General features: G+C 69.3%; 56 protein-coding genes, 1 tRNA gene and 1 riboswitch (2 of these 58 only partly in view). Of the genes, 21 read left to right on the forward strand and 36 right to left on the reverse strand.

The annotated features are described in order from the left end of the window. The 3 genes in view from JJL56_RS06220 to JJL56_RS06230 are tightly spaced (at most 11 nt apart) and all read left to right on the forward strand, a layout consistent with a single transcriptional unit that may run on beyond the window. Window positions 1-497, forward strand: partial view of an SUMF1/EgtB/PvdO family nonheme iron enzyme gene (locus JJL56_RS06220; protein ID WP_200484588.1) — the 3' end only. It extends 1,054 nt beyond the left edge of the window; 497 of the gene's 1,551 nt are visible here — the last part of the coding sequence; its start codon lies beyond the left edge, outside the window; it ends in the stop codon at window positions 495-497. After that, entirely contained in the window at window positions 494-1,315 is an 822-nt protein-coding gene (locus tag JJL56_RS06225; protein WP_200484590.1) for a hypothetical protein, read from the forward strand. The genes JJL56_RS06220 and JJL56_RS06225 overlap by 4 nt, the downstream gene beginning before the upstream one ends. An 11-nt stretch (window positions 1,316-1,326) precedes the next feature. Further along, the gene (locus JJL56_RS06230) at window positions 1,327-1,818 is read left to right on the forward strand and encodes a hypothetical protein (protein WP_200484592.1); all 492 of its coding nucleotides are present in this window, start codon (window positions 1,327-1,329) and stop codon (window positions 1,816-1,818) included. 372 nt (window positions 1,819-2,190) lie between these two features. On the opposite strand, the gene JJL56_RS06235 is transcribed toward JJL56_RS06230, so the two are convergent. Both JJL56_RS06235 and JJL56_RS06240 read right to left on the reverse strand, forming a co-directional pair. Then, window positions 2,191-2,281: transfer RNA gene (locus tag JJL56_RS06235), tRNA-Ser, on the reverse strand. A 118-nt stretch (window positions 2,282-2,399) separates the two neighbouring features. After that, complete coding sequence (locus JJL56_RS06240; RefSeq protein WP_200484594.1) at window positions 2,400-3,203, reverse strand: alpha/beta hydrolase; 804 nt, start codon at window positions 3,201-3,203, stop codon at window positions 2,400-2,402. 43 nt (window positions 3,204-3,246) lie between these two features. Here JJL56_RS06240 and JJL56_RS06245 point away from each other — a divergent pair, with 43 nt between their 5' ends. Together JJL56_RS06245 and JJL56_RS06250 are read left to right on the forward strand one after the other, a co-directional pair. Then, window positions 3,247-4,488: a glycosyltransferase family 4 protein gene (locus JJL56_RS06245; RefSeq protein WP_145622783.1), complete on the forward strand. Its 1,242-nt coding sequence runs from the start codon at window positions 3,247-3,249 to the stop codon at window positions 4,486-4,488. A 51-nt stretch (window positions 4,489-4,539) separates the two neighbouring features. Next, complete coding sequence (locus JJL56_RS06250; protein ID WP_200484596.1) at window positions 4,540-5,415, forward strand: TIGR01459 family HAD-type hydrolase; 876 nt, start codon at window positions 4,540-4,542, stop codon at window positions 5,413-5,415. Window positions 5,416-5,476: 61 nt separating this feature from the next. Here the strand turns inward: JJL56_RS06250 and JJL56_RS33625 are convergent, their stop codons facing one another. Continuing rightward, entirely contained in the window at window positions 5,477-5,797 is a 321-nt protein-coding gene (locus JJL56_RS33625; RefSeq protein WP_145623333.1) for a ribbon-helix-helix domain-containing protein, read from the reverse strand. Window positions 5,798-6,066: 269 nt separating this feature from the next. Between JJL56_RS33625 and JJL56_RS06260 the strand changes: the two genes are divergently transcribed. Further along, window positions 6,067-7,203 carry a hypothetical protein gene (locus tag JJL56_RS06260; protein ID WP_200484598.1) on the forward strand — a complete coding sequence of 379 codons (1,137 nt, stop codon included), beginning with the start codon at window positions 6,067-6,069 and terminating at the stop codon, window positions 7,201-7,203. An 8-nt stretch (window positions 7,204-7,211) separates the two neighbouring features. Next, complete coding sequence (locus tag JJL56_RS06265) at window positions 7,212-7,886, forward strand: SH3 domain-containing protein (RefSeq protein WP_200484599.1); 675 nt, start codon at window positions 7,212-7,214, stop codon at window positions 7,884-7,886. Here the strand turns inward: JJL56_RS06265 and JJL56_RS06270 are convergent. The 6 genes from JJL56_RS06270 to JJL56_RS06295 all read right to left on the reverse strand — a co-directional run bounded on the left by JJL56_RS06270 (window position 7,883) and on the right by JJL56_RS06295 (window position 15,329). Further along, entirely contained in the window at window positions 7,883-9,724 is a 1,842-nt protein-coding gene (locus JJL56_RS06270; protein WP_200484602.1) for a transglycosylase domain-containing protein, read from the reverse strand. The genes JJL56_RS06265 and JJL56_RS06270 overlap by 4 nt on opposite strands. Window positions 9,725-9,913: 189 nt before the next feature. Continuing rightward, complete coding sequence (infC, locus tag JJL56_RS06275) at window positions 9,914-10,441, reverse strand: translation initiation factor IF-3 (RefSeq protein WP_145622787.1); 528 nt, start codon at window positions 10,439-10,441, stop codon at window positions 9,914-9,916. 83 nt (window positions 10,442-10,524) lie between these two features. After that, entirely contained in the window at window positions 10,525-12,489 is a 1,965-nt protein-coding gene (thrS, locus tag JJL56_RS06280) for a threonine--tRNA ligase (protein ID WP_145622788.1), read from the reverse strand. A gap of 151 nt (window positions 12,490-12,640) precedes the next feature. Then, window positions 12,641-13,888 carry an EAL domain-containing protein gene (locus JJL56_RS06285; RefSeq protein ID WP_200484604.1) on the reverse strand — a complete coding sequence of 416 codons (1,248 nt, stop codon included), beginning with the start codon at window positions 13,886-13,888 and terminating at the stop codon, window positions 12,641-12,643. 8 nt (window positions 13,889-13,896) lie between these two features. Continuing rightward, window positions 13,897-14,970 carry a quinone-dependent dihydroorotate dehydrogenase gene (locus JJL56_RS06290; RefSeq protein ID WP_145622790.1) on the reverse strand — a complete coding sequence of 358 codons (1,074 nt, stop codon included), beginning with the start codon at window positions 14,968-14,970 and terminating at the stop codon, window positions 13,897-13,899. After that, window positions 14,967-15,329, reverse strand: coding sequence for a DUF952 domain-containing protein (locus JJL56_RS06295; RefSeq protein WP_200484606.1), 363 nt, complete (start codon window positions 15,327-15,329; stop codon window positions 14,967-14,969). The genes JJL56_RS06290 and JJL56_RS06295 overlap by 4 nt, the downstream gene beginning before the upstream one ends. 306 nt (window positions 15,330-15,635) lie before the next feature. Here JJL56_RS06295 and JJL56_RS06300 point away from each other — a divergent pair, with 306 nt between their 5' ends. Further along, on the forward strand, window positions 15,636-15,884 hold the full coding sequence (locus JJL56_RS06300) for a hypothetical protein (RefSeq protein ID WP_145622792.1): 249 nt from the start codon (window positions 15,636-15,638) through the stop codon (window positions 15,882-15,884). A 192-nt stretch (window positions 15,885-16,076) separates the two neighbouring features. On the opposite strand, the gene JJL56_RS06305 is transcribed toward JJL56_RS06300, so the two are convergent. From JJL56_RS06305 to JJL56_RS06345, 9 genes are all read right to left on the reverse strand, one after another. Then, on the reverse strand, window positions 16,077-16,559 hold the full coding sequence (locus JJL56_RS06305; protein ID WP_200484608.1) for a cell wall hydrolase: 483 nt from the start codon (window positions 16,557-16,559) through the stop codon (window positions 16,077-16,079). After that, the gene (locus JJL56_RS06310; protein ID WP_145622794.1) at window positions 16,556-16,891 is read right to left on the reverse strand and encodes a hypothetical protein; all 336 of its coding nucleotides are present in this window, start codon (window positions 16,889-16,891) and stop codon (window positions 16,556-16,558) included. The genes JJL56_RS06305 and JJL56_RS06310 overlap by 4 nt, the downstream gene beginning before the upstream one ends. Window positions 16,892-16,981: 90 nt before the next feature. Beyond that, window positions 16,982-18,526 carry a phage terminase large subunit gene (terL, locus tag JJL56_RS06315; protein ID WP_200484610.1) on the reverse strand — a complete coding sequence of 515 codons (1,545 nt, stop codon included), beginning with the start codon at window positions 18,524-18,526 and terminating at the stop codon, window positions 16,982-16,984. Further along, window positions 18,526-20,556, reverse strand: a complete 2,031-nt coding sequence (locus JJL56_RS06320) for a glycosyl hydrolase family 28-related protein (RefSeq protein WP_200484612.1) — start codon at window positions 20,554-20,556, stop codon at window positions 18,526-18,528. The genes terL and JJL56_RS06320 overlap by 1 nt, the downstream gene beginning before the upstream one ends. 39 nt (window positions 20,557-20,595) lie before the next feature. Then, window positions 20,596-21,261, reverse strand: coding sequence for a hypothetical protein (locus JJL56_RS06325; protein WP_145622796.1), 666 nt, complete (start codon window positions 21,259-21,261; stop codon window positions 20,596-20,598). Continuing rightward, entirely contained in the window at window positions 21,261-23,156 is a 1,896-nt protein-coding gene (locus tag JJL56_RS06330; protein ID WP_145622797.1) for a phage tail protein, read from the reverse strand. The genes JJL56_RS06325 and JJL56_RS06330 overlap by 1 nt, the downstream gene beginning before the upstream one ends. Further along, a complete protein-coding gene (locus tag JJL56_RS06335) occupies window positions 23,156-23,725 on the reverse strand; it encodes a phage connector family protein (protein WP_145622798.1) in 570 nt (189 codons plus the stop codon). Before JJL56_RS06335 ends, JJL56_RS06330 begins: the two co-directional genes overlap by 1 nt. A 237-nt stretch (window positions 23,726-23,962) precedes the next feature. After that, window positions 23,963-24,232, reverse strand: coding sequence for a hypothetical protein (locus tag JJL56_RS06340; protein WP_145622799.1), 270 nt, complete (start codon window positions 24,230-24,232; stop codon window positions 23,963-23,965). A 38-nt stretch (window positions 24,233-24,270) separates the two neighbouring features. Beyond that, the gene (locus tag JJL56_RS06345; protein WP_145622800.1) at window positions 24,271-25,089 is read right to left on the reverse strand and encodes a phage capsid protein; all 819 of its coding nucleotides are present in this window, start codon (window positions 25,087-25,089) and stop codon (window positions 24,271-24,273) included. Between the two features lie 420 nt (window positions 25,090-25,509). On the opposite strand from JJL56_RS06345, the gene JJL56_RS06350 reads away from it, so the two are divergent. Then, entirely contained in the window at window positions 25,510-25,947 is a 438-nt protein-coding gene (locus tag JJL56_RS06350) for a PRC-barrel domain-containing protein (protein WP_186452764.1), read from the forward strand. A gap of 60 nt (window positions 25,948-26,007) precedes the next feature. Here the strand turns inward: JJL56_RS06350 and JJL56_RS06355 are convergent, their stop codons facing one another. From JJL56_RS06355 to JJL56_RS06385, 7 genes are all read right to left on the reverse strand, one after another. Then, on the reverse strand, window positions 26,008-28,341 hold the full coding sequence (locus JJL56_RS06355; protein WP_247889222.1) for a putative bifunctional diguanylate cyclase/phosphodiesterase: 2,334 nt from the start codon (window positions 28,339-28,341) through the stop codon (window positions 26,008-26,010). A gap of 230 nt (window positions 28,342-28,571) precedes the next feature. Beyond that, entirely contained in the window at window positions 28,572-29,285 is a 714-nt protein-coding gene (locus JJL56_RS06360) for a capsid assembly protein (protein ID WP_200484614.1), read from the reverse strand. A gap of 25 nt (window positions 29,286-29,310) precedes the next feature. Next, the gene (locus JJL56_RS06365; protein WP_145622804.1) at window positions 29,311-29,583 is read right to left on the reverse strand and encodes a Bbp19 family protein; all 273 of its coding nucleotides are present in this window, start codon (window positions 29,581-29,583) and stop codon (window positions 29,311-29,313) included. After that, window positions 29,576-31,093 carry a portal protein gene (locus JJL56_RS06370; protein ID WP_145622805.1) on the reverse strand — a complete coding sequence of 506 codons (1,518 nt, stop codon included), beginning with the start codon at window positions 31,091-31,093 and terminating at the stop codon, window positions 29,576-29,578. The genes JJL56_RS06365 and JJL56_RS06370 overlap by 8 nt, the downstream gene beginning before the upstream one ends. 4 nt (window positions 31,094-31,097) lie before the next feature. Beyond that, window positions 31,098-31,505, reverse strand: coding sequence for a hypothetical protein (locus JJL56_RS06375; protein WP_200484615.1), 408 nt, complete (start codon window positions 31,503-31,505; stop codon window positions 31,098-31,100). Between the two features lie 66 nt (window positions 31,506-31,571). Continuing rightward, complete coding sequence (locus tag JJL56_RS06380; protein ID WP_247889257.1) at window positions 31,572-31,994, reverse strand: hypothetical protein; 423 nt, start codon at window positions 31,992-31,994, stop codon at window positions 31,572-31,574. A 2-nt stretch (window positions 31,995-31,996) separates the two neighbouring features. Next, a complete protein-coding gene (locus JJL56_RS06385; protein WP_145622807.1) occupies window positions 31,997-32,362 on the reverse strand; it encodes a hypothetical protein in 366 nt (121 codons plus the stop codon). 196 nt (window positions 32,363-32,558) lie between these two features. On the opposite strand from JJL56_RS06385, the gene JJL56_RS06390 reads away from it, so the two are divergent. Together JJL56_RS06390 and JJL56_RS06395 are read left to right on the forward strand one after the other, a co-directional pair. After that, complete coding sequence (locus JJL56_RS06390) at window positions 32,559-33,191, forward strand: S24 family peptidase (RefSeq protein ID WP_014241596.1); 633 nt, start codon at window positions 32,559-32,561, stop codon at window positions 33,189-33,191. Between the two features lie 140 nt (window positions 33,192-33,331). Continuing rightward, window positions 33,332-33,607, forward strand: a complete 276-nt coding sequence (locus JJL56_RS06395) for a hypothetical protein (protein ID WP_247890966.1) — start codon at window positions 33,332-33,334, stop codon at window positions 33,605-33,607. Window positions 33,608-33,620: 13 nt separating this feature from the next. Here the strand turns inward: JJL56_RS06395 and JJL56_RS06400 are convergent, their stop codons facing one another. Together JJL56_RS06400 and JJL56_RS06405 are read right to left on the reverse strand one after the other, a co-directional pair. After that, the gene (locus tag JJL56_RS06400; protein ID WP_200484619.1) at window positions 33,621-34,214 is read right to left on the reverse strand and encodes a hypothetical protein; all 594 of its coding nucleotides are present in this window, start codon (window positions 34,212-34,214) and stop codon (window positions 33,621-33,623) included. 140 nt (window positions 34,215-34,354) lie between these two features. Next, window positions 34,355-35,203: a branched-chain amino acid aminotransferase gene (locus tag JJL56_RS06405; protein WP_200484621.1), complete on the reverse strand. Its 849-nt coding sequence runs from the start codon at window positions 35,201-35,203 to the stop codon at window positions 34,355-34,357. 153 nt (window positions 35,204-35,356) lie between these two features. Here JJL56_RS06405 and JJL56_RS06410 point away from each other — a divergent pair, with 153 nt between their 5' ends. Beyond that, on the forward strand, window positions 35,357-35,560 hold the full coding sequence (locus JJL56_RS06410; protein WP_035675800.1) for a hypothetical protein: 204 nt from the start codon (window positions 35,357-35,359) through the stop codon (window positions 35,558-35,560). Window positions 35,561-35,647: 87 nt separating this feature from the next. On the opposite strand, the gene JJL56_RS06415 is transcribed toward JJL56_RS06410, so the two are convergent. The 5 genes from JJL56_RS06415 to JJL56_RS06435 all read right to left on the reverse strand — a co-directional run bounded on the left by JJL56_RS06415 (window position 35,648) and on the right by JJL56_RS06435 (window position 39,551). Then, entirely contained in the window at window positions 35,648-36,424 is a 777-nt protein-coding gene (locus JJL56_RS06415) for a succinate dehydrogenase iron-sulfur subunit (RefSeq protein ID WP_145622811.1), read from the reverse strand. Window positions 36,425-36,454: 30 nt separating this feature from the next. Further along, complete coding sequence (sdhA, locus tag JJL56_RS06420) at window positions 36,455-38,236, reverse strand: succinate dehydrogenase flavoprotein subunit (RefSeq protein ID WP_145622812.1); 1,782 nt, start codon at window positions 38,234-38,236, stop codon at window positions 36,455-36,457. Window positions 38,237-38,242: 6 nt separating this feature from the next. Further along, window positions 38,243-38,638, reverse strand: a complete 396-nt coding sequence (gene sdhD, locus JJL56_RS06425) for a succinate dehydrogenase, hydrophobic membrane anchor protein (protein WP_200484623.1) — start codon at window positions 38,636-38,638, stop codon at window positions 38,243-38,245. 11 nt (window positions 38,639-38,649) lie between these two features. Next, a complete protein-coding gene (gene sdhC, locus JJL56_RS06430; protein WP_109072269.1) occupies window positions 38,650-39,039 on the reverse strand; it encodes a succinate dehydrogenase, cytochrome b556 subunit in 390 nt (129 codons plus the stop codon). A gap of 248 nt (window positions 39,040-39,287) precedes the next feature. After that, window positions 39,288-39,551, reverse strand: coding sequence for a hypothetical protein (locus tag JJL56_RS06435; RefSeq protein ID WP_145622814.1), 264 nt, complete (start codon window positions 39,549-39,551; stop codon window positions 39,288-39,290). A gap of 133 nt (window positions 39,552-39,684) precedes the next feature. Between JJL56_RS06435 and JJL56_RS06440 the strand changes: the two genes are divergently transcribed. Together JJL56_RS06440 and JJL56_RS06445 are read left to right on the forward strand one after the other, a co-directional pair. After that, complete coding sequence (locus tag JJL56_RS06440) at window positions 39,685-40,704, forward strand: aspartate-semialdehyde dehydrogenase (protein WP_200484625.1); 1,020 nt, start codon at window positions 39,685-39,687, stop codon at window positions 40,702-40,704. Continuing rightward, complete coding sequence (locus JJL56_RS06445; RefSeq protein WP_200484627.1) at window positions 40,701-41,168, forward strand: acetyltransferase; 468 nt, start codon at window positions 40,701-40,703, stop codon at window positions 41,166-41,168. The genes JJL56_RS06440 and JJL56_RS06445 overlap by 4 nt, the downstream gene beginning before the upstream one ends. Window positions 41,169-41,173: 5 nt before the next feature. Here JJL56_RS06445 and JJL56_RS06450 read toward each other — a convergent pair whose 3' ends face one another. Beyond that, window positions 41,174-42,052, reverse strand: coding sequence for an NAD(P)-dependent oxidoreductase (locus tag JJL56_RS06450; protein WP_200484629.1), 879 nt, complete (start codon window positions 42,050-42,052; stop codon window positions 41,174-41,176). 11 nt (window positions 42,053-42,063) lie between these two features. Continuing rightward, complete coding sequence (locus tag JJL56_RS06455; RefSeq protein WP_145622818.1) at window positions 42,064-42,468, reverse strand: tellurite resistance TerB family protein; 405 nt, start codon at window positions 42,466-42,468, stop codon at window positions 42,064-42,066. Window positions 42,469-42,615: 147 nt separating this feature from the next. Here JJL56_RS06455 and JJL56_RS06460 point away from each other — a divergent pair, with 147 nt between their 5' ends. The 3 genes from JJL56_RS06460 (at window position 42,616) to JJL56_RS06470 (ending at window position 46,694) form a co-directional block, all read left to right on the forward strand. Beyond that, window positions 42,616-43,563: an AEC family transporter gene (locus JJL56_RS06460; protein ID WP_145622819.1), complete on the forward strand. Its 948-nt coding sequence runs from the start codon at window positions 42,616-42,618 to the stop codon at window positions 43,561-43,563. 255 nt (window positions 43,564-43,818) lie between these two features. Continuing rightward, on the forward strand, window positions 43,819-45,510 hold the full coding sequence (locus JJL56_RS06465; RefSeq protein WP_145622820.1) for a methyl-accepting chemotaxis protein: 1,692 nt from the start codon (window positions 43,819-43,821) through the stop codon (window positions 45,508-45,510). Window positions 45,511-45,616: 106 nt separating this feature from the next. Then, a riboswitch (SAM-I-IV-variant riboswitch) is annotated at window positions 45,617-45,721 on the forward strand. 49 nt (window positions 45,722-45,770) lie between these two features. Further along, a complete protein-coding gene (locus tag JJL56_RS06470) occupies window positions 45,771-46,694 on the forward strand; it encodes a homoserine O-succinyltransferase (protein ID WP_145622821.1) in 924 nt (307 codons plus the stop codon). A 4-nt stretch (window positions 46,695-46,698) separates the two neighbouring features. Here JJL56_RS06470 and JJL56_RS06475 read toward each other — a convergent pair whose 3' ends face one another. After that, window positions 46,699-49,467 (reverse strand): ATP-dependent DNA helicase, encoded by a 2,769-nt coding sequence (locus JJL56_RS06475; RefSeq protein WP_145622822.1) that lies wholly within the window; start codon window positions 49,465-49,467, stop codon window positions 46,699-46,701. Window positions 49,468-49,585: 118 nt separating this feature from the next. Between JJL56_RS06475 and mtgA the strand changes: the two genes are divergently transcribed. Together mtgA and JJL56_RS06485 are read left to right on the forward strand one after the other, a co-directional pair. After that, a complete protein-coding gene (mtgA, locus tag JJL56_RS06480; protein ID WP_200484631.1) occupies window positions 49,586-50,272 on the forward strand; it encodes a monofunctional biosynthetic peptidoglycan transglycosylase in 687 nt (228 codons plus the stop codon). Window positions 50,273-50,428: 156 nt separating this feature from the next. Then, window positions 50,429-51,238, forward strand: a complete 810-nt coding sequence (locus JJL56_RS06485) for a hypothetical protein (protein WP_200484633.1) — start codon at window positions 50,429-50,431, stop codon at window positions 51,236-51,238. A 4-nt stretch (window positions 51,239-51,242) separates the two neighbouring features. Here the strand turns inward: JJL56_RS06485 and JJL56_RS06490 are convergent, their stop codons facing one another. Next, window positions 51,243-51,566, reverse strand: a complete 324-nt coding sequence (locus JJL56_RS06490; protein WP_145622824.1) for a DMT family transporter — start codon at window positions 51,564-51,566, stop codon at window positions 51,243-51,245. A gap of 141 nt (window positions 51,567-51,707) precedes the next feature. On the opposite strand from JJL56_RS06490, the gene JJL56_RS06495 reads away from it, so the two are divergent. Then, on the forward strand, window positions 51,708-53,276 hold the full coding sequence (locus JJL56_RS06495; RefSeq protein ID WP_145622825.1) for a lysine--tRNA ligase: 1,569 nt from the start codon (window positions 51,708-51,710) through the stop codon (window positions 53,274-53,276). Window positions 53,277-53,887: 611 nt separating this feature from the next. Beyond that, window positions 53,888-54,092 carry the beginning of a DUF2336 domain-containing protein gene (locus JJL56_RS06500; protein WP_200484635.1) on the forward strand. The gene runs 1,025 nt beyond the window's last position, so the window shows 205 of its 1,230 coding nt (coding positions 1-205); the start codon lies at window positions 53,888-53,890; the stop codon falls past the right edge of the window.

Consider the following 54,092-nt stretch of genomic DNA (forward strand, 5'->3'; position numbering starts at 1 on the left):
AGGTGCTCCGCGCCGCGGTCGAGGACCCGGCCCTCAAGCAGCGCATCGGGAACCTGTCCACCGTCATCAAGTCCAGCATCCAGACCAGCAACGAGCAGCGCGCCCGCGCCGCCCGCAGCGAGATCCGCGTCGGCGCGTATCTCGCCCGCAAGCTGGCCGACGACAAGCGCATCATCGCCACCAAGGAACGCCAGATGGAGGCGCTGTCGACCGCCAACCAGCAGCTCAAGGACGGCATCCGCCGGGCCCTGGAGGCCGACCGCGCGGCGCTCGACTTCAACCTCGGCTACTACATCGACACGCTCACGCAGCTGAACGCCGAGTATCCGGAGAGCCTGATGCTGGCCCAGGCCGAGGGGCTCAAGCGCGAGTTCGAGGCGCGCGACCTCGCGGCGCTCAACGGCTTCATCGACCTTTGCATCCGGCACGCGGCCCGCCTGCGCGCCGACGGGAAGCTCGACCGACCCAACACGCTGGGGGAAATTCCGGCGCCATGACCAAGACGACCGAAACGACGCCAAAAAAGGGGGACCACATCATGGCATCGCACACCGCTTCGCGGCCTCACTTAACCACCGGCCGGGCCGGCCGGGCGATCGCGGTCGGGCTGGCGGGATCGCTGCTGCTGTCGGCGTGCGCGACGACGGGCAACAGCACCGCCTCCGGCCAATGCTCCAGCAGCACGGCCCAGCTCTCGGCCGCCGAGATGCAGCTCTGCAAGGATTCGCAGGTCTTCAACGAGACGGTGGCCGGCGGCGCCGCCGCGGGCGCGTTGGCCGGCATCCTGGTGGGAGCGCTGGCCGGCGCCCTGACCGGCGACTCCCGCAACATCGCCAAGGGCGCATTGATCGGCGGCGTGGCCGGCGGCATCGCCGGCGGCGTGGATGGCTACATCACCGCCAAGGCCCAGGAATCCGGCAACAACCGCGTGCGCATGGTCGAGGCGATGACCCGCGACGTCGACGCGGACAACACGCGGCTGAAGGCGCTGGTCAACAGCTCCAACCAAGTGCTGGCCGACTCGCGCTCCCGTCTGGAACGGACGACCGCCGAATACAAGTCCGGCAAGACCTCGCTCGCCAATCTGGAGAGCGAGCGCAAGCGCCTGGAGGACAACCGCGGGCTGATGCAGGCGTCGCTGGAGTCGCTGCGCAAGAAGCGCGACAACTACCAGGAGGCCAGCCTGCAGATGGCGAGCAATGGTGCTTCCACCACGCAGTTCAACAGCAAGATCTCGGAGCTGAACACGCAGATCGCTCAGCTCGAAGAGAATGTCAGCGGCATGAACGCCGCCCTGACGATCTCCAAGGTTTAAGGGGCACCGTGATGATCGGACGGACGAGAGCCATCTTCCTTGCCGGGGGCCTGACCCTGCTGCTGAGCGGCTGCGTGAGCACCTACATCGACCAGAAGGCCGACCTGCGCGCCGGCGGGCCGCAGGCGCGCGAGGCCGCGGCACGCCAGCAGTATGTATCCGCCAAGGCGCAGAACACCGATCTCAACGACCAGCTGGTGTCCACCCAGCGCGACATCGACCGCAACGAGCGCCGCATCGCCGCGGCCCAGACGCAGTTGAGCACGGTCCGCCAGGATCTCGACCGCGCCCGGCGCAGCAAGAAGCTGAGCGAATCCGAATACCGGCGGATGCGGGCGGAAGCCGACGACCTCAACCGCGACATCACGGAGCTGGACTTCAAGATGAAGGCCGGCGGGGTCTCCACACCGGCCGACGCCGCCGACAAGGACCGGCAGATTCAAGCGTTGGAAAAGAAGAAGGCGGAGTTGGAAAAAGCCATCCAGCTGACCCTCGGCCAGTGAGGCGCAAGGCGCTCGATGGTTTCCATCGAGCGCCTCCGCCACGATGCCAGATTTGGCTCAACGCCGGTTCCGGGCAGCCTCGATGTCTCGGACATTGGGCATGACGTGAACCGCCCGCTGCTCAGCCCCGAGCATGGCCTCTGGAAGGGTCCACGGCGGCACTGTGTTCGGTACGGGAGCGGCACTGCCATCAACAACAGGAGCGTTGAAAGCCCGTTGGCGAGTCGTGAACAGAGATGTCGTCGGAGGCTCTTTTGACCGTCGCCGACGGCTTGACGGAGGGCCGAACCGTGCCCCATCCGCGCCTTCCGCCCACCTGCTTTTCTAGGGAATACACAAGAAAATCAGGCGCGTGAGCAAACAGAAGAAAACTGGCGGAGGGAGAGGGATTCGAACCCTCGATACCCTTTTGAGGTATACACACTTTCCAGGCGTGCGCCTTCAACCACTCGGCCACCCCTCCGCAGAGGCCGCGTTTATATCCAGCCCGAAGGCGGCGCGCAAGCCCCTGATATCACTTTTTGGAAAAATCTTGCACCGCCTTAGGGATGATCCGCGAGGCGGATCGAAGCCCCCTTTCCTCAGTCGAGACCGCGGACCAGATCACCCACCGTGCGGCACAGCAGATCGATGTCCTGATCGCGCGACAGGCGGTGATCGCCGTCCTTCACCAGCGTCACCCGCACATCCGCGCTGCTCAGCCGATCGGCCAAGGTCAGGCTGACCTGCCAGGGCACGTCGGGGTCGGCCATGCCGTGCAACAGGCGCACCGGCTTGTCGAAAGCAATGGGTTGGCGCAACAGCAGATGGTTGCGCCCATCCTCGATCAGGGCGCGGGTGATCGGCTGCGGTTCCGGGCCATAGTCGGAGGGCCGCAGCCAGCGGCCCGCCTCCAGGATCTCGCGGCGGACGGACTCGTCGAAGAGATCCCACATCAGATCCTCCGTGAAGTCCGGGGCGGCGGCGATGCCGACCAAGCCGACCACACGCTCCGGACGGCGCAGCGCGGTCAGCAGCATCATCCAGCCGCCCATCGAGGAGCCGACGAGAATTTGCGGCCCCACTGTGACGCGGTCCAGCACGGCCAGCGCGTCGTCGGCCCACAGCCCGATGGTGCCCTCGTCGAACCGCCCGCTGGAGGCGCCATGCCCCTGATAGTCGAACCGGGTGAAGGACAGCCCCTCGCCCACCGCCCAGGCCTCCAGGGCCAGCGCCTTGCTGCCGGTCATGTCCGACATGAAGCCGCCGAGGAACATCACGCCGGGGGCCAGACCTTCCGGGTCGCGGCCGGGGGTGTGACGATAGGCTATGGTCGCGGCGCCGCGCTTCAGGCTATGGTGCGCGCCGCCCGGCGACGGGACGGGGCCGGCTGCGGGTTCGGTCATGATCGGACACCTCTGTGGGCCAGGACTTTAGGAATCTGTGACTATGGACGTCGAATCCCAGCTTAGCACCGGCGAGGACCCGCGCAACCCGGCCGGCGCCTTCGCGGCGGGCGGGCGCCGCCCCGTCGTTCTCCAGGTGCTTCCGGCGCTGGTCACCGGCGGGGCCGAGCGCGGCTGCATCGACGTGGCGCTGGCGCTGGCCCAGGCCGGGGCGCTGCCGCTGGTGGCGTCCGAAGGCGGGCCGATGGCGGCGGAGCTGGACCGCGCCGGCATCCGCCACATCACCCTGCCGCTGGCCTCGAAGAACCCGCTGGTCATCCGCCGCAACGCGCGCAAGCTGGAGGCGATCATCCGGGAGAACGGCGTGGACATCGTGCACGCCCGCTCCCGCGCCCCGGCCTGGAGCGCCTGGCTGGCCTGCCAGGCGACCGGCGCGCGCTACATGACCACCTTCCACGCACCGTACAATTACAAGAACGGGCTGAAGCGCTGGTACAATTCGGTGATGGCGCGGGGCGAGCGGATCATCGCCATCTCCGGCTTCATCCGCCGCCACATCCTGGAGAACTACGCGGTCGATCCGGCGGTCATCCGCACCATCCACCGCGGCATCGACCCGCTGTCCTTCGCGCCGGAACGGGTCAACTCCGCCCGGATGATCCAGCTCGCCCAGAAATGGCGCCTGCCCGACGACAAGCCGGTGATCCTGCTGCCCGGCCGCCTGACCCGCTGGAAGGGCCAGACGGTGCTGATCGACGCGCTGGCGAAGCTGGGGCGCAAGGACGTCTGCGCGCTGCTCGTCGGGTCCGACCAGGGCCGCACCGGCTACCGGCAGGAATTGGAGGAACAGGTGCGCCGCGCCGGGCTGGAGGGCGTCGTCACGATGACCGACCACTGCAACGACATGGCCGCCGCCTACCGGCTGTCCACCGTCGTCGTCTCCGCCTCGCAGGAGCCGGAGGCCTTCGGGCGGGTGATCGTCGAGGCGCAGGCGATGGGCCGGCCGGTGATCGTCTCCGCCATCGGCGCCTATCAGGAAACCGTGATTCCCGGCGAAACCGCCTGGGTGGTGCCGCCCGCCGACCCCGACGCGCTGGCCAAGGCGCTGGACGAGGCGCTGTCCCTGACGACGGAGCAGCGCGACGCCATCGGCGCCCGCGCCCGCGCCTTCGTCGCCGAGCGCTACACCAAGCAGCGCATGTGCGCCGACACGCTGGCCGTCTATGCGGAGCTTCTCGCCGAGCCCAAACGCGCTCCGGCCAATCGCCCCACGCAAGGCCGCTGAGCCGCCGCTGAGCCGCCGCTCCTTCTCCCGCCCGTCACACCACCGGACATCATGACCGACATCGTCCAGCTTTCCGGCATCGCCTCCGTCATCGACCGTTACGACGGGGTCATCCTCGACCTGTGGGGCGTCCTGCACGACGGGGAACAGCCCTATCCCGGCGTGCCGGAGTGCCTGGACCGGCTGCGCGCGGCGGGCAAGGTGATCTGCCTGCTGTCCAACGCGCCGCGCCGCACCGGCGGCGTCATCGCCAAGCTGGAGGGCATGGGGATCGGGCGCGAGCGCTACCACCATGTCATGACCTCGGGCGAGGCCGCCTACGACGCGCTGCGCGACCGCGACGACCCGTGGCACGCAGCACTGGGCCGGCGGCTCTACCACATCGGTCCGGACCGCGACATGGATGTGTACGAGGGGCTGGACTACACGCTCGCAGCATCGCCGGAAGAGGCCGATTTCGTCGTGAACACCGGCATCGTCGACTTCGGGGAGCCGCTGTCGGCCTACGAGCCGGCGCTGGAGGCCTGCCGCCGCCGCAACCTGCCGATGGTCTGCGCCAACCCCGACTTGATCGTGATGGTCGGCGAACAGATGGTCATCTGCGCCGGCACGCTGGCCCAGCGCTACGAGGCGATGGGCGGCGAGGTGTTCTGGCACGGCAAGCCGCAAGCCCCGGTCTATGACCGCTGCCTGTCGCTGATGGGCATCAAGGACAAGCGGCGCATCCTGGCCGTGGGCGACAGCCTGCGCACCGACGTCGCCGGGGCCAACGCCGCCGGGATCGACGTCGCGCTGGTCACCTTCGGCATTCATCGCGAAGAGTTGGGCGGCGCCTGGGGCGCGGCCGTCGATCCGGCCAAGCTGGCCGCCGCCGCAGCGGCTTCCGGCCACCAGCCGACCTACGGCCTGCCCAGCCTGCGCTGGTAGAGCGCCTGGCCGAACGCTTGGTAGATCGCTTGGTAGATCGCAAGGCGTCCCGCCCCTCCGTTCAGTCGAAGGGCGGGATGGCGTCGTCCATGGCCTTGCGCAGAATGCTGGACGGCCCGTCTTCGGAGAAGCCGCGGCTTCCGATGGCGTTGCGGAAATAGCTGACGATGAAAACGCGGATGGAAGCGGTCAAATTCGCCTCCCCGCGCCGTTGATCGATCTGGGTGCAGATATCGTTCAGGGCCAGCCCCTCACGCTCACAGATTTCCTTCAAGGATTCCCAAATGTAGGGCTCCATCCGAAGACTGGTGCGTCGGCCCGATACCTTGACATTGCGACAGACCAGGACCGGCCCTTCCTTGTTCTCCTGTCTGCCCGCCATATCGTTGCCCTTGGTCCCCTGCCGTTGCGGAAAGGCGCTCGCGTTTCCGGCGAATATACATTCACTTGTATGATGATATTGCAAGCGGCGTGTGGGCACAAAGCCAATTTCGACCGGTGGTCGCGATCCCGGCCCGGAGTTCACCGTTCCAGCCTCAGCAAGGCCCCGACCCAGGCAAAAGCCGCTTCCCTTCGCGGGCGGCTTCGCTGTACCAGTGCCTGGACGAACCGACACAAGCTGTAGTGGTCACTTCCGGTGGAGAACGAGCGATGGTGCGACCGGCGGCGTGGGGGATCGCGGTGACGCTGATGGCCGGGCTGGCGCCCGTCCTGCCGGCCCGCGCGTCCGACCTGCCCATCGACCGCATCCGCGCCGAGGTGTCGCGCCTCGTCCCGCCCCTCTGGACCGTCGAGGAAGTGACGGCGGACCTGATTCCCGCCCCGGCGTCCGACGGCAAGGCCGCCGCGAAATCCGCCGACTCGCGAACCGCCGTCCGAATCGGGGCCAAGCTGCGGCTCGCCAAGCCGACCTATGTGGTGGAAAGCCGGGACGGCGCCGTCACCTTCATCCGCCCCGTCGCCGAGGCCGGGCTGGAGAAGGCGCTGACCGCCACGGCGCTGGCCACGCGCGGCCCCAACGGCTGGAGCGCGCGCATCGAATTGCGGAATCCCGAGGTGCTGGAAGGCATCGGCCAACCGCTGGAGGAGCTTCCCGGCCGCCCGGTGCTGTCCGGCTCCGCCGAGGCCAACCGCCTGCGCGAGCAGATCGCCCGCGACGCCGAAGCCCGCGGCGCGGAGGAGGACGCCCGACGCCGCCGCGAGGAGGATCTGCTCGCCCGGCAGGCCGCCGCGACCAAGGCGGAGGAGGAGCGCGCCGCCGCCGAACGGCGGCAGGAGGAGGCCCGTGCGGCGCGGATCGCCGACCTGCGCGCACGGATTCTGGGCGCCGACCGCCCGGCGCGGATCGCTGCCTATGAGGCGGCGCTGGGCGGCAACGACCCGTCGCTGCGCCAGATCGCCATGGAGGCGGCGCTGCAAAGCCGTGACCCGGTGCTGGGCAATCTGGCGTTGAAGGACTGGATCGCCCGCCGCAAGGCGGTGCCGGTGCAGCTCTACGCGACGAAGGAGGACCCGCATTCGGAAACGGTGCTGAACAATCTGGGTCCGCTGACGCTGGAGATCGATTCCGTCAACCCGGTCAACGGCGCGCTCGCGGGACGTCTGGGCGCCCCCGGCTACAGCATCGCCAAGCCCTCCGCCGCCATCGGCACGCTGGCGCAGACCACGCTGACGGTGAACGCCTATGGCTGCGCCCTGTCGCTGCGCCTGACCGAGCAGCAGACCCTGGACGGGCTGTTCCGCTGCCAGACCCTGCCCGCGCTGGTCGCCCGCGTCGTCGTGGATTGAGGCGGCGGATGCGCCGGGTCGCCCTTCCCCTCCTCGGCCTGCTGGCGCTGCTCGGCGGCCCTTCGGCGCGGGCGGACGAGGCCGAAGCGACCTTCACCCCGCGCCCACCGCCGACCGCCGTGCTGCCCCGGCTGACGCCACTGGGAGCGGTGGGAAAGGCCACGCCGCAGGCCCTGGCACCGCTGCTTCCGTTGCCGGTTCCGACGCCACCCGCGCCGTCGGCGGCGGAACCGACCAACGCCGCCGCCCCCAGGATGGAGCCCCCGGCGCCGGCCGAAACCGAAACCGCCCCCCCCCTGCCCGCCCGCAAACCCTCAGGCCCGGCGGCTCCCACGACGGTCGCGGAACGTGCGCCGGCGAACCGATTCACGAACCGATTCAAGGGCGGCTACGCCAAGGCGTCGAAGGAGGATCGCGGCTGCGCCCTGCCCGGCCGCATCAGCGCGGAGCTCAGCGCCGAAGCGCGCCGCCCGGCCATCGCCGTGGGGACGCGGGTGCGCGTCCGCGCCGCCGCGAACCTGCGCGTCGCTCCCTTCTGCGACGCCAAGGTGGCGGACGTCCTGGAGCGGGGGGAAATGGTCACCGTGATGGCCGCCTTCGGGTCCTGGTACGAGGTCGGGCGGAACGGACGGGCGCTGGGCTTCGTCGGCGCGTCCCTGCTCGCCGGAGCGAAGGGCCGCTAACCTTTCACACGGGCGGCCTCGACCATGAAGCGGCGCCAGATCTCCGCCGGAACGGAGCCGCCGGTCACCCCCTTCATCGGCGTGTTGCCGTCGTTGCCGACCCACACCCCCACCGTCAGGCCGCGCCCGGCCACACCGTCGGCAAAGCCGACGAACCAGGCGTCCCGGTAATCGTTGGTGGTGCCGGTCTTGCCCCCCGCCCCCCGCTTGGCGAGCGCCGCCGGCAGGCGGGCCGTCTTGCCGGTGCCGTCCCGCATCACCTCGGCCAGCATCGATTTCAGGGTGGCGGCGCTCTGCGGGTCGATCACCCGTTCCGCTGTCTGCGGGGTGTAGCTGTAGATCGTCCGCCCGGCGGGGTCGCCGATGCGCTGGAACAGATGGCCGACAACCTTGCTGCCGCCGTTGGCGACCGCCGCGTAGGCCTGGGTGATCTCCAGAAGCGACACCTCGCTGACGCCCAGCGCGAGGCCGAGATCCGGCTCCAGCGGCGATTCGACGCCGAGACGGCGGGCGGCAGCGGCGACCTCCTCCGCGTGGCCGCGGGTCAGGCGGGCGGACGCCGTGTTGGTGGAATGGGCGAAGGCGTCGGCCAGCGTCAGCGACGACGGGTAGCGGTTGTCGAAATTGCGGATGGCCCGCCCGTCCGTGAATTCCATGCGCGAGCCGTCGACACGGGAGTCCGGGGTCAGCCCGCGCTCCAGCGCCGCCAGGAAGACGAACAGCTTGAAGGCCGAGCCGGGCTGGCGGCGGGCCTGAAGCGCCCGGTTGAAGTGGTCGCGCCGGGCCGCCGCGTCGCGCCCGCCGATCATCGCCAGGATCGCCCCGTCGCCGTCCAGCGCGACCAGAGCAACCTCGGCACCGCCCAGGCTCTTGGCGTGGCGCTTCATTGTGGTTTCCACGCTGCGCAGGGCGGCGGCCTGAAGATCGCGGTCGAGCGTGGTGCGCGCGGTGAAGGTCGGCCCCGGAAGGTCGCCGCCGTAACGGTCGGCGGCGAAACGGTCGAAGCGGGCCTTGGCCGTCCCACGGAAATGGCCGGTGGAGAGGATCGCCGCCTTGTTGGTCGCGGCCAGCATGGGCCGCTGGCGCTTGGTCTGCTCCGCCGTGCGCTCGGTGATGAAGCCCGCGTCGGCCATGGCGTCGAGCACCAGCGCGGCCTTGGCCTCCGCCTTCTCCAGATCGGCGAAGGGGTTCAGACGGGAGGGGGCGGGCAGCGAACCGATGAGCATCGCCGATTCCTTCAGCGATAGCTTGCCCGCCGGCTTGCCGAAGAAGACGCGGGCCGCGGCGTCCACCCCGTACGCGCCGAAACCGAAATAGGCGCGGTTGAGGTACAGGTACAGGACGTTCTTCTTGCCGAGCTGTTCCTCGAAGTCGCTGGCGCTGTACAGCTCGTACGCCTTGCGGGACCAGCGGTTGTAGCGGTTGAGGAAGATCAGCTTCATCGTCTGCTGGGTCAGCGTGCTGCCGCCCTGGCTGAAGCGGCCGGAGGTCACCGCCACGGCCAGCGCTCGGGCCAGACCCTGGAAGTCGATGCCGTCATGCTCCAGATAGCGCCGGTCCTCCTTGGCGATCAGCGCCTGGATCAGGTGCTTCGGAAGCTTCTCCAGCGTCAGCGTGTCGCCGTACGTCTCGCCGATGGACCCGATGAAGCGCCCCTGCCGGTCGAGGAAGCGCACACCGTGGCCGCGGTTGTAGGCCAACACGTCGTCGACGGTGCGGAACTCGCCCCCGAACAGCTCCATCGCCTGGGCGGAAGGCGGTGCGGAGAGACCGGACAGCAGCGGCAGAGCGAGCGTCAGGGCCAGGGCGGCGCGGCGGAACAGGGATGGTCGGGGCATAGGCCGGATGTTGGAGGCGGAGTGTGCCTCACGTCGGCGCACCGCCCCGCTTTCACAATGCCGCTACCCCGTAATTGCGAAAGGCTGCAAGGGCACAGCCGCCCAACAAAAAAGCCCGCCGAAACCGGCGGGCCATTTTTTGGGACGCGTGTGCTCCGCGCAAGGCGGTCGGGCCTTCGCGCCGAAGGGTCACCGCGGAGCGAGGACCATGATCATCTGGCGGCCCTCGAGCTTCGGCATCTGCTCGACCTTCGCCAACTCGTCCAGCTCGTCGCGCACGCGGACCAGCACTTTCATGCCAAGATCCTGGTGCGCCATCTCGCGTCCACGGAAGCGCATGGTCACCTTGACCTTGTCGCCTTCCTCAAGGAAGCGGCGGGCCGAGCGCATCTTCACGTCGTAATCGTTGTCATCGATGTTGGGTCGGAGTTTTATCTCCTTGACCTCGATGATCTTCTGCTTCTTGCGCGCCTCGGCGGCCTTCTTCTGCGCCTCGTACTTGTACTTGCCATAGTCGAGGATCTTGCAGACAGGCGGTTCCGCCTGAGGAGCGATCTCGACGAGGTCGAGGCCCGCATCCTCAGCGGCCAGCAGCGCATCGCGCAACGAAACGACGCCCACCATCTCGCCATCGGCGCCGACGAGACGGATGGAGCGTGCCGTGATCTCCCGGTTCACCCGAGGTCCATCGCGGGTGGGAGCGGCTTCGGACGGTATCCTGGCTATGGACGCTTCTCCATGGCTGGCAACCCACCGGGGCGCGACCTCCCGGAGGGAAGCCGCCCGAACGGTGCGGTCGGTTAGAACGGCGAATCGAAGACGGCGGCGCCCGCGGGGGACCTCGCTTCCTCATTCAGTTTATTGAGCGCGGCGTCGAGGGCAAGCACTTCCTGATCCTTACCACCCAGGGTACGCAGGGCGACCGTCCGCTCCTCCGCCTCGCGCTTGCCCACGACCACCAGGACGGGAACCTTCTGAAGGCTGTGTTCGCGGACCTTCAGGTTGATCTTCTCGTTCCGGGTGTCGAGTGCGGCGCGGATGCCACGGCGCTTCAGCAGGCCGACGACCTCCTGCCCGTAGCCGTCGGCCTCGTTGGTGATGGTGCAGACCACCGCCTGGACCGGGGCGAGCCACATCGGGAACTTGCCGGCGTAATGCTCGATCAGCATGCCGATGAAGCGCTCCAGCGACCCCAGGATGGCCCGATGCAGCATCACCGGGCGGTGGCGGGCGCCGTCCTCGCCGATGTAGGAGGCGTCGAGCCGCTCGGGCAGCACGAAATCGAGCTGGAGCGTGCCGCACTGCCACGTCCGCCCGATGGCATCGGTCAGGTGGAACTCCACCTTCGGGCCGTAGAAGGCGCCCTCGCCCGGCAGTTCCTCGAACTCCAGACCGGCGGAGCGCAACGCGGTGCGCAGCCCCTCCTCCGCGCGGTCCCACACCGCGTCGTTGCCGGCGCGCACGTCGGGGCGCAGCGCCAGCTTCACCGCGATCTTGTCGAAGCCCAGGTCCCGGTAGACGCCGAGCTGGAGCTTGAAATAATCCGCCGCCTCGGTCGGCACCTGATCTTCCGTGCAGAAGATGTGGGCGTCGTCCTGGGTGAAGGCGCGCACGCGCAGGATGCCGTGCAGCGCGCCCGACGGCTCGTTGCGGTGGCAGGCCCCGAACTCCGCCATGCGGATCGGCAGGTCGCGGTAGGAGCGCAGCCCGTGCTTGAAGATCTGCACATGGCCCGGACAGTTCATCGGCTTGATGCCGAGCATCTTCTCGCCGTCGTCCGCCGAAACCTTGAACATGTTGTCGCCATACATGTCCCAGTGGCCCGACGCCTTGAACAGCGAGCTGTCGATCAGCTGCGGCGTCTTGACCTCGACGTAATCCGCCTGGCTCAGCTTGGTGCGGATGTAGGTCTCCAGCGTGCGGAACAGCGTCCAGCCCTTCGGGTGCCAGAAGACCGAGCCGACGGCCTCCTCCTGCACGTGGAACAGGTCCAGCTCCTTGCCCAGGCGGCGGTGGTCGCGCTTCTCCGCCTCCTCCAACTGGTGCAGATAGGCCTTCAGCTCCTTCTCGTCGCGCCAGGCTGTGCCGTAGATGCGCTGGAGCATCGGGTTCCGGCTGTCGCCGCGCCAGTAGGCGCCGGCCACCTTCATCAGCTTGAAGCCGTTGCCGACCTTGCCCGTGGTCGGGGCGTGCGGGCCGCGGCACAGGTCCAGCCAGTCGTCCTGACGGTAGACGCTGATGTCCTGATCCGCCGGGATCGCCTCGATCAGCTCCGCCTTGTAATGCTCGCCGAGTTTCTTGAAGTAGGCGATGGCATCGTCGCGGGTCCAGACCTCGCGCAGGATGGGGATGTCCTTGGCGACGATCTCGCGCATCTTCGCCTCGATCTTCTCCAGATCGTCGGGCGTGAAGGGCTCCTCGCGCGCGAAGTCGTAATAGAAGCCGTTGGCGATCGCCGGACCGATGGTCACCTGCGTGCCCGGATAGAGCTTCTGAACGGCGTCGGCCAGCACGTGGGCGGCGTCGTGGCGGATGACCTCGAGCGCGTCGGGATGACTGCGCGTGACGATCTCGATCTTGGCGTTGGTCGTGACGGTGGTGGTGAGGTCCTTCACCTCGCCGTCGAGCTTGACGGCAAGCGCATCCTTGGCAAGGCGCGGCCCGATGGACTGGGCGATCTCAAGCCCCGTCACCGGCCGGTCGAACTCCCGCACGCTGCCATCGGGCAGCGTGATGGCGATGTTGGACGTCACCGAAGTCACCATTTGACTGTTTGCATCGCACCCGGCGGATGCCGGGAGGCGAAATCTCTAATGCGGGCAGGCTTTCTGTCAAGGGCGCCGGGGGCATTTCCGGCCCGAATCCGCCGCCCGAACCGCGAATTTTCTTGCAAAATTAATTCACGGCAAAATTATCTCATGGCTGTCTGCGCGCCGGTCGCGGCTCGCCGAACAGATAACCCTGGCCGAAATCGATGCCGCTGCGCAGGATCGCGTCGAGCTGCGCGTCCGTCTCGATCTTCTCGGCGATGAGGTCGATTCCCGTGCCGTCCAGACGGCGGCGCACATCCTCGACGCGCTGGGCCATGGCGGGGTCGAGCAGCAGAGCGCAATCCAGCTTGAGATAGCGGATGTCGTGCCGCAGCAGCGCGTCCACGTCGATGTCGAGATCGGTCACCCGATCCATGGAGAAGCGGAAGCCGATGCGGGCAAGCTGCGACAGAATGCCCATGGTCACCGCCCCGCCCGCCCGCAACTCCTGCTGGCTCAACTCGAACACCAGCTTGGGCACCAGCGTCTGGTTCCGGACCATCAGGTCGAGGAACTGCCGCATGAACGCCGCATCGCTGAGCGTGGCGGCGGACATGTTGCAGAAGAAGCCGATGGCGTGCTGACGCCGCTCCGTCTCGCGGATCAGCTGGATGCAGCGGACGAGCAGCAGATTGTCGATGGTGGCCATCAGCCCCGCGCGCTCCGCGATCTCCAGATAACGGTCGGGCAGGATCAGCGCGCCGTCGGCGGCGCGCACGCGCGAGAACACCTCGAAGAAGCGGTGCTTGCGCTGGGGCAGGCTGACGATGGGCTGGAGGTGGACGTCGATCCGGTCGGTGGCCAGCGCGTCGCGCACCGCCTCCAGGACGGCGGCCTCATCCATCGTCGGCGCTTCGGCTCCGGCCGCGGGTACCGGGTCCGGGGAGGACGGGTCCGGAGAGCGCGGGGCCTGGGGTGCCGGCATGGCGTCCCGCGGCGCTGGCCGGACGGGGCCGGACGTCGTCGGCGGTTCGCGCTCCCCCGACGACCGGGATTCGCCGAGCCGCGCGACCAACATGTGCAGGAGTTTCACTTCCTGAAGGACAGCCTCATGGGCGGCGGCGGCGGCGGCGGGGGTGGCGCTCTCCGTCTCCAGCGCGACCCGCCGGTCCAGCCGGTCGGCCAGCGCGTCCACACTCTTCTGAAGGCGGTCCAGGCGGCGCAGGGCTTCACGCTCCCGGCGGGCCAGCCGGCGGTGCAGATCCACGACGCCACCCGCCAGAAGGACCAGCCCGCCGCCGATCCAGCCCACCGCCGGGTCGGTGCCGGACCGCAGTTCCGGCAGGCCGAGGGCGACCGAGGCCGCCGCCACGACGACGGCCAGCCCATGCAGGAAGGCCGCCAGGGTCGCCATGCGCCCGCTCAGCGGTGGTCCGCCCCCACGGCGTCGCTCAACGAGGCGAAGCCGTCACGGCGCAGCAGGGCGGCGAGGTCGCGGCGGATCGCCAGTACCAGCGCCGGCCCGGCATAGACCAGCGCGGAGTAGAGCTGCACCAGCGACGCACCGGCGCGGATCTTGGCGTAGGCGTCGGCGCCCGACGCGATGCCGCCGACCCCGACCAGCGGCAATTTGCCACCGGTCAGCCCGTACATCTCGCGCAGGACCGCGGTGGAGGGGGCGAACAGCGGCTTGCCCGACAGGCCGCCGGCTTCCCCGCGCAGCGGCTCCGGGATCTCCGCCGGGCGGGCAATGGTGGTGTTGGAGACGATCAGCCCGTCGATGCCCGACTCCAGCGCGACGGCGGCGATGTCCGCCTTGTCCTCGTCGGTCAGGTCCGGGGCGATCTTCAGCAGGACGGGCGGCGCCTTGGCCAGCTTGCAGGCGGTCCGGGCGTCCAGCACCCGGCCCAGCAGGGTGCGCAGCGGGTCGCGCCCCTGGAGCGCGCGCAGGCCCGGCGTGTTGGGGGATGACACGTTGACGACCAGATAATCGGCCAGCGCCGCCACCCGCGTCACGCCGAGGACGTAATCGTCCGCCGCCTCCACCGTGTCCTTGTTCTTGCCGAGGTTGGCCCCGACGAGTCCCGGCGCCTTGCGCCCACCGGACAGGCGACGCTCCAGCCGCCGGGCGAAGGGCTCCAGCCCCTCGTTGTTGAAGCCCATGCGGTTGATGACGGCCCCCTGCTCCGGCGCGCGGAACAGGCGCGGCCTGGGGTTGCCGGGCTGCGGGCGGGGGGTGACGCTGCCCGCCTCGACGAAGCCGAAGCCCAGCCGCAGCATGGCGTCGACCACCTCGGCGTTCTTGTCGAAACCGGCGGCGAGGCCGACCGGGTTGGCGAAGTCCAGGCCGAACACCCGGCTCCGCAGGATGGGATCGTCCTTCTCCCGCACCGACGGCATCAGCCCGCTCGACAGGGCCTTGATGGTCAGCCCGTGCGCCGTCTCCGGATCGAAGCTGCGCAGGACGGGGCCGACGATGGGAAACAGGTCGATCACGGTGCGGTATCCTTGAAAGTCGCCGGGAAGACGTGGCGGCCGTCCAGCCCCAGCGGCAGCGGATCGGCGCGCAGCACCGCCGCGGGCGGCAGCGGGCCGTAGAGATGGGGAAAGAGCTGGCCGCCGCGCGACGGCTCCCACCGGAGCGCGTCGCCCAGTGCATCGCCGTCCACGGTCAGCAGGACGAGGCCGTCCTGCCCGGCGCGGTGCTTGGCGGCACTTTCCTCGACCTGGGCGCCGGTGGAGAAATGGATGAAGCCGTCCGCCGCATCCTGCGACGAGCCGTGATAGGCCCCGGCGGCGAGCGCCTGTTCCCACTCCGCGGCGCGGCACATATGAAAGATGATCCGTTCAGTCATGGCGGGGCGACCTTACCGCAAAGCCGTCCGCCAAAGCCAGCCGTGGCAAAAACGGGAGAACCGGCGGAGCGTTGATAACTTCAGAATGGGACGTTGCGCTGTTTGCTTCGCAATTTGCAAACGCGGCCTTGGGAATCCCCCGGCATTTCGCAGAAGGAAAATTTGCCGGTCCGCCGTGTCCCGCCCCGCCGACCACACGGAAAAGCCGCAGAATCAAGGATTCCTCAAGGCATCCGCCCCGTCGGAGGCAACTTTTCAGAATTGGCATCGGGATTGCTGAGAGATGGGCAAGCAAGGAGAAGCCCCATGAACGCGATTGCGATGAATGTTGTGAAGGAACGCCACCCGGTGGAACACGCGCTCGATTCGCGCGTCCATGGGGTGATCGTGTCCAGCGTGGACAGCGCCCCCCTGTCCGCCTCCGTCGAGCCGAGCAGCACGCCCGTCCCGCTGAAGCCCTCGGCGGCGATGCTGGCGGCCGGGTCGCGCGCCGGCGGCGTCTCGGTCGAGACGGCCTGGAAGATCTATCTGGCGATGCTCAAGGAAGCCGCCTGAGCGGTCCGTTCCAGCCTCTCCTGCCGGGGCGGCGGTCCGGAAGCGGTTGTCCGGCCCGCCGGAGCGCGGCAAGGAAGCGGTCGTTCGGCATCGTTGCGGAACGGGACGTCATTCGACGTCGTTGTAGAACAGGACGTCATTCGACGTCGTTGTAGAACAGGACGTCATTCGACGTCGTTGTAGAACAGGACGTCATTCGACGTCGTTGTAGAATTGGAAACCGCCGATCTCGGCACAGACGCTGCGCCCCTGCGCCCATTGCGGGTTCGCCCCCGCCCGGTGCAGGTGAGTCGCCCCGCCGGTCGGGTCGTCGAGCAGACCGGCCACCGCGCGGCGGGCGATCCGCTGGGCGGCGGCGAAGACCGGGTCCGCGGCGGTCACCGACAGCAATCCCAGCCGCCCCGGCGCGTCCGGGTCCCAGCAGGGGAACTGTCCCGGCAGGCGGCAGGCGGCGACCACGTCGTTCCCCCACCACCACCCTCCCTGGTCGCGCGCCCGGCCGACGCGGTTCATCACGACCGCCGCCACCGCCTCCATGACCCGCACGGACTCGCCGCGCGCCTCGCCCCACAGGGTGCGGGCAAGCGTGTCGACGGCTTGACCGGGAGCATCGGCGGACGGACCCTGCGGCGCGGCCGCCGGTCCGGGTTCCGGCTTCAGGACACGCGCCCTCATCGGCGGCCCCCGTCGCCGTAGGGCGGCGCATAGGGCTGGGCGAACGGCGCGCCGCCGTTTTCCACTTTGGCCTCGATGCGCAGCAGATGGTCGGTCAGCCGCCGCTCCACATCCTTCAGCGTCGCAACCGAGACGTAGGTCTTGGCGACCTCCAGCTTGTAGGCGGCCAGGCTCTCGCGGACCTGCGCCTGGGCGGTCTCGGCGCGCCCCCGCAAGGTTTCCAGCGCGGTTTCGGCGTCGCGGCGCAGCCGCGCGATCAGCCAGAACAGCCCGCCCATGACCGGCAGTTCGACCGCCGTGATCCACCAGGCCAGGTCGATGGACTCCTGCATCTCCGTTCTCCAAGGAAAAAAGGCAAAAGAAAGGGCCGCCGTCCGGTCAAGGAAGGCGGCCCGACGGACCAAGGGGCTTTGCGGGCACGGTCACACGTCCCAGCCCTCCACCGGGGTCGGCGCCGCCGCGGCGCGCCAGTCCGGCTTCCGTCCCGGCGCCGTCTGGCGGTCGAAGCGGAACGGCTCGCAGGACAGCGCGCCGGCCACCGCGTCCAGCCCGTCGTCACGGCCCGTGTAGCGGCCGTCCGGCGACCATTCGCGCATCTCGCGGATGAAGGGCGTCTCCCACACCGCGGCGTGGGCCAGCAGCCGGCGGTCGGCCAGCAGGGCGTCGAACGCCTCGCGGATGCGCAGCGCCTTGGCGCGGCGGCTGGCCTCCTCGACCACGGCGGCGCCGACCTTCTCCACCCGAAGCGCCTTGCGCAGCAGGCCGGGCAGGAAGCGCCCGATGCCGTTGATCTCGACATGCACCGCCGGCAGGTGGTGCCGCTCCAGGAAGCGGGCGACCTGGAGGCACTGCTGCTCCGCCTCGGTGTCCGGATCGCCGGGGTCCACCGACAGGTAGAGCACGCGGTGCAGGTAGAAGCGCCCGTCCGTCCCGCCGAACACGGCGGCGACGACGCTGGAATCGCCTGGCTTGCCGCCCTCCGCCGCCGGGCGGGCGAAGGCCGGGTCCCACCAGCAGGAGGCCGAGGCCATGCGCAGGCCGTTCAGCGTCAGCACCGCCCGCCCCACCGACTCCCGATACTCCAGCTCGCCGTCGTAGCGGCCCAGCCGGTCAGGGTCGAGGAAGCCTTCCGCCTCGTTGACCGGCTTCAGCAGCATCTGGCTGGTGAATTTGTTGGGGCCGGTCGTCTTGCGGATGCGGTTGACGTGGGCCTCGCCGAAGCGCTGGGGCCAGGCGTAGCGGCGCCGGCCGTCCGGACCGTCGGTGTAGACTGGCAGGACCAGCCGCGCGAAGCCGTCCAGGAAGGGCCGGGTCTCCCCCGCCTCCGTCCGCGGCTCCTCCGCGTAGATGGAGTAGTAGCTGTGCGGTGTCCCGACATAGAGCTGCACCCCGCCCGGCACCAGCAGATAGTCGATCTCGGCCAGCCTCTCACGCAGGTCGGCCCGCTTGCCCGGACTGCCGGAGGTGCGCGGCACCTCGACATCGTCGCAGATCACCACGTCGGCGCGGCTGCCCGTGATGTTGCCGCCCACACCCGCCGCCACCATGGACGGGTCGCGCAGTTCCAACGGACGAACCACGGTGAACTGGTCGGCCGCCCACTGGTCGCGCTCCTTCGCCGGGGGCTTCAGGCCGCGTGTGTCGGGGTGACGCTCAATGATGCGCTTGACGTTGCGCACCATCTTCTTGGCGAGCTTCAGGTCCGCCGCGAGGACGAGCAGCCGGCGGTTGGGGTCCTGGTAGAGCATCCAGGCTGCGAACAGCCCGACGATGGACGACTTGCCCGCCCCGCGGAAGGCCATCAGCAGCAGGCGCGGCCCGATACCAAAGGACCCGGCTCCGACCGCCTGCCGCTCCAGCCACGCCGCGATCTGCAAATGGTGCCGCGGGGTGGTCAGCTCCGATTGCCGGTTCCAGTCCTGGACGAAGGCGAAGAAGCCCTTCTTGCGCGTTTCCGCCGCCTCCATCACGCCACCCGTCCCAGAATGTGCCAGCCGGCGCCGTTGGACATGGCCGTCACCGCGCTGCCGGTGGCATTCAGCGACACCGGGGCGTTGTCCGGCCCGCCGCCGCCCTGCACGGTGACGGTGACCGGGTTGCCCGACACGTCGGCCTTCTTGACCGTCACCGTGCGCCCGACCGCGTGCAGCGCCCCCGGCGGCGGCAGCCGCACCGTGACCGCGCCGCTGAAGGCGCTGACCAGATACAGCCCCTGGTTCAGATCCGGTTCGAACAGGCCCGGCCGGTCGTGGAAATGGGCGTTGCCCGGCCGGTTGTTGCCGCCGACCACCCACCAGCCGGCCCCGTTCGACAGGATGGTCACGAAGTCGTAGCGGTTGCCCAGCGCCGCCGTCCGGCCGTCCGGCCCCGGCCCGCCCTCCTCGGTGATGGTCAGTCGGTGGAGGGAGGCGTCGGTGCGCTTCACCGTCACCGCATGGCCGTTGGCCGCCCCCGCCGCCGGCAGCCGAAGCTCCACGTCGCCGCTGTAGGCGCTGACCAGATAGACGGAGCTGGTCAGGTCCAGCGCGACCACCCCGCCCGCTTGCGGCTCCACATACTCGGTGTCGTAGCGCAGGGCCTCGACGACCAGTTCGGAGACGCGGCTGCGCGCCAGCCGGTTCTTTTCCGGATAGCCGGCATTCACCGCCGTGTAGCGGCCGCCCGACAGATCGTAGATGGCCGGGCCGGCGGACATCGACAGCAGGTTGACGATGGCCGTCTCGACCGACCCGGCGTCGAGCTGCACGTTGGGCACGCCGCCCAGCGATTCGGCGTAGAAATTCAGGATCAGCGTCTTGTCGGTGTTGGCGCCGACCCGGAAGCAAGCCAGCGCCATGGTCGACAGGTTGGCTTCGCAGTCCTGGAAGCTGTTGTTGTACTTGCCCTGCTCCACGAAGAAGCCGCAGCCGGCGATCGGCGCCGACAGGGAGTAGACGCGCACCATGGAGAAGCGGTTGGCGTTGGGCGTGTCGCCCTCCCCCGTCCGGGTCAGCCACACCCCGTGCAGCGACGGACGGGCCACCAGCACGCGCGAAACCATGTTCCAGTAGCAGGGCCAATTGGGGTCGGCGTAACCGTCGAACAGCAGCCCGACCCGCGGGTCCCAGATGGTCAGGTCGCTCAGCGTGTTGTGCACGCAGGGGCCGTCCCGCCCGAACAGCCGCACCGCGGCGTCGCCCCGCTCCAGCCGCAGGCCGCTCACCGTGGCGTAGCCGTCCGGCAGATGGATCAGGTCGAACTCCGCCGAGGACCCGGCGATGACCGACCTCTGCCCCGCCCCATACAGCGTCTGGCCGTAGCCCACCGTCAGCGTGTTGGTGATCCGGTAGGTGCCCGGCGGCACATAAACGGCGTCCGCGCTGGTCAGCGCCGCCTGGATCGCCCGCGTGTCGTCGACGACGCCGTCGCCGACCGCTCCGAAATCCTTCACCGACAGGGCGTCGGCCAGCTTCTCCCGCACCGGGCGGCGCACCGCGCCGGCGCCGGGGGCGACGAAGGTGGACAGCGCCTCCTCGTCCACCGGCGGACGGGCGATGGGATTTCCCACCGTATCGAAGGCCAGGAGTTGCCCCGCCCGCACCGCCCGTTCCGGCAGGCGGTTGGAGGCCGGCAGGTCGGTGTCGGTGTAGCGCAGCATCAACTCCTGATCGCCGGCCACCTGCTGGAGCGCCGCGGTCAGCTGGTCGAACTCTCGGTTCAGGCTGGACGCCGGAAGCGGTCCGCTCTCCAGGAAATCGCTCATCCGCTCGATGGGCAGGCGGCGGCGCAGCAAGACAGGCGTCCCGGCCTCCGGCGGCTCCGTGAAGGCCACCGTACCGCCCGCCGTGTTCCCAGCACCGCTCACCGCATAGCCCGTGGTCTGCCGCGCCGCGCCCAGGAAGACCTGGAGGTCATTGTCCTCGAAAACCAGGAACGGAAAGGTGAAATCGGTCTGCACGCCGTCGGCAAGATACTGGACGCGCGGGTTGCCGCGCGGAACGTCGATTGCGCTGGGCATGGGTTGCGCCCCTCCTGCTTTGTGGATGGACCGGGGGTGTCAGTAGAAGCGGCTCATGAACTCCAGCCGCTGGCGCTCGGCGAGCTGCGCCTGTTCCAGCAGGTTGCGGCGGCGCACGCTGTCGACCTCCTGCTGGATGGCCTCGCGTTTCAGCCGGTCGGCGCCTTCCGCCTCCCCGCGCTCCGCGGCGCTGTCCTTGACGACGCCGAGCAGGATCGCCTCACCGGAGCCGTCGGCCGCGCTGACCCCGTTGGAGCCCAGCGCGGCGCGTGTGCGCGCCACGGTGCGGCGCAGGGCGTCCACGCGCCGCCGTTCGTCGGATTGCGCGGCGGTGGACATCTGGGCCAGCCGCGTGCGGGCGTCCCCTTCCTTGTCGGCCAGCGTGGCGGCCTGCCCGGTGCGGAGCTGCTGGGCGGCCAGGTTCTGGCTCTGCGCCAGCCAGTCCATCTCGCGGGTGCGCTGCCGCTCCGCCTCGGCGCGGGCCTGCTCCTCCTTCTGGCGCTGAAGCTCCTGGTCCTGGCGGCGCAGTTCGTCCTCGCGCTGCCATTCCAGCCGTTGCTGCTCCGCTTGATAGGCGTATCGGCGCTCGTCGGCGGCCTGCTGCCGGCGCGCGCTGTCCGAGGTGCCGGAGACGCGGTCCACCGTGTCGGCGACGGAGTTCGCCAGCGGCAGCGCCGCCGTGGCCAGGGTCGTGATTCCGCCCATCAGTCGTTCACCCTCAATTCCATGGTTACGGACAAAAGCGTGAAGGGCAGCGGCGCGTCCTGCCGGATGCTCCACAGCGGCCGGTCGCTGTCGCGCCGCCAGCCCAGCGCCCGCAGCTTGCGGTCGCCGGAGACCAGCGCGGGGACGCCGCCTGCGGGCTGCGGCCCCGTCCGGTGCAGCGGCAGCTCCTGAAGGCCGCGCCCCAGGTCGGCGTGGAGCGCCGCCGTCTCCTCCAGCCGGAAGCCGACGGAGACCAGCCGCACCGCGTCCGTCCCGCCCGCCTGCCCCAGCAGGCTGACCGGCAGCGGCTCGATGCGGTGGCTGTAGGGCAGCCCGGCCTCGACATGGCGGGCCGGCGGGTCGAGCACGATCTTGCCGGCGGCGACGGTGGCATCGGCGCGGACCGTGCCATCGGCGACCACCGCGACGGTGCGCCCCTCCAGATGGTCCAGCCCGCTCCACACCGCGGTCGGGGCGTCGTGGTCGCCGACCAGGGCGGCGTCGAGATTCAGCCCGTCGTCGAAGCGCTCGACGCTCCACCGCCCGGCGCGGTCGACCAGCGCGTAGACCTCGTCCCCGACCACCGCGACGGAGCGCACCGCCCCGTCGGTCTCCAGCCGGGTCCAGGCGGTCACCTGCTCCAGCCGGTAGACGGTCAGGGCGCACAGCGCGCCGTCCTCCATCACCACGAACATCAGCCGGCGGCCTTGGTCGTAGTCCTGGTCGCGCGGCCTCACCACCAGATGGCGGGCCAGCAGCGCCAGATCGTTGGCCTGATAGGCCGCCTCGGTGTCGGTGTAGAGGAATTCGCGGATCTCCCGCCCGTTGCGCGACACGAACAGGGTGGCCCCGTCCACATCGCGCGGCGGCACGGAGCGGTCGACGGGCGAGCCGATGCGCGTCTGCCGGTGGACCTGGATGTTCTGCGGAGTCAGCGGATCGCCCGACACCATGTATTCGGCGCCCGAGGTGAAGACCTGGAGATGCCGACCGGAGAAGACGGCGCGCACCGCGTTCACCTGGTCGGACAGGATGCCGAACTCGATGGCCTCATCGTCCTGCCCAGTGCCCAGGTCGAAGTTCCACAGGTCGGCGGAGCGCGACAGCCACAGCCGGTTCGGCAGGTCGCGCGACCCGCCGATAACCAGCCGGTCCTGGTGGAAGGCCGCCGACACCGGCCAGCCGCGCAGCGGCGAGAAGGACTGTTCGTCCCAGGCCGTCGTCGCGGCGGTTCCGGCCAGCGTCTCCAGCACCGTCGCGGTGACCTGCGTCGCGGACACTACCCCCTCGACGCGGAGCTGTTTGCCCTGGATGCGCAGGCGCGTGCCTTCCTGCTTCGGATCGAAGACCGCGGCGGAGGCGGTCACCGTCACCAGCCCTTCCGTTCCCGACGGGGTCAGCGTCACGGCGGGCTCGGCGAAGCGGTAGAAGGGCATCGCCAGCCGCTCCCTCTCCGCGACGTAGCTCCAGCCGGTCAGCGCCCAGGCGTCGGCGCCGCTGCGGGTCAGCTTGCGCGGAGGCACGTCGGGGTGGCAGATCAGCAGCGTGTCGGCGCTCTGCGTCCAGGTGATCTGGGGAAGCTGGGCGGCGGTCCAGGGGGCATCCACGCTGGCGATGGGCGCGTCGTTGCCGTAGACGTCGATCCGCCCCTCGGAGAAAACCAGCAGATAGGTCTGCTCGGTGTTGAACTCGAAGGCGACCAGCCGCCCGTCGCCGTGGGCCGGATCGACGAAGGCGAGGCCGGAGCGGCGCGTCACCCCGCCCGTGGGATGAATGAACAGGTTGCGCAGCGCCAGCGCCCCGTTGTCGTAGGCGCGCAGGTCGCCGCGCCCGAGCAGCCGGCGGGAGATCTCCCCCGCCGTGAAGTTGGTCTTCACCTGACGAACCCGCGCCATCAGCCCCTCGCGTCGATCAGGGTGAAATCCTCGAAGCCCGGCTGGCTGTCCTGCAGGGCGTCGATCTGGCGGGCGCGGCGGAATTCGCTCTCGGCCAGCCGCTGCAGCAGCTCCGCCCGGCTCGTGCTCTCGGTCAGCGGAATGCAGAACTCCGCCGCCAGCCGGGCGATCAGCGCCTGATCGAAGAAGGCGGGAAAGTCCTCCTCCGCCGGGCGCCCGACATAGGTCAGCACCACCGCGTCGGACGCCGCATGCAGCGCCCGCCCGGCGATGCGGTAGTCCTGCCCGCGGCCCCGCCCGCCCGCCCCGGCGCCGAGCGCCCGCAGGAAATCGGCGGGAAGCTGGAAGGCCACGCCGTAATCGGCCACCGGGTCCTCGGCCAGACGCGGCAGCCGGGCCTGCCGGGTGGCGAAGCTCCAGGCGTTGGCGGAGAGCAGCGCGTCGCGCGCCGGTTCGTAGAGCGCGCCCGCGACCTCCGCTTCGGCGGTGCCCTCGTCGAAGGCGGTGATCGCCGTCGCCCCGATCTTGATGAGCGCGCGGCTGCACAGCCCGATAGCCGTCAATGCCATGGGATCGATCCTTGCGATCAGAGGGAGACGAGCCTCCATAGCCCTCTCCCCTCTGGGGAGAGGGTGGCCCGCAGGGCCGGTGAGGGGGATGCGCATGTGCCGGACGCACCGAAACGCACAACCCCCTCACCCTGACCCTCTCCCCGCTTCCGGCGGACCAAAGGTCCGCCTGTCGCGTCAGCGCAAACTTCGTTTGCGCGTAAGCGGAGGGGAGAGGGAATCTCAAAGGGAAATCCGTCAGTCCGTGTTGGCCGTGCCGAAGGGCGACAGGTTGGTGACGTCCACCACCCCCGCCGCGTTGGCAGCGACCACGAGGACGCCGGCGGCGGGCGTCCCGGCGGTGCCAGTGTTGGCGAGGATCATGTCGCCGCCGCGCAGCAGGTCGGACGCGCCGTTGAAATAGCCGCTGTTGTCCACCAGCGTGGCGGCGTCCGGCGTCGTGTAGTGCCACAGGGTGAAGCCGTTGGCGTAGGCAAGGACGCTCAGGTCCTTCGGAAGATAGGCCATGGGAGGAAACTCCGTTTCAATCGTCGGCAGGGAGGGCGTCAGGCTTCCAGGCAGCGCATGGTGACGACGCCCGCCGCGTCGATCAGGCCGGCGCCCTGCGACATCATGTTGTTGACGAAGTGGGCGGCGCGGTCGCCGTGCCAGGAGATGTCCGTCTTCACGTCGGAACCGGAGGCGTGGCCGACGGCCGTCTTGTGGTACCAGTGGCACAGCCGCACGCCGCCCTCCGCCTTCAGGCCGGAATGGGGCATCCACAGCGCGCCCAGCCAGCGCTTGGCCTGGGTCCCGCGCCAGGGCAGCTCGTCGGCGCCGACATATTCGGTGCTGGCGAACTCGTCGATGCCCAGAAGCTGGCTCCACTGCTTCCAGCCGACGACGGCGTAGCGCTGGCCGTCGTCCGGCACGTCGGACTCGCCCAGCTTCTCGAAGGCCGCCAGCACCTTCGCCTTGGTCAGCCCGTCGCTGGAGCCGCCTGCGAAGTTGGTGGAGCGGTTCAACTCGCCGAGGATGAGTTCGTCGGTCTTGCGGCCCAGCGCGTAGGCGCCGGCGCTGGCGATGATCTGCCGCTCGTCGATGTTGGTCTTCAGCTCGTCCAGCCGGTCGACCCAGTCGCCGGCGTAGAAGTCGTAGAGGGTGCATTCGACCGGCGTGTGGTCCAGATTCATCACCGGAACCGCGCCGTGGCGCGCCTTGGTGGAGGCGGTGCCCTTGCCGACCTTCTGGAAGACGGTGGAGGCGCCCTGGACGTTGTTCTTGGTGCGCACCGTGTTGCGCAGCTTGGAGCCCATGCGCTGGTAGGCGTCGTGCACTTCGCGTTCGAACTGCTTGACGAAAGCCTGGGCGACCGAGGTGGACATTGGACTGTATTCCTTTCGCGTTCTGCGGGGTCCCGTCCGGCGGGAAGCATTCCGCCACCCGGTTGTCAGGCGCGCCCGATCCCGGAAATGGGCAAGGGGACGCGCGCCCGGCCGCGGGCGAAGCGCGAAAAAGAAAGAGGCGGGCCGGGCCTTTCAGTTGTCCGGCCCGCCTCCTTCAGGACAGGCATGGAGGGGAGGTTCGGGATGCCGCCGCCCACCGCGTGAGGGGACGCACGACGGGCGTTGGCAAGAGCGTTTCTAGGACATCCGCCCTTTCATGTCAAGAATATTTTCCTTTTTCTGCGGATGATCCTCTTGGCGCGGTACTCCCTCGGGGCACGGAATATCCCCCGGAACCGCGCTGTTGAACGGTTGGCCTCAACGGCCCGAAAAACACGGCATAAAAAAGGAATACGCTTCATGAAGACGATCATCACCGCCTGTGGTGTCGCCGCCCTTCTGCTCGCCACGCCGGCCCTGGCCGAAGGCATGTCCGGAACCACCGCCAAGGAGGTCCCGAACAGCAAGGCGACCGGGCAGGTCGCGGCCACCCACGGCTCGCTCGACCCGGCGGTCGCGAAGATGACCGCGGATCAACTCAAGGGGAAGGACGTCTACGGCAGCGACGGCAAGGACATCGCCGAGATCGAGGGCATCGTCCGCAAGGGCGGCCAGACCTTCGCGGTGATCGACGTCGATCACATCGCCGACATCAGCGACAAGGATGTCGTCCTGCCGCTGGAGCGGCTGCACATGAAGGGCAAGCGCCTGACCGTCGACATGACGGAGAACGAACTTAAGGGTCTGGAGTCCTGGCAGAAGGACAAGTACGAGGACGTCAAGGGCGCGCTGCGCTGACGTCCGCAACACGGCGCGGAACGGTCCGGGGGCGGCTGATGCCCCCGGACGCTCGAAGCGTCACGCCGTCCGGCGCAGACGCACGGCCAGCAGGTCGGCGGCCTGCCCGGCGGGAACCGGGCGCCCGGTCAGCCAGCCCTGGACCAGGGTGCAGTTGTGGTGGCGCAGGAAGTTGGCCTGCTCCTGCTTTTCCACCCCCTCCGCCACCACGTCCAGCCCCAGCATGTCGGCCATGGCGATGATGGTGGAGACGATACCGTTGTCCTCGCGCTCGCTCGGCACGCCGTTCACGAAGGAACGGTCGATCTTCAGCGTCGTCACCGGCAGCCGCTTCAGATAGCTCAGCGAGGAATGACCGGTGCCGAAATCGTCCACCGCCACACGGATGCCCATGGCCTTCAGCGCCGCCAGAACGGACAGGGCGTGATCCATGTCCTGCATCACAGCACCCTCGGTGATTTCCAGCTCGACCAGATCGGGCGACAGGCGATGGCGGTCGATGATGCGGCGGAAATCCTCGGCGGAGCGCTGGCGCAGGTGGCGCGGCGAGATGTTGACGGCCACCGGCACCGGCTCCAACCCGCGGTCGATCCACTCCCGCAACTGGCGGCAGGCCTCGTCCAGCACCCAGTCGCCGAGCGGCACGATGAAGCCGGTGTCTTCGGCGACCGGAATGAACTCGCCGGGGGAGATCATGCCGAAGCCGGGCTTGTCCCAGCGCAGAAGCGCCTCGAACCCCTCCAGCGACTGGTCGATCAGCGACACCTTGGGCTGGTAGTGAAGCTGGAACTCCCCGCGCGCCAGCGCCGCCCGCAGGTCGCGGTCGAGCGCCAGATGGCGGTGCGCCTGGTCGGCCAGCTCCTTGCGGAAGAAGGCGTGGCGCTTGCCGCCGGCCCGCTTGGCCGCGTAGAGCGCCGTGTCGGCGGAGCGGATCAGTTCCTGCGCGCTGTCGGCATGATCGGGGAACAGGGCGATGCCGATCGACGGGCGGACGTAATGCTCCGTCCCCATCAGCAGCACCGGCTCGTCGAAGGCCGCCAGGATGCGCTGGGCGGCGATCTCCGCCTCCTTCGCCTCGCTCACCTCGTCCAGGATCACCGCGAAGTCGTCGGTGCCGATGCGCCCCACCGTGTCGCTGGCCCGCACCGTCACGACGATCCGCGAGGCGACCTCCTGCAGCAGCAGGTCCCCGGCGTGGTGGCCCAGCGTGTCGGTGATCAGCTTGAAGCGCGACAGGTCCAGGCACAGCACCGCGAAACGGCGGCCATGGCGACGCGCCCGCTCGATCGAGGTGTCGAGCAGCGATTCGATCAGGGCCCGGTTCGGCAGGCCGGTCAGCCGGTCGCGCGTGGCGAGCCGCAGCAGCTCCCGCTCGTGGCGCATCCGCTCCGTCATGTCGGCCAGCGCGCAGACGTAGCTGCGCCGCCCCTGCACGTCCAGGCAGGACAGGGAGAGCGAGGCGTCGATCCGCCCATCCCCCCGCTCGATCACCAACTCCTCGGCGCGCTCCGTGCGGCCGCTGGTGCCCGTTCCCGCCGCGCCGTCCCCGCCCGGCGTCCCCAGGCCGAGCAGCCTGGCGACCCGCTCGCGGTCCTCCTCGGCGAACAGGTCGGCGAAGCGATGGCCGTCGAGCCGCTCCGCGGGCACGCCGAACAACGCGACGGCGGCGGGGTTGTGCTCCTCGACCAGACCGTCCTCGCCGACCAGCACGATGGCTTCGCCGATGTTGTTCATGATGCCGAACAGCCGCTCGTCGCGCACGATCAGCGCCTCGGCGGCCTGCCGGAAATAGTCCATGGCGCGGGCCATGGCGCCGAACTCGTCCTTGCGGTCGCGGCCGGGGATGTCGATGCCGGTCTGTCCTTCGGTCAGCCGCTCCATCCGCTCCGACAGCGCCTCGATGGGACCCAGCACATGCTGCGACAGGAACACCGACAGCGGCCAGCTCAGCACCAGCAGAACGGCGATGAAGAGGACGAAGGCCAGGGACTCCATGGCGAATTCGCGGTCGAGGTCGTCGGTCCCGCTGGCCGCCGCGATGGCCCAGCCCCAGGGTTCGAAGGTCAGGCTGGCGCGGACCGAATGGCCCTCGCCCATCCAGCCCTCGGGCACGCGCCCGTCGGTGAACACACTGACATGGAAGGGGTCGCGCCCCAGCGCCCGCAGCGCCAGCCGCGCCTGTCCCTGGCCCTCGTCCCGCGGCAGGGCGCCCGCCTCGATGGCCGTGTTGATCTCGCCAAGCATGGCGTGCGCCGACCCGACCAGCGCGTGGGTCAGCCGTCCCCGTTCCGTGATCAGACCGCTGCGCAGCAGGTAAAGCGCAGGGATTGCCGCCATGAGGCAGCCGATCAGGCCGATCCAGGTCAGCCAGCGGATCTTGCGGCGCAGCGTCATCACGGTTCCGGCGGCAATCGTCGCACCCGGCCTCTGCTTCCGGCCGGTTGTCATTCTGCGCGAAAGCGTCGCTTTTTTATTTCAAACGCGCAACGGCCAAGTTGCCCGCCCCGTCCCCCCTGCGTCCTTTTCAATCCGGCTGCGACATTTTGCCCATCCGGCGCGGCGCGGCTTCGCAAAACCCTCCCGAGAGGCCGCGCAAAGCCACGCCGCGCCAACGGTCCACAGGCTCAGGCGGTCGGATAAAGGCGCCGGAACCCGTCGGTCACCTTCGACACCACCGCCGGGTCGCGGTCCCGCCAATAGCGGGGATCGCGCATCATCGCCTGCAGTTCCGCCTCCCCGCCGGCGGACGGCGCGCCGGCCGGCATGGACAGGGCGGCAGGCTCGCCGCCGGTCATCATCCGGTGAAGCGCCATCACCCCCTCATAGGTGGTCGACAGCCCCTCCACCGCCGCGGGCGGCAGGTTCTTCACCGCCCAGGCGTGGAGCTGCCGCGACACCTCCCGCCAGCGCTCGGCACCGCCGAACTGGGCGGACAGCCGTTCGACCTCCCGTTCCGCCTGGAATTCGGCGGCCAGTTCCTGGATCAGCGGGACCAGCCGCTCGGCGGCGAGATCGTAGACGAGCTGCGCCTGGTCCGGCGTGAAACCGGCGCCGTGCAGGCGGCCGTTGATCGCCGGGTCCGGCTCGAACAGCCCGTGGTCGCAGGCGATGCAATAGCCCTCCGGCCCGTCGGGCACGCCCGGCGCCGTCAGCAGGTCGGGCCGCTCGCCGCCACCGCTGTCGAGGGCCGGGGCAGGTGCGGACAGCTTGCGCTCCAGCTCCAGATAGGACTTCAGCAGCGCTTCCACGCGCACCGCGCCGGTTTCCGGGTCGCGGAACTTCTCCGGCACCGTCGGCGGGGCGCCGGGAACGGGCGAGGTCAGCAGATTGTCGGCCATGAAAAGCTCCTTATCGATGAAGGAATCAGACACCCTGCCCACGGTTGGTCAGGGCGAGGATGAGGGCGACCAGACGGCGCTGGCCTTCCAGGTCGCGCAGCGCGGCGTCGGAGGCGTCGGGGCCGAGCGTGCGTTCCAGCGTCATGGCTTTCAGCGTGGCCAGCACCCGCGCGCCGTCCGGCCCGGCGAAACAGCGGGCGAAACTGGGCGCCGGATCGCCCGCCGGGCCGGACTCGGCGGGCGGCGCGCCCTCCAGCCAGTCCCAGCCGCCGTTGTTCCAATCCACCGGATCAGCCATGGGGCGCCTCCGCCCGCACCAGCTTGGCGGGCACGCCGAAAGCCTCGCCCAGCCAGCGCGCGGTCGCCGCGACGTCCACCGCGGACAGCGCCTCCGGGCCGAGCTGGCGGGCGGTGTCCAGCCAGCGCAGCGTCGCCTGGACGTCCCGCTGCGCCTGCGCCTGGGCCAGCGGCGAACGGTGCTGCAGCGCCACCGTGCGCCCGTCCACCGCGATGTCCGGGATCTCGCCGCGGCGGCGCAGGATGCCGACGGCGCGCAACACCAGCGGGGTCAGCAGCTCCGCCTGGAGCCGCCCGTAGGTCGCGCCGAGCAGACGGGCCATCTCGGCGGAGCGTTCGACCACCTCGGTCGCGGTCATGCGCGGCTGGTCCAGCGGCCCCAGCCGGTCGGCCAGCAGCGCGTGGCGGATGCGCGCCCGCAGGTCGTCCAGCACGAGCTGCGACACGTCGAACCGACCGGGGTTGGCGAGCGGCGTCAGCCCGGCCGATCCCACTGCCTTGGGGATGATCGTCCCCGGCACCAGCCGGATCGTGGCGGGGTTCAGCACCCCGTCGTCGTCGGCCTGCCAGATGCCGGTGACGGCGATGGAGGCGTTCTTCAGCACCAGCTCGACCACCTTGTTGGCGGTCTTGATGTCGGGCAGCGCCTTCATGACCGGCGACCGGCCATAGGTTTCCCCCGGCGCCTTGAGCCAGCGGAAATTGATGAACGGCGATTGCGCGAAGCGTCCCTCGGCCAGCGTGGCGGGATCGGCCGGACCGCTGTCCAACACCACCGTCCAGCGGTAGGCCAGCCCGTCCGGCAGCACCGCCTCGACCAGCGGGAAACGGCCGTCCGGCTCCGCGGCACCGCGCTCCCGCACCTCGTCCGGCAGGGCGGCGCCGGGAAAGCGCCGCTCGATCTGGGCCAGCGTCGCCTCGCTGCGCCGGAAGGTGCCGTCCAACCGCCCGTCCGCCCCCTCCTCCAGCACCGCCTCGGCCAGCGGCACCGCGGTGAAGCGCAGGCTGGACGCGGCGCCGGGCGGGGCCTCCTCCATCAGCAGGCAGGCGGTGCCCACCGTCACAAGGTCGAGGAAGGCTTGGTGGATCTCCACGGCGAAGTTGGAACGGTCGACATGGGCCTGCACGATGCCGGCGGCGCGGTCGAGCATCGGGGCCACGCGGTCGCGCTCCCCATCCGGCAGCGACGGGCCGGGTTGCAGCCCGAACCAGCGCGACCAGGGCGGGGTCAACTCGGCGAGCAGGCTGGCGGCGAGCTGTTCCACCGCGTCCGGCGCGGTCCCGTCGAACAGCCGGTCCACCCGCCGCTCGCCGGGGGTGCCGCCGCCGCGGAAGGGCTGCCCGTTGGGCAGGGCGTGATCGTAGCATTCCTGCCAGTGGCTTTCCCAGACCGACCGGCGCTCCCGCGCCGCCCGGTAGCGTTCCAGCAGGCGCTCCGGCCCGTTCGGCGACGCGGAAGCGGCATCCCCCTTGCGGCGTTTCCGAACTGCGTCGTGTGTGGTGTCGCTCATGGCCTCACTCCCCCAACAGGCGCTTGCGCAGCGGCACCAGCGCGCCGACGTCCAGCGCGCCCCGCCAGGAGGTCTGGACCGTCCCCGCCCGTCCCCGGTTGCGCCGCTGGATCAGCGCCTCGGCGGCCTTGGCCGGGTCCTTCTCCTCCTCCGTGGCCGGAGCCGGGGTGGCCGGGTCGGCGGCGGGCGGGACCGCGGGAGCCGGGGGCTCCACCACCGGGGCGGCCGGTTCCGGGACCGTGTTCCACCAGGGTGTCGCGACGGGAGCCGGCGCCGGAGTCTCCACGGGCGCCGGTGCCGGGGGCGGCGCGGGCTCGGGGGCGGATGCCGGCGCGGGTTGAGGGGTGGGCGCGGGGGCCGGGGCGGGCGCAGGCGGCGCCGTCGGCCGGGGCGCCTTGAACAGGTTCGCCATGGGCGGGGTTTCCTTGTTCGTGGTGAGACAGGGCCGCAGGAAGCGGGGCGGGAGCAGCGGCGCGGATCAGGACGCGACGGCGGTCCGCGACAGCCGCCGGTAGAGCTGCCACGGCGTCAAGACGCCGGGCGCGTGAAGACCCAGCAGGCGCTTGACCGCCTCGACGCAGGTGAAGGGCGCCCAGGGGGCCGGGCACGTCAGGCCGCGCCGCACCGGCGCCGGGGCCACCGCCATGCCCATCCCGCGGTACCAGCCCGGCAGGTCGAAGGCCGCGGGCAGATCGAGGACCGACACGTCGGTGAAGGGCGAGAGCGGATCGACGATCACCCAATGGCGCCCGTCGTGCAGCAGCGCGAAGCAGTGGCGGAACCCCGGTTTCAGCAGGCGCAGCCACCACAGCTCCGCCTCGCCCCGGAAGACCACCCAGACGCGCGGCGCGTCCGCTCCCGCCCGGCAGGGCCCCATCTGGCAGGGCTGGGGCATCGGCATGCTCACTGGACGATGCCCTTCTCGCGCAGCACCGGGCGGAGCCGGTCGAAGGCCTCCTGCCACAGGGTGTGGGCGCGCTGCTCGCGATGCCGCGCCGGGTCCGGCGCCATCAGGCGGCGCCCGTAGTGGACCAGCACGTGCAAGTGGTCGCGGATCAGCAGGCGACGACGATACAGCCGATCCACCGCGCACAGCACGTCGCCGGGCTCGCACGGGCGCTGGACCAGCCCGCGCCCGGCGGCGATGCGCGCCCCGGCGGCCTTGGCGTCCTGCGCCTGGACCGACCAGAACCACGCCTCCTCCGCGCTGCCGAACGGTTCCCCAACGGCGTCGGACAGGACCATGAACGTGTTGCGGTGCTGGACCATGCGTGAGGTCTCCCTGGGAATTGCAGCTTTTGGGTTCGCGGGCGCAGCTTCGCTCTCGGGCGGAGCGCCGGATGGGCCGCGGCACGCGCGGCTGGCGAACACATGTTCACGTTATGTACTGATTAAAGTCCTTCGTCAAGGAAAATATGAATAGGTTCCTAGGGACGGGCCGGCTCGTTTATGTGATTATCCTCCCATGCTCAAACATGCGGACATTTGGCGGGCGATCGACCGCCTCGCGGCCCAGCACGGGCTGTCGGCCTCCGGGCTCGCGCGGCGCGCGGGACTCGACCCGACGACCTTCAACAAGAGCAAGCGGACCACCGGCGACGGCAAGCTCCGCTGGCCGTCGACGGAAAGCGTGTCCAAGGTTCTGGAGGCGACCGGTGCGTCGCTGTCGGAGTTCGTCAGCCTCGTCGGCGATGCCGCGGGCGCCGGCTCGCTCCAGCGGGTGCCGGTTATCGGCTACGCGCAGGCAGGCAACGCCGGTTTCTTCGACGACGCCGGCTTCCCGTCGGGCGTCGGCTGGGACGAGCTTCTGTTTCCCAGCATCGGCGACCCGCACGCCTACGCGCTGGAGATTGCGGGAGACAGCATGGACCCCGTCTACCGCGACGGCGACACCATCATCGTCTCGCCGGCCGCGCAGATCCGGCGCAACGACCGCGTCGTCGTCCGCACCAAGGGCGGCGAGGTGATGGCGAAGCAGCTCCTCCGCGAAACCGCCACGAAGATCGAGCTGATCTCCATCAACCGCGCCCACCCGGACCGCAGCATCCCGCGCGCCGAAGTCGCCTGGATGGCCCGCATCGTCTGGGCAAGCCAGTAAGCGTCTGCCCTGCGGCACTCTGTCCTAGGATATTTATCCTTTACATCGATCAATGAAATGCCTACCCTCGGGGAATGACCGGAGTCACCGGGGCGCCGCCGCGTCCAACCCCCGCCCCGCCGTCCCCCGTCTCAAATCGTTTGGATGATCTCGAACGCCGTCACGACGACGCGCCGCCCCGCGGCGTGCTTCGGACGGCCCTCCTCAACGGGACGGACCGTCATGCCGCCCTGGCCCGCGCCGCGGTGCTCCGGCTGCACGACCGCTTGGCCGGCGAGGCCCGGCAGGGCGCAGCGCAACGCCGCCGCGCTCTGCCTGCCAACCGGACGGCTGGCGACGAATGGCTGACGCGCCTCACCGCCGCCCTGGCCCATCACCGCAACGCCGCCAGCATCCTGTTCGTTGCGGAGATTTGAGCCCGTGCCGCCCTCAAACAGCCGGGGAAGCGCCGGTCTCGTCCGCTTTGGAAACCTCGGTGTCCGCGGCAACGGCACGAACGGACGTCGTCTTCCTTGCCCGCGGCTTGCGACCGGGCGCCTCGGCGGGCGAAGCCTCCGCCGGCTCGGCCACCTCCTCCGCGGCGACCTCCATAGCGACCATCGGCACGGCGACCATCGGCGCCTCGATTCTCTCCGCGGCCTTCTTCAACACCTTGCTTTTTGAAAAGCCGGACTCGCGCAGGGCCGTCTTCAACTCCTCCCACGCCAACCGGATTTCCGTGGCGAACGCCCGCGCATCATCGTCGCGGTGGGTGCGGAAATACTCCGCCGCCTCCCGCATCTGGGCCGGCAGGGTTTCCGCCCCGGCGCGCACCGCTTCGTTGCGCAGGCGGTTGTGACGGTCGTCCAGATAGGTGAGGATCTCCGACAACTCCTCCGGCGTGCAGCTTTTCTGCAGCTTGTCGGTGACCGCCGGCGCGGCCTTGTCGATCTTCCCAACCAGTTCCGACCGCCCGCGCTTCAGATCCGGATCGTAGACGGTGCGGATCACCTGGATCACGCGGCGCCGCTCGCGGAATTGCATGCCCTTCCCCCTTAACATGAGTCCTTCGATGGACCGATCCACCGTTTAAAGAATCATGCCGCGGAACGGGTTGCCCCATCAAGCCGGTTTTCGGGCCGCATACCGCCCGAAAACCGGCGCTTTGGATCGATCGACGCCGATCAGCGGAAGGCAAACTCCCAATAGAGCGCCCGCGCCCGCGCCGACAGGGGGCCGGGTTGCAGGGCGCGCTCCTCGACGCGGGTGACCGGCACCACCTTCGCGTAGTTGCCGGTCGAGAACACCTCGTCCGCCTCCAGAACGTCGCGGGCGCTCAGGGTGGCCTCCTCCACCGCCACCCCGTCGTCGCGCAGCAGGGCGATTACGCGCTGGCGGGTGATGCCGTTGAGGAAGGTGCCGTTGTGCACCGGCGTGCGCACCACCCCGTCCTTGGCGATGAACAGGTTGGCCGTGGCGAATTCCGCCACGCTGCCGATGGGGTCGAGCATGATGGCGTTGTCGAAGCCGCGCTGCCGGGCCTCCTTCAGGGCCAGCCCGGCGTTGGGGTAGAGGCAGGCGGCCTTGGCCTCGGTCGGCGCCATGTCCGGCATCGGGCGGCGGCGGCTGGACAGGCAGGCGGTGAAGCCGGCGGCGCTGGGCAGCGGCGCCTCGTAGACCGACAGGACGAAGCGCGTGCTTTCCGCGTCGGGGGCGACGAACCCTTCCTCCGCGTAGAACATGGGCCGGATGTAGAGCTCGGCCTCCTTGGGGAAGCGGCGGATGCCGTCCCAGCAGAGTTCTTCGATCTCCCCGGCGGTCAGCATGGGGGCGAGGCCCGTCACCTGGGCGGAGCGCACGACGCGGGCGCAGTGGCGATCGAGGTCCGGGGCCACGCCCTGGAAGGCGCGGGCGCCGTCGAAGACGACCGAAGACAGCCAGAGCGCGTGAGTCATCGGGCCGACGATGGCGGGGTTGCCCGCGATCCATTCGCCCTGGATGTAGCTCAACGCCTGACCGGCCGTGCTGCCCATGATCTTCTCCCTTTTTGGCTTCGGGTTGGTTCTATCCGGATGGTTCGCTCCCCCGAAAAGCATACCCCCTCATCGCCGCCGGTCAACCTGCGCAGACGGGCCAGCCGGACGGTTGATGCAGGACACACTCGCAACACCGGGAGCGAACGACCCATGGGCTGGACCTATTCGAGCGCCTTTCCGCAGCCGCTGCGCGCGGCCCCGCCCTTCCCGCCGCCGGGCCAGGACGTTCCCACCCCGGGGCCCCTGACCGACAACCCGGACCTGCCGACCCCCGGCCCGCAGGAGGACATGCCCTCTCCCCTGCCCAATGACGACCTGCCGCCCTCCCGACCCACCGATCCGGACTTCGCGTAAGCCGAGACGCCGCCGAAGGGCCAAAGCAAACGGGGCGCCCCCTTCCGGAGGCGCCCCGTTCTTCATCGGTGAACCGAAACGGACGGATCAGCGGCGCTGAACCATCAGCTTCTTGATCTCGGCGATGGCCTTGGCCGGGTTGAGACCCTTCGGGCACGCCTTGGTGCAGTTCATGATGGTGTGGCAGCGGTAGAGGCGGAACGGGTCCTCGAGGTTGTCGAGGCGCTCGCCCGTCATCTCGTCGCGGCTGTCCACGATCCAGCGGTAGGCCTGGAGCAGGATCGACGGGCCGAGGTAGCGGTCGCCGTTCCACCAGTAGCTGGGGCAGGAGGTCGAGCAGCAGAAGCACAGGATGCACTCGTAGAGGCCGTCCAGCTTGGCGCGGTCCTCCGGCGACTGCAGGCGCTCGCGGCTCGGAGCCGGCGACTGCGACTGCAGCCACGGCTTGATCGAGGCGAGCTGGGCGTAGATGTGCTTCAGATCGGGGACGAGATCCTTAACCACCGGCATGTGCGGCAGCGGGTAGATCTTGACGTCGCCCTTCACCTCCTCGATGGCCTTCAGGCAGGCCAGCGTGTTGGTGCCGTCGATGTTCATCGCGCAGGACCCGCAGATGCCCTCGCGGCAGCTCCGCCGGAAGGTCAGGGTCGAGTCGATGTTGTTCTTGATGTAGATGATCGCGTCCAGGATCATCGGGCCGAACTTGTCGAGATCGACGACGTAGGTGTCGACCCGCGGGTTCTGGCCGTCATCCGGCGACCAGCGGTAGATCTTGAAGGTCTTCGCCCGCTTGGCGCCGGTGGCGGCGTTGATGGTCTTGCCGACGCCGACCTTGGAATTGGCGGGCAGGTTGAATTCGACCATGGTTCGTATCCTTGCCTTGCTCTTGCCGCCTTAGTAGACGCGGGCCTTGGGCGGGAACACCTGCACCTCGTCGGTCAGGGTGTAGAGATGGACCGGGCGGTACCCGATCTTCGTCTCGCCCTTGTCCGACACCTCGATGACGGTGTGCTTCATCCAGTTCTCGTCGTCGCGGTCCGGATAATCCTCGCGGGCGTGGGCGCCGCGGCTCTCCGGCCGGTTCTTCGCCGAGTGGAGCGTGGCGACCGCCTGGTACAGCAGATTGTCCAGCTCGATGGCTTCGACGAGGTCGGAGTTCCAGACCAGCGAGCGGTCGCTGATCGCCATGTCGCCCTTCTTGGCGAAGGTCTGGTCGATGAGCTTGACGCCCTCCTCCAGCACCTCGCCGGTGCGGAAGACCGCGCAGTTGTTCTGCATGGTCCGCTGCATCTCCAGGCGAAGCTCCGACGACTTGATGGAGCCCTTGGCGTTGCGGATGCGGTCGAAGCGCTCCAGCGCGACGTCGGTCGCGGCGGCGGACGACGACACCGACTTGCCCTTCTCGACGATCTCGGCGGCGCGGATGGCCGCCGAACGGCCGAACACCACGAGGTCGAGCAGCGAGTTGGAGCCCAGGCGGTTGGCGCCGTGCACCGACACGCAGGCCGCCTCGCCGATGGCCATCAGGCCGGGCACCACGCGATCCGGGTCCTCGGCGGTCGGGTTGACCACCTCGCACCGGAAATTGGTGGGGATGCCGCCCATGTTGTAGTGCACCGTCGGCAGAACCGGGATCGGCTCCTTGGTGACGTCCACGCCGGCGAAGATCTTGGCCGTCTCGGCGATGCCGGGCAGGCGCTGGTGGATGATCTCCGGCGGGAGATGCTCAAGGTGCAGGTGGATGTGGTCCTTGTGCTCACCGACGCCGCGGCCCTCGCGGATCTCGATGGTCATCGAGCGGGACACCACGTCGCGCGAGGCGAGGTCCTTGGCCGACGGCGCGTAACGCTCCATGAAGCGCTCGCCGTTGGAGTTGGTGAGGTAGCCGCCCTCGCCGCGCACGCCCTCGGTGATCAGACAGCCGGAGCCGTAGATGCCGGTCGGGTGGAACTGCACGAACTCCATGTCCTGCAGCGGCAGGCCGGCGCGCAGCACCATGCCGCCGCCGTCGCCCGTGCAGGTGTGGGCAGAGGTGGCGGAGAAGTAGGCGCGGCCGTAACCGCCCGTCGCCAGAACGACGAGCTGGGCGCGGAAGCGGTGGATGGTGCCGTCGTCGAGGTTCCAGGCCACCACGCCCTTGCAGACGCCGTCCTCCATGATGAGGTCCAGCGCGAAATACTCGACGAAGAACTCCGCCTCGTGCTTCAGCGACTGCTGGTAGAGGGTGTGCAGGATGGCATGGCCGGTGCGGTCGGCGGCGGCGCAGGTGCGGTAGGCCTGCTGCTTGCCGTAATGGGCGGTCATGCCGCCGAAGGCGCGCTGGTAGATCTTGCCTTCCGGCGTGCGCGAGAAGGGCACGCCGTAGTGCTCCAGCTCGATGATCGCCGGGATGGCCTCGCGGCACATGTACTCGATGGCGTCCTGGTCGCCCAGCCAGTCCGACCCCTTGACGGTGTCGTACATGTGGAAGCGCCAGTCGTCCTCGCTCATGTTGCCGAGCGCCGCCGAGATGCCGCCCTGGGCGGCCACGGTGTGCGAGCGGGTCGGGAAGACCTTGGTGATGCACGCCGTCTTCAGGCCCTTCTCGGCCATGCCGAAGGTGGCGCGCAGGCCCGCACCGCCGGCACCGACGACGACGACGTCATAGGAATGATCGATAATATCGTAGGCGGCCATGGCTCGTCAGGCTCCGAACGAAATCTTGAGGACGGCGATGACGCAGGCGGCACCCAGCACGAAGCACAGGGACTTCACGGCCAGGATGCTCAGGATCTTCGCCATCTCATTGTGCACGTAGTCCTCGATCACCACCTGCAGCCCGGCCTGGGCGTGGTGGAAGGTGACCACGGCGGTCAGCACCATCATCAGCGCCGAGAAGGGCGACTCCAGCCACGCGACGAAGGCCGCGTGGTCGGCGCCCAGATGGCGGATCACACCGAAGATGAACCAGACGGTCAGCGGAACCAGGGCGATGGCGGTCACGCGCTGGTGCCACCAATGCTCGGTGCCGTGCTTGGCGGAGCCCAGGCCGCGCGCGATCTGCAGCGGCGAGCGGAGGGTCTTGCTGTTGGACGCCATGTCTTCTCTCCTCACCACACGGCCAGGCCGATGATCCAGGTCAGCACGGTCAGCACGGCCGCCGCACCGATGACGATCTGGTTGCCACGCTCGGCCTCGCTCAGCTCGAACGACTTGCCGGCGTCCCACACCAGATGCCGGATGCCGTTGCACAGGTGATAGTAGAGCGCCAGCGACCAGCCGAACATCAGCAGCAGCCCGAAGAAGGAGCCGATGAAGTGCTGCGCGCGTTCGTACGCGGCAGGGCTGGTGGCGGCGGCGACCAGCCACCAGGTCAGCAGAAGGGTCCCGACGGCCAGCCCCACGCCCGTGATGCGGTGCGTGATGGACAGGAGCGCGGTCCTGGGGAGTTTGTAGACTTGCAGATGCGGAGAGAGCGGCCGACCGCTGCCGTTTGCCATTGCGTCGTCCTCAGTTCGGCGACCGGTCGCGGCAAGGAGGGCTGTTGCCGCGACGGCGGGTGATGCGAGACCGAAAGTTTTAAGCCCTGCTGTGTTTGGCGATTGAATTACGCCTCTACCGCACATGAGTCAACGGCAGGGACTTGGCCGTGGCCAAAATGGCGCACCGCGGGAAGTGCCTGAAAACTAACGGGCTTTGCTGCAGCTGGTATTACCAGGGCTGAAACGCGGTTTTGCGGTTCAGCCTATTACCTGTCGAAGCGGCGAACATTCTCCACCATCATCGAATACATCTGGGTAATCAGCTCCGCCGGACGCAGCCGGCCGAAGGGGATGTTCTCCTTGGCCCACTCCACCAGCCCCTCGGGCGGGCGGACCGGAGCGACCTCGTAGCCGGCCTTCTTCAGCGCGCTCATCACCGAGCGCGCCTGCTTGGTGTAGTCCTCGTTGAAGAAGGACTTGTCCGCGTCCTTGATCGCCTTGGCGATGATGTCTTCGAGCGGAGTGGCCATGCCCCGGTGTGCCGGTCGCGATCGTTCGTGATAGGGGCGAACACCGTGTCACAACGCGGGCGCTGTTGCAATTCCATTGGGAACCGCATACCTCAAGCCCTCTTCGCACCGCATATCACAGGGATTAACCGCCATGGGCTACACAGTCGCGGTCGTCGGCGCCACCGGCAACGTCGGACGGGAAATGCTGGCCACCCTCGCCGACCGCAAGTTCCCGGCCGACGCGGTGATCGCCCTGGCGTCGGACAGCGCGGTCGGCAAGGAGGTGTCCTTCGGCGAGGACGAGGTGCTGAAGGTCCAGGAGGTCGGCCGCTTCGACTTCACGGGCGTGGACATCGCGCTGTTCGCCGCGGACGCCAAGGTCTCGGCGGCCCACGCGCCGCGCGCCGCCGCCGCGGGCGCCGTGGTGATCGATGCCAGCCCGCAGTTCCGCATGGACCCCGACGTCCCCCTGGTGGTCCCGGAGGTCAACGCCGACGCGCTCGCCGGCTACGCGAAGAAGAACATCGTCGCCAGCCCCGGCGGCGCGGCCATCCTGCTGGCCATGGCGCTGAAGCCCCTGCACGGGCAATTCACGGTGAGCCGCGTCGTGGTCTCCACCTACCAGGCGGCCTCGGACGCCGGCAAGGAGGGGATGGACGAGTTGTTCAGCCAGACCCGCGCCATCTACGTGAACGACCCGCTGCAGAAGTCCGTCTTCTCCAAGCAGATCGCCTTCAACGTCATCCCGCACATCGGCCCCTTCATGGAGGACGGCGCGACGCGGGACGAGTGGGCGATGAACGTCGAGACGAAGAAGATCCTCGACCCCAAGATCAAGGTGAGCGCGACCTGCGTCCGCGTCCCCGTCTTCATCGGCCATTCCGCGTCCATCACCATCGAGTGCGTGGAGCCGGTGACCGCCGAGGAGGCCCGCCGCATCCTGCGCAAGGCGCCGGGCATGCAGGTGATCGACCAGCAGGAGAACGACGGCTACATCACCCCGGTCGAGGTGGCCGGCGACGACCCGGTCTTCGTCAGCCGCATCCGCGAGGACTACACGGTGGACAACGGCCTGTCCTTCTGGGCGTCCACCGACAACCTGCGCAAGGGCGCCGCGCTCAACGCGGTGCAGATCGCCGAGCTGCTGGTGAAGGAGTATCTCGACGCGTGATCCCGATCCGCTCCTCCCGCCCGGACGACGCCCCGGCGCTGTTCGCCGTCTGGCTCGCCGCGGTGCGCAGCACGCACGACTTCCTGAGCGAGGCGGACATCGGCTTCTACGCCGACCTCGTGCGCGACCAGTATCTTCCGGCGGCAGCGCTCATGGTCGCGGTGGACGGTGACGACCGGCCGGTCGGCTTTTTGGGCATGACCGGGTGGAAGATCGACACGCTGTTCGTCGATCCGGCGTGGCACGGCCGGGGGATCGGCCGCGCCCTGGTCACCCGCGCGCTGGAGGGCAGGCCGGAGCTGACGGTCGATGTGAACGAGCAGAACGGCGCCGCCCGGTCCTTCTATCGGCGTCTCGGTTTCCGAGAGGTCGGGCGGTCCGCGCTGGACGACAGCGGCCGTCCATTCCCCTTGCTGCATCTGGCCCTTGGTGGCGCCGGCCAAGGCAACCCGACCGGCGCCTGAAGGGCTTACTTGACGAACAGCCGGTACAGCGCGGAGTGGTCCAGCCCGCCGTCGCCCTGCTCGGCCAGCAGCTCGAACAGCTCCAGGCTGAGGCCCAGCGCGGGAAGCTGGATGCCGGACTGCTCCGCCAGCTCCTCCGCCTGTTTCAGGTCCTTGATCTGGGTGACCACGCGGCCGCCCGGCGTGAAGTCGCCGGACACCATGCGCTGGCCATGCAGCTCCAGGATGCGCGACTCGGCGAAGCCGCCGCGGATGGCGTCGCGGACCTTGCCCGGCTCCACCCCCGCCGCCTTCGCCAGGGCCAACGCCTCGGCCACCGCGCCGATGCTCAGCGCGACGATCACCTGATTCGCCATCTTGGCGACCTGCCCGGCCCCACTGTCACCGACATGGGTGATCCGCTGGCCCATCGCCTGGAACAGCGGCAGGGCGCGGGCAAAGGCCTCCTCCGTGCCGCCGGCCATGATGGTCAGGGTGCCGGCCTCCGCCGCCACCGTGCCGCCGGACACCGGAGCGTCGACCCACTCCGCGCCCTTGGCGCGGGCGGCCTCGGCCAGCTTGCGGGTCGCCCCGACCGCCGTGGTGCCCATGTCGATGACGAGATGGCCGGGCCGCAGCGCGTCCATCAGGGACGCCGCTACCGCCTCCACCGCCACGGTGTCCGACAGCATCAGCACGATGGCGTCGGCGCGGACGGCGACCTCGGCGGGGTTGGCGGCGGGGCTCATGCCCTCGCCGGCCAGTTCCTCGACCGGGCCGGGGCTGCGGCTGCTGATCACCAGGGCAGCACCGGCCTTCGCCAGATTGCGGGCCATGGGCCGGCCCATCAGGCCCAGCCCGATGACGCCGACCGTCTGCCCCGCCAGACCTGTCTGTCCGGTCATGTCCCGGTCCGTCACAGGCGGGTGTGGCGCGCCCGCGCGCCGCGTTCGATGGCGGCGGCGCACAGCCGGTCCACGCCCAGCTTGTGCCGGATCAGCTCCAGCATCCGCAGTTCCTCCTGCGAGGCCGACGGGTCCGCCGCGGCGATGTCGCAGGCGAGCGCGTAGGCGGTCTCCGACAGCCTGGACGGAATGGCCTCCTTGACGATCTGGAGCGTCGTCTCCAGCCCGTCGGCGTCGGCCAGCAGGCCGGAGCATTCGCGGGTCACGTCGGTCAGCCGGTCGATGTCGAAATCCTTGAAGATCGGCAGGTAGCGGACGTTCTCGCCGATGGCCTCAAGCTCCGCGTCCGTCATGTCGCCGTCGCACGCCGACACCAGCACCATGACGTAGATGAGCGCGCTGTGATGGTTGATCATCGAAACTCCTGCGGAAAAAGGGCCCCGCCCAATCTTGCCCGCCCCCCGCGCGCCGTCAAGGGAGGGAGCGCCGTCAAGGGAGCTATGCCCGCGGCGGACGGGTGGGTCCCTCGACAGGGGACGGGTTGCCCCTTAAGGTCGGGCCCCATGTCGGTGGTCTTCAACGTGGCGCTCCCGGTCTTCGCCATCATCCTGGCGGGCGTCCTTTCCGGTAAGGCGAAGCTGCTCGGTCCCGCCTCGTCGGAGGCGCTGAACAAGTTCGTCTACTGGATGGCCCTGCCGCCGGTGCTGTTCCTCGGCACCGCGAAGCGCTCCCTGCCGGAGATCTTCAACGGCCCCTTCATCGGCGCCTTCCTCGGCTCGATGCTGGCGGTCTACGCGCTGGGCGCCCTGCTCGGCTGGCTGATCCACCGGGAACGGACGCAGATCCAGTGCATGCAGGGGCTGAACGCCTGCTTCTCCAACACCGGCTACATGGGCATCCCGCTGTTCCTGGCGGCCTTCGGCCCGGACCGTCTGGCCCCGGCCATCCTCGCCACCGTCATCATGAGCGCGATCATGGTCGGCATCGCGGTGATCTGGCTGGAGTTCGCCAACAGCCAGGGCGGCGGGATCGGCAAGGCGCTGCGCGACGTCGGCCGGGCGCTGGTCAAGAACCCGCTGATCATCTCCACGGCCCTGGGGCTCGCCTGGTCGGTCTTCCTGTCCGGCGTGCCGGTGCCGCGCCCGATCGCCATCTACTGCGATCTGATGGGCGCCTCCGCCGGTCCCTGCGCCCTGTTCGCCATCGGCCTGTTCCTGGCGACCCAGAGCATGAAGGCCAACCTGCTGGAGGTCGGCTGGATCAGCGCCCTGAAACTGGTGGTGCAGCCGGCGCTGGCCTGGTTCCTCATCCAGACCCTGTTCCCGCTCGACCCCTTCTGGGCCGGGTCGGCCATCATCCTCGCCGGCCTGCCCACCGGCGCGCTGACCTTCGTGGTGGCCAGCCAGTACCGCATCTATGTGGAGCGCACCTCCGCCGCGATCCTGATGTCCACCATCGCCAGCGTGGTCACCCTGTCGTTCCTGCTGGCCACCTACGCGCCGCCCCTTTGACCCTTGGCCTGCGGTCTTCCGGCCGCGCTCGCCTCTCCAGCCGTTCATCTTTATTAAAAGAAAGATTCCACCTGGGAAAGCGCAAGGCGGACCGCCCCGCGCCGCCCTTGCGTCTTTCTTAATATTTGTTGTTCCATCATTTGATCCCGGTAAGTCCAACGCCCGGCGCATGGGCGTCTGGTCTGCCAAATCCTTTCGTTCAGACTCAATACAATCGATCGCCATGATTTCGCTTCCGGGGAAGAGACACGTGCCATGTCCATGCTGAGTTCCATGACCATCCGGACCAAGGTGGTCGCCGCCACCGTCGCGGTCCTGTTGATGTCGATTGCCCTGGGGCTGTTCGCCGTCGACCGGCTGAGCACCGTCAACCATGCTGCGGAGGAAATACGCTCCAACTGGCTGCCCAGCGTCACCGCCATCGGGGAGATCGATGGTGCGGCGAACGACTACCGCATCCTGGAGGCGTCCCACATCCTGGCGCTCTACCCGGCGGAAATAGCCGAGGTCGAAAAGGAGATGACCACGGTTCTGAACCGCGTGGCCGAGGCCCGGCGGAAGTATGAACCGCTGCTGGCTCCCGGTTGGGAAACCCAGACCTTCAAGCGCTGGGAAGCGGCCTGGGACGGCTATCTGAAAATCAGCCAGGGCAAATTGCTTCCCCCGTCCCGAGCCAACGAGAACGAGAAGGCCACCGGCATCTATCGGGAGGAGTCACGCAAGGCGTTCGACGAGTGCTCCGCGCTCATCAACGAATTGACGGCGTCCAACGTCGCAAACGCCACGAAGGCGGCGGACGCCGGCCGGGCCACCTATGTCGGGGCGCAGAGCTGGATTCTGGGCGCCATCGCGTTCGTGGCGGTCCTCTGCCTGTTCGCCGGCATCGCCATGACGAAGTCGGTCGCCCGGCCCATCGTCACCCTGACATCCATCATGGATCGTCTGGCCAAGCGCGACCTCGGCGTCGCTGTGGAAGGCGGCAACCGGCAGGACGAGATCGGCGCCATGGCCCGCGCGGTGCAGGTCTTCAAGGACGGCCTGATCGAGGCGGAGCGCCTGACCGCCGCCCAGGCCGCCGAGGAGGAGAACAAGCGCCGCCGCACCGAGCGGGTCGATTCGCTGATCCGCAGCTTCGACGGCGCGGTGCACAGCGTCCTGCAGACCGTGGGCGCCGCGGCGTCGCAGCTCGACACCACCGCCCGCAGCATGACCGACATCGCCGAGCACACGCGGGCCGAGGCCGGCAGCGCGGCGTCGGCGGCCGAGCTGACCTCCGCCAATGTGCAGACCGTCGCCGCCGCGTCGGAGGAGATGGCCGCCTCCATCACCGAAATCTCCCAGCAGGTGTCGCAGTCGGCCGGCATCGCCGGCAAGGCGGTGGACGAGGCCGACCGCACCAACGCCACCGTGCAGGGGTTGTCGGAAGCGGCCCAGCGCATCGGCGACGTGGTGGATCTGATCCAGAACATCGCCGCGCAGACCAACCTGCTGGCGCTCAACGCCACCATCGAGGCGGCCCGCGCGGGCGAGGCCGGCAAGGGCTTCGCCGTGGTGGCGAGCGAGGTCAAGAGCCTTGCCAACCAGACCTCCAAGGCGACGGAGGAGATCGCCGCCCAGATCGGCGCCATCCAGGCGGCCACCGGCGGGGCGGTCGGCGCCATCCGCGGGATCGGGGCGACCATCTCGTCGATCAACGACATCTCCTCCTCCATCGCCGCCGCCATCGAAGAGCAGGGTGCGGCCACCCAGGAGATCAGCCGCAACGTCCAGCAGGCGGCGCAGAGCACCCAGGAAGTGACGAGCAACATCGGCCGCGTGTCGCAGGCCGCGACCGAGACCGGCAGCGCCGCGACCCAGGTGATGTCGGCCTCCGGCGACCTGAATCAGGGGGCGATGCGCCTGAAGAGCGAGGTGGAGAACTTCCTCGTCGCCATCAAGGCGGCCTGAGGCCAAGCGGCCTGAGGATCGTGTGATCGGGGCCGGTGGGCGGAGCGGGGCCGCCCACCGGCAGCCCCACTCCTGTTGCCAAGCCGCCGCTGCCCGTATAATGTGCACCGCGCATCAAGAGTTGAGCGGACGCTCAACGCCAACCTGCTTTCCCGAGCAAGGTGGCGTCCCGAAGGGGGATGTGGCCGGACCGGCAAACAAACGGGGTTCGCCATGACGTCTGTTCCGACCGATGCACCGACAGCGGAGCCGGACGAGTCATGCCCATCAAGATACCCAACGATCTTCCCGCCTTCACCGCCCTGCAGGCCGAGGGCGTCATGGTCATGCGGGAGGCCGACGCCATCCGGCAGGACATCCGGCCCCTGCGCTTCGGCCTGCTCAACCTGATGCCCGACAAGATCCGGACCGAGACGCAGATCGCGCGCCTGCTCGGCAGCACGCCGCTCCAGGTCGAGCTGTCGCTGATCCGGATCACCAACCATGTGCCGCGCAACACCGCGGCGGATCACATGAGCGCCTTCTACCGGTCGTGGGAGGATGCGCGCCGCGAGAAATTCGACGGCTTCATCGTCACCGGCGCCCCGGTCGAGACGATGCCCTTCGAGGAGGTGTCCTATTGGGACGAACTGTGTTCGGTCTTCGACTGGACGCAGAGCCACGTCCACTCCTGTCTGAACATCTGCTGGGCGGCGCAGGCCGCCGTTCATCATTTCCACGGCGTGCCGAAGCATCTCCTGCCGCGCAAGGCGTCCGGCGTGTTCCGCCACCGCAACCGCGCCCCCGCCTCGCCCTACCTCTGCGGCCTGTCCGACGGCGTGCCCATCCCGGTCTCGCGCTGGACCGAGGTGCGCGAGGAGGACATCCCCCCCGAAAGCGGCCTGCGCGTGCTGCTGGATTCCCCGGAAACCGGCCCCTGCCTGCTGGAAGACGCCGTCCACCGGTCGCTCCACATGTTCAACCACGTTGAGTACGACACCGACACGCTGCGCAACGAGTATGTCCGGGACGTCGCCAAGGACGCGGCCACGCCGGTTCCCCAGGGCTATTTCCCCGACGACGACCCCAGCCGCCCGCCCGAAAACCGCTGGCGGAGCCACGCCCATCTGCTGTTCGCCAATTGGATCAACCGTATCTACCAGACGACGCCCTTCGATCTCGCCCGCATCGGCACGGCCGGATAGGCCCTCACCAGCCTCGCAGGAACTCCGCCGTCGCTTCCACCGCCTCCTTGATGCCGACGCGGCGGACCTCCACACCCTCGGGGAAGGCGCCGAACAGGCGGCTGGGCATCATCGGGTCGAGCAGGACGAACACCCCGGTGTCGTCGGCCCGCCGCACCAGCCGGCCGAAGGCCTGCTTCAGCCGCAACCGCGCGATCATGTCCTCGTAGCGCCGCCGCCCGAAGGCGTCGCGGCGGGCGCGGTGCAGGATGTCCGGGCGCGGCCAGGGCACCCGGTCGAAGACGATGAGCCGCAGCGAGCGGCCCGGCACGTCCACCCCGTCGCGCACCGCGTCGGTGCCGAGCAGGCAGGCGTGCTCCTCCCCCCGGAAGATGTCGATCAGGGTCGCCACGTCCAGCGGGTCGACATGCTGGGCGTAGAGCGGGATGCCGGTGGCGTCCAGCGGCTCCACGATGCGGTCGTAGACGGCGCGCAGCCGGCTGATCGCGGTGAACAGCCCCAAGCCCCCGCCGCCCGCCGCCTGGAACAGCGTGCGGTAGGCGGACGCCACCTGCCCCAGATCGTCCTTGCGCACGTCGGTGACCACCATCACCCGCGTGCGGTTGGGGTAGTCGAAGGGCGACGGCACCTGGGCGCGCAGCGCCGGCTTCGGCAGGTGGCTGGCGCCGCAGCGGTCCTCCGCCGCCTGCCAGTCCATGGCGACGTCGCCGGTGCCGTCGGTCAGTGTGGCGGAGGTGACCACCATGCCGTGCGCCGGCCCGGCCAGCGCCTCGGCGAAGGGAACGGTCGGGTCGATCCAGTGGCGGTAGAGCCCGACGTCCACGTCACGCCCGTCGATCCGCTCCACCGCGAACCAGTCCACGAACTGCGCCGGCGTCTCCACCGGCAGCGTCTTCAGCATGGCCCGCCACGCCTCGACCGTCAGCACGCCGCGCCGGGTCAGGCTGCGCGCCATGGCGTCGATGCGCCGCCGCTGGTCGCTGTCCAGCTCCGCCGTCTCGGCCTCCAGCCTTGCGGCCAGCCGCTTCGCCAGTCCGGCCAGCGGTTCCGCCAGCCGGACCAGCGCCGCCTCCAGCGCCTCCGCGGCGTCGAGCAGCCCGTCCACCGGATAGGCCTTGTCGGCCTCCAGGCTGTAGGGGCCGCCCTGTCCCGCCGTCCGCGAATAGACCTGCCGCCGCGCGGCGAGCAGGAAGGCCTCGGTCGGCCCCTGCGGGTTGTCGGCGGACAGCCGCGCCGCCCAGCCCTCCGCCGGCAGGACGCGGGCGCCCAGCATCACCGCGTCCATCAGTTCCTGCGCCCGCTCATCGCTGGCGACCAGATCCTCGATGCGGCGCTTCAGCCCACGGGCGCGGCTGCGCCCCGTCTCCTCGGCGCCCAGCAACCAGCGCCGCAACTCCTGCGTCTCCCGCCCGGTCAGATGCCCGGCGAAGGCGCTGTCCGCCGCGTCGAAGACATGGTGTCCCTCGTCGAAGACGTAGCGGGTGGGCAGCGTCGGCTCCTCACCTCCCCCAAGGGCGGCCTGCACCATGACCAGCGCGTGGTTGGCGATCACCACGTCGGCCTTGCGGGCGCGGCGCACGCTCTTCTCGATGTAGCAGCGGGCGTAATGGTCGCAGGCGGAATAGATGCACTCGCCCCGCCGGTCGGCGAGGCCCAGCGTCCGCCCGCGCCCGGCGATGTCCACCAGCCAGCCGGGAAAGTCGCCGCCGGTCAGGTCGCCGTCGCGCGTCGCCGCCGCCCAGCGCGCCATCAGCCCCACCCCGATGGCGTGGTGCGGCTGCATCGGCATGCCGCGAACCGCTTCCTCCAGATTCAGCAGGCACAGGTAGTTTTCCCGCCCCTTGCGCAGCACGACCTTGCGCGCCTTGGTCGCCGGTTCGGGATAGAGGCGGTCCAGCTCCGCGTCGATCTGGTGCTGGAGGTTGCGGGTGTAGGTGGAGATCCACACCGTGCCGCCGTTCTTCTCCGCCCACACGGTGGCCGGCGCCAGATAGCCCAGCGTCTTGCCGACGCCCGTTCCGGCCTCCGCCAGCACGACGTTCGGCGTGTCGGGCGCGGGGCGCGGGGCGAAGGCGGCGGACACCGCGCTGGCATAGTCGGCCTGCTGCGGGCGCGGCTCGGCCACCTTGCCGGGCACGCTGGCCGCCAGCATCACCGACAGCCGGCGGCGCGCCTCGTCCGGCTCCACCGGGTGGTGGGCGGGCGGCGGTTCGGGCGGGCCGTCCTGCCACTCCTTGATGCGGGTCCAGACGCGCAGGCCGGCGCGGCCGGCCCCCTTCTCCGGCCCGTCCGGCTTGCCCAGGGCGGCCAGAACGGCGGGCCCCCACAGCCAGCCGGCGCGCCCCATCTCCCAGGCGAAGGCCACGGGGTCGGACGCCTCCTCCCGCCCCGGCGTACCGAGCAACCCCAGCAGCTTGCGCACCGCCCGGTGCAGGGCCAGCGCGTCGTCCTCCAGCCCGTCGGGGATCGGCAGGTCCAGCGCCTCGGCCAGACCGCGCGGGGTCGGCACGCAGAAGCGGGCGGGCAGGACGAAGGCGAACAGCTCCAGCAGGTCGAAGGCGGCGAAGGGCTCCGTCCCCAGCCGCCGCGCCATCGCCCGCGCGTGGCAGACCAGCGGCGGCTGGCGGCGCGCCCGCTTGGCCGCGGCGGGGGGCGGCACCTCCTCGACCTCGCCGTCGCCGGTCAGCAGAACCACGCGCCGCGCGCCGGCGACCAGGGCCGGCGCGTCATCGAGGCTGAAGGACGGGAGGGAGGGCGCCGAGGTCAGATCCATGGCGCGCAGTATAGTGGCCCCCGCCGCCGCAATGCGAGCAAACCCGTGTTGACCGATCGGCCCGCCCCCTCGAAAGTGCTCCCCCGTCCTTGAGCGTCGCAGAGGAGAGGTCGAGCGCATGCGGTTTACGGTCCGGCGTCTGCTGAGACTTCTGATGGCCCTGGCCGTCGCCCTGGTAGCCTTCAGCGTCGGCTGGGCGGCGCTCTACCGCGTGGTGCCGGTGCCGGCCACGCCGCTGATGCTGATCCGCGCCGCCGGAGGCTCCGGGCTGGCGCACGACTGGGTGCCCATGTCGCAAATCTCCCCCCACCTCGCCCGCGCGGTCATCGCGTCGGAGGACACGCTGTTCTGCGGCCATGGCGGCTTCGACTGGGCGGCCATCGAAGGCGCCTTCGAGGACAACGAGGAGGGCCGGCGCCTGCGCGGCGGCAGCACGATCAGCCAGCAGACCGCCAAGAACGCCTTCCTCTGGCCGGACCGCAGCTGGACCCGCAAGGGGGTGGAGGCGTGGTTCACCCTGCTGATCGAGACGCTGTGGCCCAAGAGCCGCATCCTGGAGGTCTATCTGAACAGCGTGGAGTGGGATGACGGCGTCTACGGCGCCGAGGCCGCCGCCCGCCACCATTTCAAGAAGCCGGCGGCGGCCCTGACCCGCCGCGAGGCCGCCCTGCTGGCCGTCGTCCTGCCCAACCCCCGCAACTGGTCCCCGAACCCGCCCGGCGCCTATGTGGCGCGGCGGGCCGGCGTCATCGAACGGCGCATGGCGGTGGTGGAACGGGACGGGCTGGCCGATTGCGCGCGCTAGCCGCCTGACCATCGCTACTCAACCTGCGAACTTCCAGATCGACCATCAATACATCCTGTGGTAAACTGACGCGATTGCTATCCATGGTTTCGAAGAGGGTCGGCGCGCCAATACTCTCCAATCATTGGCAAGCCTCGGCAACGGGAGAGCCGTCAGATGAACGTCACGGAGCCATCGGTGGGTACGGCCCGGCAGCCGGCCCCCCTGTCCGCCACGACACCCTCCGCTTCCAAGGGCGCGGCGGGGACAAAGGACACGGCCGGCGGCTCCTCCAACGGCGCGCGCGATGCGGCCGCGGTCGTCACGCTGTCGGAGACGGCCCAGGCGTCCCTGGTGACCCAGACGGCGACCCAGACCGCGGGCAAGAAGGATTTCGCGACCGTCGCCAAGGACGCGCGGGCGGCCATCGACGCCAAATACGCGGAGCTGGCCGCGAACGGCAAGCCGATGGACTACATGCACGCCACCCAGGAAAGTTGGGACACCGTCTATGGCGGGCTCGACCGCCGCGCCCTCTTCGCCATCGCCAGCAACAGCGACGGCAGCTTTTCCAAGGACGAGCAGGACACCGCTCAATCCATCATGTCGCAGCAGCAGGGGCAGGCCATGATGGCCGCGGACCCGACGGGCAACGATCACGCCGCCCGCTTCCGGGCCGGCGTCGCCTTCCTGGAGGGCGTCAGCGACGAGGAGAAGGCATCGGCCAACTGGGCGGTTCAACGCGCCGCCACCCAGTTCGGCTACGAGCAGTCAATGCGGAGCAGCGGCCGGGAACCGGACGATCTCGACAGCGAGAACCCGGTGGTCACCATGATCAAGGGCGCCATGGACCGCCTCAAGGACAAATCGCCCGAGGCCGTCGCCACCGGCGGCTACGTCAAGGATCTGAAGGACATGCCCCTGTTCCGCGATGGCGTGCCGGCGGTCGCGGCCGGCCCTGGTCCGTCGCTCGATATCCGGGCATGAGGATCTACGCCCCGCCCCCCGACATCCGGAGGCTGACCACCCCCGCCACGATCAGCAGAATCCCCGCCAGCTTCAGGAAGCTGAGCGACTCCCCGAACACCCACACGCCGATCGCCGCGATGGCCGCCGTGCCGACCGCCGACCAGATGGCGTAGGCCACGCCCACCTCGATCTCGCGCAGCGCCTGGGCCAGCATGGCAAAGGCCACCAGATAGCAGGCCACCACCGCCAAGCTCGGCCACAGGCGGGTCATGCCGTCGGACATCTTCATGGCGACGGTGCCCACGATCTCGAAAGCGATGGCGACGGACAGAAACAGCCAGCTCATACGGGTCCTCGACGGGTGATCCACATCCAGACATGCGCCCGAACCGTGAAACGGACAAGCGGCGCCCGTTGACGGACGGCGCGGACCGCCCTAGGGTCGCTGCCTTTCTACATATCCGTCGAGTTTTGAAGGGGCTCTACCATGACCGGCGAGCGGGAATTGGCGTTGCAGGCGAAGGCGTGGCCGTTCGAGGAGGCGCGCAAACTGGTCGCGCGCTTCGCGAAAGAGCCGCCGGCCAAAGGCTACGTCCTGTTCGAGACCGGCTACGGTCCGTCGGGCCTGCCGCACATCGGCACCTTCGGCGAGGTGGCGCGCACCACCATGGTCCGTCAGGCCTTCCAGCGGATGAGCGACATCCCGACGAAGCTCTTCTGCTTCTCCGACGACATGGACGGGCTGCGCAAGGTCCCGGACAACATCCCGAACAAGGAACTGGTGGCCGCCAACCTGGGCAAGCCGCTGACCCAGGTCCCCGACCCGTTCGGCACGCACGACAGCTTCGGCGCGCACAACAACGCACGCCTGCGCGCCTTCCTCGACAGCTTCGGCTTCGAGTACGAGTTCCAGTCCTCCACCGACTGGTACAAGTCGGGCCGCTTCGACGAGGCGCTGCTCGGCGTGCTGCGGCGCTATGACGAGATCATGGCCGTCATGCTGCCGACGCTGGGCGAGGAGCGCCAGCAGACCTACAGCCCGTTCCTGCCCGTCTCCCCCTCCACGGGGCGCGTGCTGCAGGTCCCGGTGCTGGAGCGCGACGTGGACGCCGGCACCATCGTCTTCCAGGACGAGGACGGCAGGAAGGTCGAAGTCCCCGTCACCGGCGGCCATGTGAAGCTCCAGTGGAAGCCCGACTGGGGCATGCGCTGGTACGCGCTGGGCGTCGATTACGAGATGTACGGCAAGGACCTGATCCCGTCGGCCGAGCTGGCCGGGAAGATCGTCAACATCCTCGGCGGCACCCCGCCGCAGGGCTTCAATTACGAGCTGTTCCTGGACGACAAGGGCCAGAAGATCTCCAAGTCCAAGGGCAACGGCCTGACCATGGAGGAGTGGCTGGCCTACGCCCCGCCGGAGAGCCTCGCCCTTTACATGTTCCAGAAGCCGAAGTCGGCCAAGCGCCTGTATTTCGACGTGATCCCGCGGGCGGTGGACGAGTATCTGGCCTTCGTCGCCAAGCTGCCGGTGGAGGAGCCGGCCAAGGCGCTGGAGAACCCGGCTTGGCACATCCACAACGGCACGGCGCCGGCGGTGCGGTCGGACGTGTCCTTCAACCTGCTGCTGAACCTCGCCGGGGCGGCGAACGCCGAGACCAAGGACGTGATGTGGGGCTTCATCAGCCGCTACGCGCCCGAGGCGACGCCGGAGAACAGCCCCTTCCTGGACAAGCTGGTCGGCTACGCCGTCCGCTACTACCAGGATCAGGTGAAGCCGACGAAACGCTTCCGCGCCCCCACCGACGCCGAGCGCGCCGCACTGGAGGACCTGCTGAAGCGTCTGGACACCATCCCCGCCGACGCGGCGGGCGACGTCATCCAGAACGAGGTCTTCGCGGTCGGCAAGGAGCATGGCTTCACCGAGCTACGCGCCTGGTTCCAGGCGCTTTACGAGGTGCTGCTCGGCCAGACCACCGGCCCGCGCATGGGCTCCTTCATCCAGCTTTACGGCCTGGATGAAACGAAGGCCCTGATTCGCGAGAAGCTGGCCGCCTGAACGCCGGCCCCATCCTTTTTACCCCTCCCCCGCGCCGCCAGCCCGCTGCGGGGGAGGGTTTTCCCCAGCGGACCGGCAAGCCTCACAAACAATTCGCCCGACACGCAAACCACCCCCAAGGGAGGTGGTGCCCACGGGCGTGTCCGGATGGATGTCGCCCAGCGTTCGGCCAGACTTCGCCCGCCATCGTTCCGGTCGCAAACAATATTCCAACTCCAATCGTTTGCAATTCCATCATCCGCCTGTGCGGCTCGAATGTGTGCAAACGGTCGAAATCCTGCCCTCCCGCTGGGCAAACAACATTTTATTCCCACATCGCCATGCGTACACCGCACCGCACCAATACCAACTTGGTATTACCATCCGCCAAGGTCAGAGCCTATGATCCGCCCCGTTACTGCTTTTGCAGTGCGTTTCCTCCCTAAACTCTTCAAGGCCGCGCCCCATCGGGGTTGCGGCCCTTTTTCTTTTCAACCTGTGCCTTCCGACGCTTTGACGGCGTCAACCGATGGCAGGACTGGCGGCGCAGGGTGTGGTTGCGCACAGCGGACGCCGGTGACAAGTTCGGCCCCATTAGCGGCCCGTTAACCGGCCCACCGTTGGATATCCGGATGCAGCCACGTCAGGCCCCACCCTCCGATCACGGGGACGACCGTCCCGGCGCGGCCCGCTCGGCGCCGCGGGCGGACCCCTCCGTGGACGACGGGGTGGACCCGGACCTGCTCGGCTATCTGTTCGACGATTCTCCCCCCGCTCCTCCTGCGCCCCAACCGGCGCGCCGCCGCGTCGGCACGGCGCTGGTCGAATCGCGGCTGG

Source organism: Azospirillum aestuarii, from assembly GCF_016632405.1.
In the GTDB taxonomy this organism is placed as follows: domain Bacteria; phylum Pseudomonadota; class Alphaproteobacteria; order Azospirillales; family Azospirillaceae; genus Azospirillum; species Azospirillum aestuarii.

Coding starts and splice junctions, on each gene's coding strand:
- JJL56_RS06225 (WP_200484590.1), top strand. CDS start 494: ATGACCAAGACGACCGAAACGACGCCAAAAAAGGGGGACCACATCATG.
- JJL56_RS06230 (WP_200484592.1), top strand. CDS start 1,327: ATGATCGGACGGACGAGAGCCATCTTCCTTGCCGGGGGCCTGACCCTG.
- JJL56_RS06240 (WP_200484594.1), bottom strand. CDS start 3,203: ATGACCGAACCCGCAGCCGGCCCCGTCCCGTCGCCGGGCGGCGCGCAC.
- JJL56_RS06245 (WP_145622783.1), top strand. CDS start 3,247: ATGGACGTCGAATCCCAGCTTAGCACCGGCGAGGACCCGCGCAACCCG.
- JJL56_RS06250 (WP_200484596.1), top strand. CDS start 4,540: ATGACCGACATCGTCCAGCTTTCCGGCATCGCCTCCGTCATCGACCGT.
- JJL56_RS33625 (WP_145623333.1), bottom strand. CDS start 5,797: ATGGCGGGCAGACAGGAGAACAAGGAAGGGCCGGTCCTGGTCTGTCGC.
- JJL56_RS06260 (WP_200484598.1), top strand. CDS start 6,067: ATGGTGCGACCGGCGGCGTGGGGGATCGCGGTGACGCTGATGGCCGGG.
- JJL56_RS06265 (WP_200484599.1), top strand. CDS start 7,212: ATGCGCCGGGTCGCCCTTCCCCTCCTCGGCCTGCTGGCGCTGCTCGGC.
- JJL56_RS06270 (WP_200484602.1), bottom strand. CDS start 9,724: ATGCCCCGACCATCCCTGTTCCGCCGCGCCGCCCTGGCCCTGACGCTC.
- thrS (WP_145622788.1), bottom strand. CDS start 12,489: ATGGTGACTTCGGTGACGTCCAACATCGCCATCACGCTGCCCGATGGC.
- JJL56_RS06285 (WP_200484604.1), bottom strand. CDS start 13,888: ATGGCGACCCTGGCGGCCTTCCTGCATGGGCTGGCCGTCGTCGTGGCG.
- JJL56_RS06295 (WP_200484606.1), bottom strand. CDS start 15,329: ATGACTGAACGGATCATCTTTCATATGTGCCGCGCCGCGGAGTGGGAA.
- JJL56_RS06300 (WP_145622792.1), top strand. CDS start 15,636: ATGAACGCGATTGCGATGAATGTTGTGAAGGAACGCCACCCGGTGGAA.
- JJL56_RS06305 (WP_200484608.1), bottom strand. CDS start 16,559: ATGAGGGCGCGTGTCCTGAAGCCGGAACCCGGACCGGCGGCCGCGCCG.
- JJL56_RS06310 (WP_145622794.1), bottom strand. CDS start 16,891: ATGCAGGAGTCCATCGACCTGGCCTGGTGGATCACGGCGGTCGAACTG.
- terL (WP_200484610.1), bottom strand. CDS start 18,526: ATGGAGGCGGCGGAAACGCGCAAGAAGGGCTTCTTCGCCTTCGTCCAG.
- JJL56_RS06320 (WP_200484612.1), bottom strand. CDS start 20,556: ATGCCCAGCGCAATCGACGTTCCGCGCGGCAACCCGCGCGTCCAGTAT.
- JJL56_RS06325 (WP_145622796.1), bottom strand. CDS start 21,261: ATGGGCGGAATCACGACCCTGGCCACGGCGGCGCTGCCGCTGGCGAAC.
- JJL56_RS06330 (WP_145622797.1), bottom strand. CDS start 23,156: ATGGCGCGGGTTCGTCAGGTGAAGACCAACTTCACGGCGGGGGAGATC.
- JJL56_RS06335 (WP_145622798.1), bottom strand. CDS start 23,725: ATGGCATTGACGGCTATCGGGCTGTGCAGCCGCGCGCTCATCAAGATC.
- JJL56_RS06340 (WP_145622799.1), bottom strand. CDS start 24,232: ATGGCCTATCTTCCGAAGGACCTGAGCGTCCTTGCCTACGCCAACGGC.
- JJL56_RS06345 (WP_145622800.1), bottom strand. CDS start 25,089: ATGTCCACCTCGGTCGCCCAGGCTTTCGTCAAGCAGTTCGAACGCGAA.
- JJL56_RS06350 (WP_186452764.1), top strand. CDS start 25,510: ATGAAGACGATCATCACCGCCTGTGGTGTCGCCGCCCTTCTGCTCGCC.
- JJL56_RS06355 (WP_247889222.1), bottom strand. CDS start 28,341: ATGACGCTGCGCCGCAAGATCCGCTGGCTGACCTGGATCGGCCTGATC.
- JJL56_RS06360 (WP_200484614.1), bottom strand. CDS start 29,285: ATGGCCGACAATCTGCTGACCTCGCCCGTTCCCGGCGCCCCGCCGACG.
- JJL56_RS06365 (WP_145622804.1), bottom strand. CDS start 29,583: ATGGCTGATCCGGTGGATTGGAACAACGGCGGCTGGGACTGGCTGGAG.
- JJL56_RS06370 (WP_145622805.1), bottom strand. CDS start 31,093: ATGAGCGACACCACACACGACGCAGTTCGGAAACGCCGCAAGGGGGAT.
- JJL56_RS06375 (WP_200484615.1), bottom strand. CDS start 31,505: ATGGCGAACCTGTTCAAGGCGCCCCGGCCGACGGCGCCGCCTGCGCCC.
- JJL56_RS06380 (WP_247889257.1), bottom strand. CDS start 31,994: ATGCCGATGCCCCAGCCCTGCCAGATGGGGCCCTGCCGGGCGGGAGCG.
- JJL56_RS06385 (WP_145622807.1), bottom strand. CDS start 32,362: ATGGTCCAGCACCGCAACACGTTCATGGTCCTGTCCGACGCCGTTGGG.
- JJL56_RS06390 (WP_014241596.1), top strand. CDS start 32,559: ATGCTCAAACATGCGGACATTTGGCGGGCGATCGACCGCCTCGCGGCC.
- JJL56_RS06400 (WP_200484619.1), bottom strand. CDS start 34,214: ATGCAATTCCGCGAGCGGCGCCGCGTGATCCAGGTGATCCGCACCGTC.
- JJL56_RS06405 (WP_200484621.1), bottom strand. CDS start 35,203: ATGGGCAGCACGGCCGGTCAGGCGTTGAGCTACATCCAGGGCGAATGG.
- JJL56_RS06410 (WP_035675800.1), top strand. CDS start 35,357: ATGGGCTGGACCTATTCGAGCGCCTTTCCGCAGCCGCTGCGCGCGGCC.
- JJL56_RS06415 (WP_145622811.1), bottom strand. CDS start 36,424: ATGGTCGAATTCAACCTGCCCGCCAATTCCAAGGTCGGCGTCGGCAAG.
- sdhA (WP_145622812.1), bottom strand. CDS start 38,236: ATGGCCGCCTACGATATTATCGATCATTCCTATGACGTCGTCGTCGTC.
- sdhD (WP_200484623.1), bottom strand. CDS start 38,638: ATGGCGTCCAACAGCAAGACCCTCCGCTCGCCGCTGCAGATCGCGCGC.
- sdhC (WP_109072269.1), bottom strand. CDS start 39,039: ATGGCAAACGGCAGCGGTCGGCCGCTCTCTCCGCATCTGCAAGTCTAC.
- JJL56_RS06435 (WP_145622814.1), bottom strand. CDS start 39,551: ATGGCCACTCCGCTCGAAGACATCATCGCCAAGGCGATCAAGGACGCG.
- JJL56_RS06440 (WP_200484625.1), top strand. CDS start 39,685: ATGGGCTACACAGTCGCGGTCGTCGGCGCCACCGGCAACGTCGGACGG.
- JJL56_RS06450 (WP_200484629.1), bottom strand. CDS start 42,052: ATGACCGGACAGACAGGTCTGGCGGGGCAGACGGTCGGCGTCATCGGG.
- JJL56_RS06455 (WP_145622818.1), bottom strand. CDS start 42,468: ATGATCAACCATCACAGCGCGCTCATCTACGTCATGGTGCTGGTGTCG.
- JJL56_RS06460 (WP_145622819.1), top strand. CDS start 42,616: ATGTCGGTGGTCTTCAACGTGGCGCTCCCGGTCTTCGCCATCATCCTG.
- JJL56_RS06465 (WP_145622820.1), top strand. CDS start 43,819: ATGTCCATGCTGAGTTCCATGACCATCCGGACCAAGGTGGTCGCCGCC.
- JJL56_RS06470 (WP_145622821.1), top strand. CDS start 45,771: ATGCCCATCAAGATACCCAACGATCTTCCCGCCTTCACCGCCCTGCAG.
- JJL56_RS06475 (WP_145622822.1), bottom strand. CDS start 49,467: ATGGATCTGACCTCGGCGCCCTCCCTCCCGTCCTTCAGCCTCGATGAC.
- mtgA (WP_200484631.1), top strand. CDS start 49,586: ATGCGGTTTACGGTCCGGCGTCTGCTGAGACTTCTGATGGCCCTGGCC.
- JJL56_RS06485 (WP_200484633.1), top strand. CDS start 50,429: ATGAACGTCACGGAGCCATCGGTGGGTACGGCCCGGCAGCCGGCCCCC.
- JJL56_RS06490 (WP_145622824.1), bottom strand. CDS start 51,566: ATGAGCTGGCTGTTTCTGTCCGTCGCCATCGCTTTCGAGATCGTGGGC.
- JJL56_RS06495 (WP_145622825.1), top strand. CDS start 51,708: ATGACCGGCGAGCGGGAATTGGCGTTGCAGGCGAAGGCGTGGCCGTTC.